45 protein-coding genes (1 of these 45 running past the window's edge) are annotated in these 57,671 nt (G+C 63.7%); 19 read left to right on the top strand and 26 right to left on the bottom strand.

Features of this window, described 5'->3' with window-relative positions:
- Both C7H84_RS32375 and C7H84_RS32370 read left to right on the top strand, forming a co-directional pair.
- Positions 1 to 30, top strand: partial view of an acyl-CoA dehydrogenase family protein gene (locus C7H84_RS32375; RefSeq protein ID WP_121862623.1) — the 3' end only. The gene continues 1,215 nt to the left of window position 1, outside the view; the window shows 30 of its 1,245 coding nt (coding positions 1,216-1,245); its start codon lies beyond the left edge, outside the window; the stop codon is at positions 28 to 30.
- 61 nt (positions 31 to 91) lie between these two features.
- The gene (locus C7H84_RS32370) at positions 92 to 997 is read left to right on the top strand and encodes a LysR family transcriptional regulator (protein WP_121862622.1); all 906 of its coding nucleotides are present in this window, start codon (positions 92 to 94) and stop codon (positions 995 to 997) included.
- A gap of 15 nt (positions 998 to 1,012) precedes the next feature.
- Here C7H84_RS32370 and C7H84_RS32365 read toward each other — a convergent pair whose 3' ends face one another.
- The 17 genes from C7H84_RS32365 to C7H84_RS32275 all read right to left on the bottom strand — a co-directional run bounded on the left by C7H84_RS32365 (position 1,013) and on the right by C7H84_RS32275 (position 22,510).
- Complete coding sequence (locus tag C7H84_RS32365; protein WP_121862621.1) at positions 1,013 to 2,146, bottom strand: J domain-containing protein; 1,134 nt, start codon at positions 2,144 to 2,146, stop codon at positions 1,013 to 1,015.
- Between the two features lie 87 nt (positions 2,147 to 2,233).
- Positions 2,234 to 2,941, bottom strand: coding sequence for a GntR family transcriptional regulator (locus tag C7H84_RS32360; RefSeq protein WP_175884188.1), 708 nt, complete (start codon positions 2,939 to 2,941; stop codon positions 2,234 to 2,236).
- Positions 2,942 to 3,005: 64 nt separating this feature from the next.
- On the bottom strand, positions 3,006 to 4,052 hold the full coding sequence (locus tag C7H84_RS32355; RefSeq protein ID WP_121862620.1) for a proline racemase family protein: 1,047 nt from the start codon (positions 4,050 to 4,052) through the stop codon (positions 3,006 to 3,008).
- 18 nt (positions 4,053 to 4,070) lie between these two features.
- Positions 4,071 to 5,552, bottom strand: coding sequence for an aldehyde dehydrogenase family protein (locus tag C7H84_RS32350; protein WP_121862619.1), 1,482 nt, complete (start codon positions 5,550 to 5,552; stop codon positions 4,071 to 4,073).
- Between the two features lie 15 nt (positions 5,553 to 5,567).
- Complete coding sequence (locus tag C7H84_RS32345; protein ID WP_205611487.1) at positions 5,568 to 6,860, bottom strand: FAD-binding oxidoreductase; 1,293 nt, start codon at positions 6,858 to 6,860, stop codon at positions 5,568 to 5,570.
- Entirely contained in the window at positions 6,857 to 7,873 is a 1,017-nt protein-coding gene (locus C7H84_RS32340; protein WP_121862618.1) for a 4-hydroxyproline epimerase, read from the bottom strand. Before C7H84_RS32340 ends, C7H84_RS32345 begins: the two co-directional genes overlap by 4 nt.
- Before the next feature lie 63 nt (positions 7,874 to 7,936).
- The gene (locus C7H84_RS32335) at positions 7,937 to 8,815 is read right to left on the bottom strand and encodes a dihydrodipicolinate synthase family protein (RefSeq protein WP_121862617.1); all 879 of its coding nucleotides are present in this window, start codon (positions 8,813 to 8,815) and stop codon (positions 7,937 to 7,939) included.
- Between the two features lie 34 nt (positions 8,816 to 8,849).
- The gene (locus C7H84_RS32330; protein WP_121862616.1) at positions 8,850 to 9,515 is read right to left on the bottom strand and encodes an amino acid ABC transporter permease; all 666 of its coding nucleotides are present in this window, start codon (positions 9,513 to 9,515) and stop codon (positions 8,850 to 8,852) included.
- A 10-nt stretch (positions 9,516 to 9,525) separates the two neighbouring features.
- Positions 9,526 to 10,197, bottom strand: coding sequence for an amino acid ABC transporter permease (locus C7H84_RS32325; protein ID WP_121862615.1), 672 nt, complete (start codon positions 10,195 to 10,197; stop codon positions 9,526 to 9,528).
- A gap of 10 nt (positions 10,198 to 10,207) precedes the next feature.
- The gene (locus C7H84_RS32320; RefSeq protein WP_121862614.1) at positions 10,208 to 11,047 is read right to left on the bottom strand and encodes an amino acid ABC transporter ATP-binding protein; all 840 of its coding nucleotides are present in this window, start codon (positions 11,045 to 11,047) and stop codon (positions 10,208 to 10,210) included.
- 110 nt (positions 11,048 to 11,157) lie between these two features.
- Positions 11,158 to 11,991 (bottom strand): transporter substrate-binding domain-containing protein, encoded by an 834-nt coding sequence (locus tag C7H84_RS32315; protein WP_121862613.1) that lies wholly within the window; start codon positions 11,989 to 11,991, stop codon positions 11,158 to 11,160.
- A gap of 879 nt (positions 11,992 to 12,870) precedes the next feature.
- Complete coding sequence (locus C7H84_RS32305) at positions 12,871 to 15,237, bottom strand: DNA polymerase II (protein ID WP_121862612.1); 2,367 nt, start codon at positions 15,235 to 15,237, stop codon at positions 12,871 to 12,873.
- Between the two features lie 169 nt (positions 15,238 to 15,406).
- The gene (locus tag C7H84_RS32300; RefSeq protein WP_121862611.1) at positions 15,407 to 16,999 is read right to left on the bottom strand and encodes an ATP-binding protein; all 1,593 of its coding nucleotides are present in this window, start codon (positions 16,997 to 16,999) and stop codon (positions 15,407 to 15,409) included.
- Between the two features lie 388 nt (positions 17,000 to 17,387).
- Positions 17,388 to 19,028, bottom strand: coding sequence for an EAL domain-containing protein (locus C7H84_RS32295; protein WP_121862610.1), 1,641 nt, complete (start codon positions 19,026 to 19,028; stop codon positions 17,388 to 17,390).
- Positions 19,029 to 19,470: 442 nt separating this feature from the next.
- Positions 19,471 to 19,803: a hypothetical protein gene (locus C7H84_RS32290; RefSeq protein ID WP_121862609.1), complete on the bottom strand. Its 333-nt coding sequence runs from the start codon at positions 19,801 to 19,803 to the stop codon at positions 19,471 to 19,473.
- A 589-nt stretch (positions 19,804 to 20,392) separates the two neighbouring features.
- Positions 20,393 to 20,827, bottom strand: a complete 435-nt coding sequence (locus C7H84_RS32280; protein WP_121862608.1) for a phosphatase — start codon at positions 20,825 to 20,827, stop codon at positions 20,393 to 20,395.
- Positions 20,828 to 21,151: 324 nt separating this feature from the next.
- The gene (locus C7H84_RS32275) at positions 21,152 to 22,510 is read right to left on the bottom strand and encodes an NAD(P)/FAD-dependent oxidoreductase (protein WP_121862607.1); all 1,359 of its coding nucleotides are present in this window, start codon (positions 22,508 to 22,510) and stop codon (positions 21,152 to 21,154) included.
- A gap of 100 nt (positions 22,511 to 22,610) precedes the next feature.
- Between C7H84_RS32275 and C7H84_RS32270 the strand changes: the two genes are divergently transcribed.
- A complete protein-coding gene (locus C7H84_RS32270) occupies positions 22,611 to 23,564 on the top strand; it encodes a LysR family transcriptional regulator (RefSeq protein ID WP_121862606.1) in 954 nt (317 codons plus the stop codon).
- Positions 23,565 to 23,615: 51 nt separating this feature from the next.
- Here the strand turns inward: C7H84_RS32270 and C7H84_RS32265 are convergent, their stop codons facing one another.
- Positions 23,616 to 23,834 (bottom strand): hypothetical protein, encoded by a 219-nt coding sequence (locus tag C7H84_RS32265; RefSeq protein ID WP_121862605.1) that lies wholly within the window; start codon positions 23,832 to 23,834, stop codon positions 23,616 to 23,618.
- A 192-nt stretch (positions 23,835 to 24,026) separates the two neighbouring features.
- Here C7H84_RS32265 and C7H84_RS32260 point away from each other — a divergent pair, with 192 nt between their 5' ends.
- Complete coding sequence (locus C7H84_RS32260; protein ID WP_121862604.1) at positions 24,027 to 24,932, top strand: AraC family transcriptional regulator; 906 nt, start codon at positions 24,027 to 24,029, stop codon at positions 24,930 to 24,932.
- Between the two features lie 292 nt (positions 24,933 to 25,224).
- Positions 25,225 to 26,118 (top strand): NAD(P)H-binding protein, encoded by an 894-nt coding sequence (locus C7H84_RS32255; RefSeq protein ID WP_121862603.1) that lies wholly within the window; start codon positions 25,225 to 25,227, stop codon positions 26,116 to 26,118.
- A gap of 132 nt (positions 26,119 to 26,250) precedes the next feature.
- Here C7H84_RS32255 and C7H84_RS32250 read toward each other — a convergent pair whose 3' ends face one another.
- From C7H84_RS32250 to C7H84_RS32225, 6 genes are all read right to left on the bottom strand, one after another.
- Entirely contained in the window at positions 26,251 to 27,369 is a 1,119-nt protein-coding gene (locus C7H84_RS32250; RefSeq protein ID WP_121862602.1) for a type VI secretion system ImpA family N-terminal domain-containing protein, read from the bottom strand.
- On the bottom strand, positions 27,366 to 28,442 hold the full coding sequence (gene tssG, locus C7H84_RS32245; RefSeq protein WP_121862601.1) for a type VI secretion system baseplate subunit TssG: 1,077 nt from the start codon (positions 28,440 to 28,442) through the stop codon (positions 27,366 to 27,368). Before tssG ends, C7H84_RS32250 begins: the two co-directional genes overlap by 4 nt.
- Positions 28,442 to 30,331, bottom strand: a complete 1,890-nt coding sequence (gene tssF, locus C7H84_RS32240; protein ID WP_121862600.1) for a type VI secretion system baseplate subunit TssF — start codon at positions 30,329 to 30,331, stop codon at positions 28,442 to 28,444. The genes tssG and tssF overlap by 1 nt, the downstream gene beginning before the upstream one ends.
- Positions 30,332 to 30,366: 35 nt before the next feature.
- Positions 30,367 to 30,849 carry a type VI secretion system baseplate subunit TssE gene (tssE, locus tag C7H84_RS32235; RefSeq protein WP_121862599.1) on the bottom strand — a complete coding sequence of 161 codons (483 nt, stop codon included), beginning with the start codon at positions 30,847 to 30,849 and terminating at the stop codon, positions 30,367 to 30,369.
- A 70-nt stretch (positions 30,850 to 30,919) separates the two neighbouring features.
- A complete protein-coding gene (locus C7H84_RS32230) occupies positions 30,920 to 31,771 on the bottom strand; it encodes a type VI secretion system accessory protein TagJ (protein WP_121862598.1) in 852 nt (283 codons plus the stop codon).
- Entirely contained in the window at positions 31,768 to 32,415 is a 648-nt protein-coding gene (locus tag C7H84_RS32225; RefSeq protein WP_162999433.1) for a TagK domain-containing protein, read from the bottom strand. The genes C7H84_RS32230 and C7H84_RS32225 overlap by 4 nt, the downstream gene beginning before the upstream one ends.
- 544 nt (positions 32,416 to 32,959) lie before the next feature.
- Here C7H84_RS32225 and tssH point away from each other — a divergent pair.
- The 14 genes from tssH to icmH all read left to right on the top strand — a co-directional run bounded on the left by tssH (position 32,960) and on the right by icmH (position 54,863).
- Positions 32,960 to 35,641, top strand: a complete 2,682-nt coding sequence (gene tssH / locus C7H84_RS32220) for a type VI secretion system ATPase TssH (RefSeq protein ID WP_121862596.1) — start codon at positions 32,960 to 32,962, stop codon at positions 35,639 to 35,641.
- A 36-nt stretch (positions 35,642 to 35,677) separates the two neighbouring features.
- Positions 35,678 to 36,220 carry a type VI secretion system contractile sheath small subunit gene (gene tssB, locus C7H84_RS32215; protein ID WP_121862595.1) on the top strand — a complete coding sequence of 181 codons (543 nt, stop codon included), beginning with the start codon at positions 35,678 to 35,680 and terminating at the stop codon, positions 36,218 to 36,220.
- 27 nt (positions 36,221 to 36,247) lie between these two features.
- Positions 36,248 to 37,741 carry a type VI secretion system contractile sheath large subunit gene (gene tssC, locus C7H84_RS32210; RefSeq protein WP_121862594.1) on the top strand — a complete coding sequence of 498 codons (1,494 nt, stop codon included), beginning with the start codon at positions 36,248 to 36,250 and terminating at the stop codon, positions 37,739 to 37,741.
- Between the two features lie 96 nt (positions 37,742 to 37,837).
- Positions 37,838 to 38,323, top strand: a complete 486-nt coding sequence (locus tag C7H84_RS32205; RefSeq protein ID WP_121862593.1) for an Hcp family type VI secretion system effector — start codon at positions 37,838 to 37,840, stop codon at positions 38,321 to 38,323.
- 81 nt (positions 38,324 to 38,404) lie between these two features.
- The gene (gene tssJ / locus C7H84_RS32200) at positions 38,405 to 38,908 is read left to right on the top strand and encodes a type VI secretion system lipoprotein TssJ (protein WP_121862747.1); all 504 of its coding nucleotides are present in this window, start codon (positions 38,405 to 38,407) and stop codon (positions 38,906 to 38,908) included.
- Positions 38,909 to 38,939: 31 nt separating this feature from the next.
- Positions 38,940 to 40,286: a type VI secretion system baseplate subunit TssK gene (gene tssK, locus C7H84_RS32195; protein WP_121862592.1), complete on the top strand. Its 1,347-nt coding sequence runs from the start codon at positions 38,940 to 38,942 to the stop codon at positions 40,284 to 40,286.
- 71 nt (positions 40,287 to 40,357) lie between these two features.
- The gene (tssI, locus tag C7H84_RS32190) at positions 40,358 to 43,087 is read left to right on the top strand and encodes a type VI secretion system Vgr family protein (protein WP_121862591.1); all 2,730 of its coding nucleotides are present in this window, start codon (positions 40,358 to 40,360) and stop codon (positions 43,085 to 43,087) included.
- Positions 43,088 to 43,117: 30 nt separating this feature from the next.
- Positions 43,118 to 45,088 (top strand): phospholipase D-like domain-containing protein, encoded by a 1,971-nt coding sequence (locus C7H84_RS32185; protein WP_121862590.1) that lies wholly within the window; start codon positions 43,118 to 43,120, stop codon positions 45,086 to 45,088.
- 12 nt (positions 45,089 to 45,100) lie between these two features.
- A complete protein-coding gene (locus C7H84_RS32180; protein WP_240462156.1) occupies positions 45,101 to 46,747 on the top strand; it encodes a DUF6396 domain-containing protein in 1,647 nt (548 codons plus the stop codon).
- Positions 46,744 to 47,796 carry a tetratricopeptide repeat protein gene (locus C7H84_RS32175; RefSeq protein ID WP_240462155.1) on the top strand — a complete coding sequence of 351 codons (1,053 nt, stop codon included), beginning with the start codon at positions 46,744 to 46,746 and terminating at the stop codon, positions 47,794 to 47,796. Before C7H84_RS32180 ends, C7H84_RS32175 begins: the two co-directional genes overlap by 4 nt.
- Before the next feature lie 40 nt (positions 47,797 to 47,836).
- Positions 47,837 to 48,100, top strand: coding sequence for a PAAR domain-containing protein (locus C7H84_RS32170; RefSeq protein ID WP_121862589.1), 264 nt, complete (start codon positions 47,837 to 47,839; stop codon positions 48,098 to 48,100).
- A gap of 146 nt (positions 48,101 to 48,246) precedes the next feature.
- On the top strand, positions 48,247 to 49,506 hold the full coding sequence (gene tssL, locus C7H84_RS32165; protein WP_121862588.1) for a type VI secretion system protein TssL, long form: 1,260 nt from the start codon (positions 48,247 to 48,249) through the stop codon (positions 49,504 to 49,506).
- 25 nt (positions 49,507 to 49,531) lie between these two features.
- Positions 49,532 to 53,626, top strand: coding sequence for a type VI secretion system membrane subunit TssM (gene tssM / locus C7H84_RS32160; RefSeq protein ID WP_121862587.1), 4,095 nt, complete (start codon positions 49,532 to 49,534; stop codon positions 53,624 to 53,626).
- 19 nt (positions 53,627 to 53,645) lie between these two features.
- Entirely contained in the window at positions 53,646 to 54,863 is a 1,218-nt protein-coding gene (icmH, locus tag C7H84_RS32155) for a type IVB secretion system protein IcmH/DotU (RefSeq protein ID WP_121862744.1), read from the top strand.
- Between the two features lie 73 nt (positions 54,864 to 54,936).
- Here the strand turns inward: icmH and C7H84_RS32150 are convergent, their stop codons facing one another.
- Together C7H84_RS32150 and C7H84_RS32145 are read right to left on the bottom strand one after the other, a co-directional pair.
- Positions 54,937 to 56,145, bottom strand: coding sequence for a benzoate/H(+) symporter BenE family transporter (locus C7H84_RS32150; protein ID WP_121862586.1), 1,209 nt, complete (start codon positions 56,143 to 56,145; stop codon positions 54,937 to 54,939).
- Positions 56,146 to 56,363: 218 nt separating this feature from the next.
- On the bottom strand, positions 56,364 to 57,389 hold the full coding sequence (locus tag C7H84_RS32145; protein WP_121862585.1) for a fatty acid desaturase: 1,026 nt from the start codon (positions 57,387 to 57,389) through the stop codon (positions 56,364 to 56,366).
- Between the last annotated feature and the right edge of the window lie 282 nt (positions 57,390 to 57,671).

Raw genomic sequence — 57,671 nt, 5'->3', positions numbered from 1 at the left:
CCGTACCTGACGCGCCCGCCGCGCGGCTGAGCGGCGCGACGTGGACGAACGATTGGCGCACGCCGTAAGATCTCGGCAAGGAGATCCGGCGATGCGCCTTTCGAAGATTGATCTGAACCTGTTCGTCGTATTCGAGGCGATCTACAACAAGCGCAACCTGACGCGCGCGGCCGAGGTGCTGAACCTCACGCAGCCGGCCGTCAGCAATGCGCTCGCGCGGCTGCGCAAGACGCTGAACGATCCGCTGTTCGTCAGCACGCCGGCCGGGATGATGCCGACCCCGATGGCCGAGAACATCGTCGGCCGCGTGCGCGAGGCGCTGCAGCTGCTCGATTCGAGCGCGCATGAAGGCGACGTGTTCGATCCGGCCTCGTCCGAACGCGTGTTCCGGCTCAGCATGAGCGACCTGACCGAGGCGCTGCTGCTGCCGGCGCTCGGCGAACTGCTGCAGACGCATGCGCCCGGCATGCACGTGCGCAGCTACACGATGGACCGCCGCGAAGTGGCCACCGCGCTCGCGAACGGCTCTGTCGACATCGCGATCGATGCACCGCTGATCGGTGATCCGCACCTGCACCAGGCGCTGCTCGTGCGCGACCGCTACGCGTGCATGATCCGCGACGATCACCCGTTCCGCGGCGACACGCTGACCATGGACGACTACCTGTCGATGGGTCACATCCACGTATCGAGCCGCCGCAAGGGCAGCGGGCACGTCGATGCGGAGCTGACGCGGCTCGGGCTGCGCCGCAACATCCAGATGCGCGTGCAGCACTACATGGTCGCGCCGCTGATCGCGATGCGCGGCGATCTCGCGCTGACGGCGCCGCTCAGGCTGCTGCAGCGCTATCCGGCGCGGATTCTCGAACTGCCGTTCGAGATGCCGGCGCTCGAATACTTCTGCTACTGGCATCGCAGCGCCGATCAGGATCAGGGCAGCCAGTGGCTGCGCGAGCAGTTGATGATGCTGATGGGCGGGATGGGGGAATCGCGGTGATGTGAGCGTGCCCGCTCAATACGAATCGTCGTCGAAGCGCGAGCGCGCCGGCCGGCGCTTCATGTCCTTCAACCAGTCCCTGACCTTGTCCGGATCCTCGAACTCGCGCAGCGCGACGCTCAGGTCCTGGTTGCTGCGCTGCATGCCGGCGATGTCGCGCGTGAGGATGCGCATCACGGTATCGGGTGCGACCTTCGTGGACGGCGCGATGCCGTACGTGCGCCGGAAGTCGTTCTCGACGTGGACGATCTCCTGATCGAGCTCGCGCAGTTGTTCCTCGAGGATGCCGTTGTAGCGCGTGAGCCGCGCTTCGCTGAGGCCGTCAATCGCACGCCGGTCGATCTGCTCGATCTCCAGCTGCAGTTCGAGGAGTTGCAGCAAATTGCCCTTTTCGTAAGCGCGATTGACCCGCTGCATCAGCACGGTCTTGCGTTGCTGTTCCTGCGGATCGGTTTCGCGATCGGGATGCAACGCGCTTGCGAGCTTGCGATAGATCTCGCGGATCGATTTGTTCGATTCGGCCTGTTCGGCTTCGATCCGCGCTTGCGCGGCCGATTGCTTCGGCGCTTTCTTGCGCTTCGCGCGCTGGGCCTCGCGGGCCGCATGAGCGGCCATGTCGCGCTCGAACTGCGCGTCGAGTTCGGCTTGCATGCGCTCGGCGAGTTCGTCGGGGGACAGCGAGTCGAGATCCTCCGGCGTTTGCGATTGCGGTTCGGGCTCCTGTTCCCGTTCCGTTTTGGTGGGCTCGGGAGCGGCCGCTGCGTGGCCGGTGTGCGCGGATCCGGCATGCCGGTTGTAAATAATCTTCAGCGTCGCGTCGTCGCTCACGTTCAGCAAATCGCCCGCCATGTCGGCGATCAGGTCGGACAGCGTGCGCTGCTCGGCCTTGCTCAGGCCCTTCTGCAGGAACGCGTCGTCGAGCAGATGGATCAGCTGGATTCGCAGCGCCGTCGCTTCCTGTTCGAGCGGCAACAGCCCGTCGACGAATTTCTTCTGGAACGCCGGCATCACGGCTTCCCACGCGCCGAGCCGCTCACGGCGCTTTTCGATGTGTTTGACGAGCGTATTGAACGTTGTCTGGGCTTTGGACAGACTGGCTGTCTCGTGACCGGGCGCGATGGCAACCGCGGCACCGCGACGTGCGGTCATGATTAATATCCTCCGGCCGCGGCAGGGGGCGCGGCAGGGCGGTATTTTAGCCGGACCGGCGCGCGCCGGTGCGCCGATGCCGACGCGTTACAGCACCGCCATCGATTCCGTCATGTTCTGCTTCATGTAGTCGAGGAAGCGCTTCTGGAACAGCATCGTGTGCTCGTGGGCGGCACGTTCGGCGGCGTCCGCGTCGCGGCGCACGATCGCGTCGATCAGTTCGTCGTGATCGCGGCCGAGCTTCGCGGCCGTCGGCGAACTCACGGTGAAGTCGAAATGCAGGTGGAGCAGGCGCTGCCCTTCGCCGAGCAGCCGTTCGTAGTAGCCGACGAAGTACGGGTTGTTCGCTGCATGCGCGATCGCCATGTGCAGCGCCTTGTTGGTCTCCGACATCGCCTGGAAGTCGCCGCTCGCGACGGCTTCCATGTATACGTCGTCGGCCTTGCGGATCTTTGCGAGGTCGCCTTCGGAACGCTGCGTGGCCGCGAGCCGCGTGACCGCACGCTGGATCAGATCGAGCGCCGAGATGTATTTCGGGAATTCCTCGATCTCGAATGGCGTGACGAGCGTCGTTCGGTTCGGCAGGATCGTGACGAGCCCTTCGCTGCTCAGTCGCGCGATCGCGTCGCGCACCGGCGAGCGCGACAGCCCGAACTGCGCGGCGAGCGAGATTTCGTCGAGCTGTACGCCCGGCTTCAGCTTCAGCGTCAGGATCTGCTTGCGCAATTCCTCATACACGTACCGCCCGCCGTGCCGGCGGCCGCCCCCTTCGGTTTCAACGGCCTCTTTGCTCATCTCGCTACCCTTCCTGTAATCGGCCCGGTTCGCCGGGCGCGCTCTGGAGTTTAGCATCGCGTCCTCACGTGCCCGACGCCGCGGACGACCCAAATCCGTCGCCCCACGTATCGCTGAGCATGAACCCGGCGGCGAGCGGATCGTCGGGGTCGACGCCGAGCTGCTGGAACCCGAACACCCATGCGCGCCCGGTCACGCGCGGCAGCACGGCCGGCCGCCCGCCCACTTCGGTCGTGCCGAGCAGCTCGACGCGGAATTCGCCGCCGATCGTCGAGCGCGACGTGAGCACGTCGCCGACCTGCACGCGTCCGCGCGCGGCCAGCGTCGCGAGGTTGGCCGAGCTGCCGGTACCGCACGGCGAGCGGTCGACGCGGCCGGGCGGCAGCGTCGTGCAGGTCTGGTAGACGGTATCGTCGACGCGGTTGCGGAACATCACGTACGCGACCTCGTCGATCTCCCGGAACAGCGGATGCTGCACGGCGACCTGCCGATTGATGATCTCCTTGAGCCGCACGCCGTGCGTCGCGAGTTGCCGCGCGTTGCCGGGCGCGATGTCGAGCCCGATCTGGCCGACGTCGACGAGCGCGTAGTAAACACCGCCGAACGCGATGTCGACCTTGATCGTGCCGAAGTCGGGCGTGTGCACGTCGACGTCGAGCTGTTCGACGAATGCCGGCACCATGTCGAGCGAGACGCCGACGCAGCGGCCGTTGCGGCACGCGGCCCGCGCGGTGACGAGCCCGGCCGGCGTGTCGAGCACGACCGTGGTCTCCGGTTCCCGCATCGGCACCATCCCGAGTTCGAGCAACGCGGTCACGACGCAGATGCAGTTGCTGCCCGACATCGGGTGCGCCTTGTCGGCCTGCAGCACGATGAAGCCGGCGTGCGCTTCCGGCCGTGTCGGCGGCAGCAGCAGGTTGACCGACATCTGCAGGCAGCCGCGCGGTTCGAGCACGACCAGGCGCCGCAAGCTGTCGTCCGTCTCGTTGATGTAATTCATCTTGTCGAGCATGGTCTTGCCCGGCACGTCGAGGACGCCGCCGGTGATGACCTTGCCGATCTCGCCCTCGCAATGCACGTCGACGAGCTGCAGCGTTTTGTTCCAGCGCATGATCGATTCACCTTCGTCTTACTTGATATACCAGCCCCATGGCTTGTCGCTGTCGTAGCGCGTGATCTGCTTGATTTCCAGGTAATTGTTCAGGCCCCACTCGCCGAGCTCGCGCCCGATCCCGCTCTGCTTGTAGCCACCCCACGGCGCCTCGGTGAACGTCGGCTGCGAGCAGTTGATCCACACGATCCCCGCGCGCATCGCGCGTGCTACGCGCTCGCAGCGCGGCAGATCGGCCGACATGACCGCTGCCGCGAGACCGAAGCGCGAATCGTTGGCCGAGCGTACCGCTTCGTCTTCGGTATCGAATGGCCGCACGCACACCACCGGCCCGAAAATTTCCTCGCGCCAGATCCAGCTGTCTTCCGGCACGTCGGCGAACACGGCGGGCTCGATGAAGTAGCCGCGTTCGAGATGCGCGGGCCGCGCACCGCCCGTCACGAGCCGCGCGCCTTCGTCGCGGCCGCGCGTGATCGCCTCCCGCACCTTGTCGTACTGCCCCCGGCTCACCAGCGGGCCGAGCAGCACGCCGTCGTCGCGGCCGTTGCCGATGGTGATTTTGCGCGCTTCCTGCGCGAGCCGCTCGACGAGCGGGGCATACAGCGAGCGCTCGACGAGGACGCGCGATGTGGCCGAACACACTTCGCCCTGGTTCCAGAAGATGCCGAACAGGATCCATTCGACCGCCGCTTCGAGATCGCTGTCGCCGAACACGATGAACGGCGACTTGCCGCCGAGTTCGAGGCTCACGTTCTTGATGTCGCGTGCGGCCGCCTTCATGATCCGGCTGCCGGTCGGCACGCTGCCGGTGAACGCGAGCTTGTCGATGCCCGGATGCTCGGCGAGCGGCGCGCCGGCGTCTGTACCGAGGCCTGTCACGACGTTCAGCACGCCGGCCGGCAACCCGGCCGCGTCGGCGATGCCAGCGAGTTCCAGCGCGGTGAGCGGCGTCAGTTCGGACGGCTTCAACACCATCGTGCAGCCGGCCGCGAGCGCCGGTGCGACCTTCCACGCAGCCATCAGCAGCGGGAAATTCCACGGGATGATCGCACCGGCCACGCCGATCGGCTCCTTGCGGACGACCGTGCTGAAGCGTTCGTCCGCGAGCGGCACAGGCGTCTCGGCGCTGCCGTCGAGCTGTTCGGCGAGCCCCGCATAGAAGTCGAAGCAACCGGCGGCGTCGCCGAGATCCCACAGCGCTTCGGGCAGCGGCTTGCCGTTGTCGCGCACTTCGAGTTCGGCCAGCTCGGGCAGGCGGTCGCGAATACCTTGCGCGATCGCGCGCAGCACGGCGGCGCGCTGCGCGCCGCTCATGCGCGGCCACGGGCCTGCGTCGAAAGCGCGGCGGGCGGCGTTGACCGCGGCGTCGATGTCTTCAGCGGTGGCGGCGGCCACCTTTGCGATCACCGTTTCATCGCTCGGATCGAGCGTATCGAAGGTACGGCCCTGAACGGGCGCTACCCAGCGGCCGTCGATGAAAAGTCGTTCGTAGGATTGCATGAAGAGTCTCGTAGGTCAGGCGAAGCGATAAGCGCTGAACGGCGCCAGGTCCTGCCGCGTCGGGCGGCCGGCCACGAGATCGCCGACCAGGCGCCCCGTGGTTGCGCCGAGCGTGAGCCCGAGCTGGCCGTGGCCGAACGCCATGATGACGTTCGGCAGTCGCTTCGAGCGGTCGATCACCGGTTTCGTGTCGGGCAGGAACGGCCGATAGCCGACGCCGTATTCGACGCGGGCGGTTTGAAGCTCGGGCAGGATGCGTTTGGCCTTCTCCAGGATGATGTCCGCGCGCCGGAAGTTCGGTGCCGCATCGCGGCCCGCGAACTCGATGGTGCCACCGATCTGCAGCCCGCGTGTCATCGGGCTGAAGCAGAAGCCGCCGTCCGCGTAGATCACGGAGTGGCGGAACTCGACGCCCGGCTCGGTCACCAGCGCCTGGTAGCCGGCGATGCCTTCGAGCGGCACGCGCACGCCGAGCTGGCCGAAGAATTGCCGCGAGCCGGTGCCGGCCGCCACCACCATGTGATCGGCCGCGAGGCGCTCGCCGTTCGCGAGCGTCACGCCGGTCGCGCGTCCGTCGGCTTCGTCGATGCGCGTGGCATTCGCACGGATGCGGCGTCCGCCTTGCGCTTCGAAGCTGGCGGTGAGCGCCGCGATGAAGCCTTCGGTATCGTTGACCGCGCGCCAGTCGGGGAACAGCAGCCCGTGCTTGAACCGGCCGGCGAGCGGCGGTTCGAGATCGCCGATGTCGGCGGCGCTCAGCCGCTGCGACGCGAAGCCGAGCGATTGCCGCAGTTCCAGATGCGGTTGCTCGTGCGCGATGCCCGCCGGATCGTCGAATACTTCCAGCACCGGGCGCTGGCCCAGCAGCGCGCGGTCGCCGCACGCATCGAGCAGCGGCGCGTAGTCGGAATAGACGTCGTGCGTGAGCGTGGCCATAGCCTGCGCGATCGACACGATCTTCGCGTGGCGGGCCGACGCGACGAACCGGAAGAACCACGGCAGGATGCCGGGCAGCGCGCCGGGCCGCAGCGCGAGCGGCCCGTTCTGGTCCATCAGCCAGCGCGGCACCTTCAGCAGGATGCCGGGTTTCGACAGCGGAATGACCTCGCTGACCGCCATCTGCCCGCAGCTCCATTTCGCGGTGCTGTCGCCGGGCGCGGCCGGATCGATCAGGGTGACGGCGCGGCCGTCGCGCTGCAGATAGAGCGCGCAGCACACGCCGACGATCCCGCCGCCGATCACGACGGTCGTTTCCTCGCGAGCGGTGCCGGGCGCGGCGGCCGCATGGTGACGCGGAATCGCGTTCAATTGACGAACTCCTGCAGGCTGAAGCCGTGCGCATACGGCTGGGACGCATCGACACGATACTGCGCGCGCCCGGTCACCCATGCGCGTCCTTCGATGCTCGGCCGCACCGCGTCGAGCCCGCTGTCCAGGCGTGTGACCGACTCGACGCGGCCGATGAAGCGGCTGCCGATCAGGCTCTCGTGGCAGTAGGCGTCGCCGGCGTTCAGCCAGCCGCGGGCGAAGCGCTGCGCGACGCGGGCCGAACTACCGGTGCCGCACGGCGAGCGATCGACGAGGCTGTCGCCTGCGATTACCACCGCGCGCCCTTGTGCGTCGTCCGCGATCGGCTTGCCCGTCCACATGCAATGCCGCACGCCGCGAATCGCCGGGTGATCGGGATGCACGACGTCGAGCGCCGTGTTCACCGCGCGCTGCACGTCGCGGCCCCACGCCAGCAGCTCGTCCGGCGTGAAGTGTTCGCAACCGGGGAAGTTCGGCTGGACCTCGACTATCGGATAAAAATTGCCGCCGTACGCGATATCGACGGCCAGCGTGCCGAGCGCGGGAACGTCGATCTCGACGTCGCGCGCGAGCAGGAAGCTCGGAACATTGGTGAAGCGCACTGACTTCACGCGAGCGCCGTCCAACTCGTAGCGCGCGACGATCTGGCCGGCCGGCACGTCGACCGTCACCGTGCCCGGCTGCTTCGGCGCGACGAGACGCTCCTCGATCGCGAACGCGATCGAGCCGATCGTCGCGTGGCCGCACATCGGCAGGCACCCCGACGTCTCGATGAACAGCAGGCTGAAATCGGCGTTGTCGCTGACCGGCGGATAGAAGATCGTCCCCGACATGTGCGCATGGCCGCGCGGCTCCAGCATCAGCGTGCGGCGCACCCAGTCGTGATGCGCGACGAAGTCCTCGCGGCGCGCGTTCATCGTCGCACCTTGCAGCGCCGGCGCACCGTCGATCACCATGCGCACCGGCATCCCTTCGGTATGGCCTTCGATACAGGTAAAGCTTTGAATCGTCATGTTTGAATTCCCCGGTCGGCGTACCGGCGCCCAACGGCGCCAGTACGGAAGCGCATTGCGGTATTACGCCTGCGACGCCTCGAAGATCGTGCGGAACTCGGCCTTCTCCTGATCCGTCAGCGGCTGCAGCGGCATGCGTGCATTGCCGACCTTGAAGCCGGCCAGCTCGCAACCGTACTTGACCTTCTGGATGAACTTGCCCGACTCCATGCTCGCCATCACCGGGAACAGCGAGCGCATCACGTTCTGTGCACCTGCGACATCACCGGCCGAGAATTTGTCGTAGAAGCTCACGACCTGTTTCGCGAAGCAGTTCGCCGGCCCGCAGATCCAGCTCGTCGCGCCCCACAGGAAGAAGTCGAGCGCCTGGTCGTCGGAGCCGCACGACAGCTGGTAGTGGTCGCGGTATTTGCCGCCGATCTCGATCGCGCGCAGCAGGTTGCCGCTGCTTTCCTTGATGCCGATCACGCGCGGATGATCCTTGAACGCGTCGAGCACGCCGAAGCCGACCTCGACGTTGGTGCGCACCGGGTAGTTGTACAGGATCACGTTCACGTCGGTCACCGCCGCGAGAATCGCGTCGTAGTGGCCGATCAGTTCGTCCTGCGACGGCAGCGCGTAGTACGGCGGCGCGATCAGGATGTTCGTGTAGCCGGCATCGCGCGCCTGGCGAACCTGCTCGATCACTTCGCGCGTCGAAGAGCCGTTCGCGCCCGCGATCAGCGTGCCGCGGCTGCCGACCACTTCGCGCACGGTCTTCATCACCGCGCGGCGCTCATCGTTCGTGAGCGCGTAGTACTCGCCGGTCGACCCGAGCGGCACGAAGCCGCTGACGCCCGCGGCGAGCTGAAATTCGAGGATCGACGCGAGCGTGTCGTGATCGACCGCGCCCGACGCATCGAACGGCGTGACGAGGGCGGGCAGAATGCCTTTCAGTTGCATGAGATTTCTCCGGCTTTGGTGAGAGCGTTGCGAGTTAGTAGGCATAGCGCCTGAGCATCCTGGACTCCACTACGCCGACCAGTCGGGTCAGCGGAAAGGCGACGAGGAAATAGATGATGGCGACGGTCGTCAGGAATTCGACGGGCCGCGCGGTGCTATTCGACACGTTCTGGCCAACGAACATCAGGTCGGCGATTCCCACCGACGAAATGAGCGCGCTTTCCTTGAACAGGCTCACGACGTTCGACAGCAGCGGCGGGATCGCGCGCAGCAGCGCCTGCGGAAAGATCACGTAGACGATCTTCACGTGCGGCGACAGGCTGAGCGCGATGCATGCGTCGTGCTGCTCGCCGGCGATCGACTTCAGTGAACCGCGGAACGTCTCGCTCGTGATCGCGGCCATGTACAGCGTCAGCGAGATCAACACCGACAGGTACGGCGGAATCGGCAGCCGCAGCACCACCGGGAAGCAGAAGAACACCCAGAACAGCTGGATCAGTAGCGGCGTGCCGCGGAAGAATTCGACGAACGCGGTGACTGGCCCGCGCAGCCAGCGCGACGGCGACATCCGCAACAGGCTCAGCACGAAGCCGAGCAGGCTGCCGACGAGCGCGCACGTCGCGGTGAACGCCAGCGTCAACGCGAGGCCTTTCGCGAGCACGAGCCAGTACGGCCAGACGACTGAAAAATCGAGATTCACGACGGGCTCCTCAGCGCTGGACGGCGACGTCCTGGCGGCGCTCGATGACGTTGACGAGTTTCGCGATCGGCAGCGACAGCGCGAAATACACCAGCGCGACGACCGAATAGGTTTCGAGCGGCCGGTACGCTTCGGTCGCGATGCTCTTCGCGACGTACATCAGATCGCCCACCGCGACGATCGCGACCAGCGCGCTTTGCTGCAGGCTGCCGATGCCATTGGTCAGCAGTACGGGCATCGCGCCGCGCAGCGCCTGCGGCAGCACGACGAAGATCGTGCGCTGCCACGGCCGCAGGCCGAGTGCCACCGCCGCGTCGAGATGCTCCTTCGGCACCGCCTGCACACCGGCGCGGTACGCTTCCGCGTTGAACGCGGTGAGGTTCAGGCCGAGCGCGAGCACGCCCATTGCGACCGGGTCGATGAACACGTCGACCATCATCGGGATGCAGTAGAAGAACCAGATGATCTGCAGCAGCGCGGGCGTGCAGCGGAAGAATTCGATGAAGAGCTGGGCGGGCCAGCGCACGATCGTCCAGCGGCTCATCGCGAGCAGGCACAGCGCGAAGCCGAGCACGAGGCCCATCGCATTCGCGGAGACGGCGAGTACGACGGTGACCTTCAACCCGTCGAGCAGCGCGCCGACGCTGCCGGCGAGGAAGCTGAAATCGAAGTGATAGTTCATGGCTTCGGCCTCAGTCGAGATGCAGCACTTTCTCGAGGAATTCGCGCGTGCGCGCTTCCTTCGGACACTTGAAGATCTGGTCCGGCGCCCCTTGTTCGACGATCTTGCCGTTCGCGCAGAACACGACGCGCGTCGCGATGTCCTTCGCGAAGTGCATGTCGTGCGTGACGATGATCATCGCCATCTTCTGCTCGGCGAGCTGCAGCATCACGTTCTGGACTTCGACGACCATCTCCGGATCGAGCGCGGACGTCACTTCGTCGAACAGCATCAGCTTCGGTTCGAGCATCAGCGCGCGGGCGATTGCCACGCGCTGCTTCTGGCCGCCGGACAGCTGGCTCGGATATGCATGCAGCTTGCTTTCGAGTCCAAGGCGCGCGAGATACATGCGGGCGCGCTCGGTCGCATCCGACTTCGACAAGCCGCCGACGCGCACAGGCGCGAGAATCAGGTTGCCGAGCACCGACAGGTGCGGAAACAGCGTGTAGTGCTGGAACACCATGCCGATCTGCTTCTGCAGCTTCGCGTCGATGCGCCAGCCGCCGCGGGCGTCGCCGCCGCGGATGTACGACGCGCCCTGGAACGCGATCTCGCCGCGCTGGATGCCTTCGAGTCCCATCATCACGCGCAGCAGCGAGCTCTTGCCGCTGCCGCTCGGGCCGATGATCACGAGCCGGTCGTCGACTCGCATGTCGAGGCTCATGCCGTCCATCACGACGAGGTTCGGGCCGTAGGCCTTGTGCACGTCGCGCAACTGCACGAAATCGCCGTCCGGCGCGGACGCGGCGACGCGCGTGGTCGAAAGGGGATGCATGGCCGACCGGACGGCCGTCGTTTGAGGCGACAACATGACTGTCTCTCCAGCGGCGCCCGAGCTCGGCGCGCAAAGTGCGAATCGGAAAACCGGTGCCCGGCGGGCTTCGCCGGGCCCGCAGGTAGCGCGGTGCGTGCGGCCGGCGCTTATTTGCCGGGCACGAGCATCGCTTGCACGGACGTCTTGATCAGGCGGTTCACCGCCCCCGACTTGACCTGCTGCACGAGGTAGTTGTTGAGCACGTCGAGGTCGGCCTTCGGCGTGTCCTTGCGCAGGCCGAACGCGACTTCCTGCTGTGCGAGCGGCGGCGCGGGGTCGAAGCTCGCCGCCCAGTCCGAGTGCGCTTCCGTCAGCAGCATGTTGGTGATGTTCGCGTCGGCGAGCAGGTCGGCGCGCTTCGAGATCAGCGACAGGCGCGTCTCGTCGTTGCCGGGCAGCCGCATGATCCGCGCCTGTTTCAGTTCGGCCGAGATCGCCTTGTCCTGCGACGTGCCGGACATCACCGCGACCGTGACGTTCGGCTTGTCGATGTCGGCGAGCGAGCGCAGGGGCTTCGCGATCTTGGGGTTGTTCTTGTTGTAGACGAACGAGACGTTGTAGTCGGTCGCCGGCGCGGAGAACGCGACGGCTTTCTCACGCTCAGGGGTGTCGTTCAGCGCGAGCGACAGATCCCACTTGTCCGATTGCAGGCCGGCCACGATGTTGTCCCAGCTCGTGTCGACGAATTCGACCTTCACCTTCAGCACGTTCTGCCCGAAATCGCGGCACAGATCGGAGAAGAAGCCGCTGTAGGCGCCCGTCTTCGGATCGCGCATCACGTACGGCGGCGCGACCGCGGCGCCGCACCGCAGGACGCCGGCCTTCTTCACGGCAGCCCAGGTGTCGGGCCCGGCGGCGTATGACGGCGCGGCTGCGACGAGCGATGCCGCCGCGACGGTGCACGCGGCGATCTGACGGGTGAAACAAGACAGTCGATTCATGGTGACCTCACTTGAGATGGGTAAACCCGCACGTCTGCTGTTTTCGACACACATCGATGTGTGTTTTATTGTGTGCAACGTTGTGTGCATATTAGAGGGGCAAAAATCGCCGTGTCAACGAGAAGTTGGGCTGTGACGTGATCGGGTTTTCCCCGGGGCGTATGCGGGGCGGTGCTGGAAGGCAGGCGGAGAAAGGCGGTACGACGTATGACCGGGGCGCGGTTAAGCCGGGTCGGTGCGGGAAAGATCAACGGAATGCTGCGGACGGTTGGAGTGGGGGCCGCGTGCGGCGCGAGTGTCGGTCGGAAGAAGGGGATGGGTGAATGGGGTGCCGTCGTGCTGGGCGCCGACGGCACCGCAGATCGGCCGGCGAACGGAGGGACACAACGCCGCCCGGACCGCCGCGCCGGTCGACGCGAGCACGCGCGTCAGCGTGCCGATACGCCACTCGTTTGCAACCGCGTATTCGGGCAGCAGCGCGATGCCGCTGCATCGGCGCGCTGTTCACGGTAATCGACGCATCGAACTGGATAGCATCGGGCGTGCCGTTAGTGCTGGCCCACCAGCAAGTTCTCACAGCGACGGGGAGGCGGACGAACCGGTCGTGGTTGAGGCCGGGCGCCACGGCGCGGCCGCGTCAGGCATGCAACCGTGCGATGGGACCGATTGCGTTGGAAGAAAGAGGGCGCTGCGGTGCGCACGGCGCCCAAGTCGGATTTCCGGCCGGGTCGGTCGGTTTTACTTATCGCCCGGCGCATGGGCCGGCCGGAATGCCGATCGTGGGGCACGCAAACTGAAAGGAAAATGGGGCGCGCGAAGTGGTTGCGTGAGCAACCATATGCCCGATGCGGCAAGCATGAAGTCGCCGCACCGGTGGCCTCAGAACAATTGCCCCTGCCCCGAAATCACGCGCTCGAAGTCGTCGCGCAGGAACGGCAGGATCGCATCGGCGACCGGCTGCAGCTGGCGGCTCACGTAAAACGCATAGTCGATCGGCGAGCGCATCGTCTCGAGCGGCTCAGGGCCGGCCGTCGTCATCACGTAGCTGATCCATCCGCCGCGCTGGTATTGCAGCGGCCGGCCCTGCGCGGCATTGAATTCGTCGGCGATCCGCGCGGCGCGCACATGCGGCGGCACGTTGCGCTGATATTCGCTCAACGGTCGCCGCACGCGCTTGCGATAAATCAGTTGCGCGTCGTATTCGCCGGCAAGCGTGCGCTGCACGTAGTCGCGGATGAAGTCCCGGTACGGCTCGCGCTTGAACACGCGCCGATAGAGCTCGCGCTGGAATGCCTGCGCGAGCGGCGTCCAGTCCGTGCGCACCGTTTCGAGCCCCTTGAACACGAGATCCTCGCCGCCGTTCGCCGCGCGCGCGAGGCCCGCGTAGCGCTTCTTGCTGCCTTCTTCCGCGCCGCGCACGGTCGGCATCAGGAAGCGGTGGTAGTGGCGCTCGTACTGCAATTCGAGCGCGCTCTCGAGCCCGAAGCGATCGCGCAGGTGCGCGTGCCACCAGTGGTTCACATGCTCGACGAGCGCGCGGCCCTTCGCGGCGGCCGCATCGTCATCGTGTTCGCTTCCCAGCCACACGAAAGTCGAATCGGTGTCGCCGTAGATCACTTCGTAACCCTGCGCTTCGATCAACTCGCGCGTACGGTGCATGATCTCGTGGCCGCGCATCGTGATCGACGATGCGAGGCGAGGATCGAAGAACCGGCAGCCGGTCGAACCGAGCACGCCGTAGAACGAATTCATGATGATCTTCAGCGCCTGCGACAACGGCGCGTTGCCCTGACGCTTCGCTTCGTCGCGACCTTCCGACACGCGCCGCACGATGTCGGGCAGGCAATGCGCGGTGCGCGAAAACCGCGCGCCGAGAAAGCCGGGCACCGACGTGTCGTCGCCCGGATGCGCGAGCCCTTCGATCAGCCCCACCGGATCGATCAGAAACGTGCGGATGATCGACGGATAGAGGCTCTTGTAGTCGAACACCAGCACCGAGTCGTACAGGCCCGGCCGCGAATCCATCACGAAGCCGCCGGGGCTGTTCTGTCCGACGACGTCACCGAGGTTCGGCGCGACGTAGCCGAGCCGGTGCATGCGCGGCAGGTACAGGTGCGTGAACGCGGCGACCGAGCCGCCGGTGCGATCGGCCGCGAGGCCCGTGACGGTCGCGCGTTCGAGCGCGAAGGACAGCAGGTCGGCCTTCTCGAAGATGCGTGTGACGAGTTCGCAGTCCTTCAGGTTGTAGTGCGCGAGCGCGGGCTTGTCGTGATCGAAGCGGCGCTGGATCTCATCCATCCGCTGATACGGATTGTCGATCGACTTGCCTTCGCCGAGCAGCGACTGCGATACATATTCGAGGCTGAACGACGGGAACGTCCACGTCGCCGACTTCAGCATGTCGATACCGTCAAGGATCAGGCGGCCGGCCGCACCCGCGAAGAAGTGGTCGGGCTGCTGGCCGTGCGCGCGCCACTCGAGCACGCTGCCGCCGCGCCCAAGCTTCAGCGGCACGCCGTACTGCTCCGCATGCGCATGCAGGATGCGCAGGTCGAACTGCACGAGATTCCAGCCGATCACTGCATCGGGATCGTGCGCGTCGAACCAGTCGTTGAGCCGCGCGAGCATCTCGGGCCGGCTGTCGCAGTAGTCGAGCCGGAAATCCGCCGCCGGCGCGTCGCCGTTTGGCGGCCCGAGCATGTAGACCTGCCGCTGTCCGCAGCCTTCGAGCGCGATCGAATACAGTTCGCCGTGCACGCTCGTCTCGATGTCGAGCGACACGCAACGCAGGGTCGGGCGATAGCCGATCGCGGGTTTCAGTTCGCCGTCGGTCAGCGTGCCGTCGCGGCCGGCCGCGCCGCGAAACAGCACGGGCGCCGTGATGAAGCGCTCCATCGTGTAACGGTCGGGCGGCTGCACGTCGGCTTCGTAGACGTCGACACCGGCCGCGGCCAGGCGTTTCTGAAGTCCGGACAGATGGCGATAGCGCCGGCAGTAGAGGCCGGCCACCGGACGCTGGCGGAAGTCGCGCAGCGCGAGCGGGCGCAGTTCGGCGTCGTGCTCGCCGGCCAGCGTGCGTTCGGCGAGCGCTTGCTGCTCGGCCGGCACGAACGCGACGGCTTCCTGCGGGCGCAACCGCACGCGGCGCGGGCCGTGTTCGGTTGCCAGCCAGAACTCGATCTCTATGCCGGACGCGGTGTCCCGCCAGTGGCGGGTGAGGATGAAACCCTGCTCGAAGTCCGTCAAAACGCTTGCTCGTCGTGGATGCCCAGGCGGCGAATTTTAGCGCCTGTCCGCGGTTCCCGCCGAAGGCGGCGCCATTGGCATCAGGTGACAGGAAGCCGCCGCGCGACGCGCGACCCGATGCGTGCGGGGTCGGTCGGCCGCAGCAGGATCGCAGCTGGCGCGCCCATCGTCACAGTCGGCCGTGGCGCCGTGCGTTGTCTTCGACAAGCACGAGCAAGCCGTCCAGCGCGTCGATCGGAATCGGCTTCGCGAAATGATCGTGGAAACCGGCGTCCCTGGTTTCGTTGCGGTCGGACGAACGCACATGGCCGGACAGCGCGACGCAGAACGCATCGGGTGCGGCGTCGGTCGCCTTCAGTTCCCGCAGCAGCTCGAAGCCGCTGACGTCCGGCATGCTCAGATCGATCAGCATCAGGTGCGGCGCGAACGCGCGTGCCAGCGGCAACGCTTCGCGCGCGTGGTACGCGACGCGCGTCGTGTGCCCCTTGATCTGCAGCAGGATGGCGAGCGTGTCGGCTGCTTCGCGGTTGTCGTCGACGATCAGCACGCGCAGCGCATGCGCGGTCAATGGCGCCGGCGCTTTCTGGGCGGGATCGACCGCAGGTTCGGGTGGTGCGATCGGCAGCCGTACGGTGAACGACGCCCCCTTGCCGATACCGGCACTGTTGGCCGTGATGTTGCCGCCGTGCAGTTCGACGAACTTCCTGCTGATGGCAAGGCCGAGGCCGAGGCCGCCGGGCGCGTGCCGCTCCGCGGCGTTGTCCTGTTCGAACAGGTTGAAGATCGATTCCTCCGCGCCGGGCACGATCCCGATTCCGCGATCGACGATATCGATCGCAACGGTGTTCCCTTCGGTGCGGACGTGAATCTCGATGCGCTCGTCGTTAGGCGAATACTTCGATGCGTTGTCGAGCAGGTTGTACAGCACCTGCACGAGCCGCACGTCGTCGCCGTGAATCATTACCGGTCCCGGCGGCAGGCGCACGAGAATCTGCTGACCGCGCGCGTCGACCTTCGGCTGAATGCCCTGCACGCTCCGGTACACGATGTCGCGCACGTTCAGCGGCGCTTTCTTCAGCTCGATCTTGTCGGACTTGATGCGCCCGATGTCGAGCAGATCGTCGACGAGGCGAACGAGCTGTTCGATCTGGCGATCGGCGATGTTCTTGCATTGCGTGAGCGCAGGGCCCAGTTCGGACGCCGGCAGGCTGTGAAGAATGCCGATCGTATTGCGCAGCGGCGCGAGCTGGTTGCGCAGTTCGTGCGCGAGCGTCGCGATGAACACGTCGAGCCGCCGCGTGGCCGTTTCGAGCTCCTCGACGCGCTTGCGCTCGGTCATGTCGCGCGTAATCTTGATGAAGCCGCGCAGTTGGTTCGATTCGTCGCGTACGGCCGTGATCGTCACACTCGCCCAGAACCGCGAACCGTCCTTGCGCACGCGCCAGCTCTCGTCCTGGAAGTGCCCGTACGCGGCCGCGGCTTCGAGCGCGTGCGCGGGGAGGCCGGCGGCAATTGCATCGACCGGATAGAAGCGCGAGAAATGGCTGCCGAGGATCTCGTCCATCCGGTAGCCCTTGATCCGCTCCGCGCCCGCATTCCACGTCGCGACGTTGCCGTGCGGGTCGAGCATGAACACCGCGTAGTCGGTGATCGAGGCGACGACCGTCTGGAAGCGGAATTCGGCGTAGCGGTCGAGCAGCGGCTGGTTGTCCGCGGCCGGCTGAAGGTCCGAAAGATTAAGCGGCGGTTGGTCTGGCGTCATCGGGAAACTCGTTCAACGGATCGATTGCGCTGAGGATTCCATGACAGCGCTATGGATTCATGCCCAGTCGGACGGCGACCGGGATAGTGGTGAGCATAGTTGCCGAAAGACGTCGAATCAAAGCCTTCGGCTCGGCATGAGCGTCGAGTCGCGAGTGTGGCCCGTGCGGCGGCATGCGCGTCGCTCGCCAGACGCATCGGCGAGCGCGTATGCAAGGATTCCGGCGGGCGATGCTTGCGCGCCGGCCGTGCGGTGGCGCTGCGACGCGCGGCGCCGTGGCGGTGTTCCCGACGCGGCCGAGCGCATTGCCGGCGCAGGGGAGGCACCGGGCAGACGGCAGCACCGTGGGCCCCGCACGCGACGCACCGGCCGGCGGCCGGGCCGACCGCTAAACCGGCATCGGCGCGCAATCCCGCTTCAGGTGTTCGGGCCGTTGCGGGCGCTGATACAGATAGCCCTGCGCGTACTGGATCCCGACCGCCTGCAGCGCGCGATGCTGCTCTTCCGTCTCCACGCCCTCGGCGATGATCTTCAGGTCGTAGTGGTGGGCGACGGCCGCGATCCCTTCGATCAGCTTGATGTTGCCCGTGTTCAACTGCGAGATGAACTGGCGATCGATCTTCACGTAGTCGAACGGGAAGCGCGACAGCATGTCGAGGTTGCTGTGATGCGTGCCGAAGTCGTCGATCGCGAACTTCGCGCCGGTCGCGCGCAGCGCGGCAAACAGCGCGGTGGTGCGCGCGTTCTTTTCGAGCAGGATGCGCTCGGTCACTTCGAGCACCAGCGTGAAGCCCGGCGGAAGCCCGCGAATCGTCTCCTCGACGATGGACACGAAGCGCGGGCGTTCGAGATCCCTCGGCGCGACGTTGATCGCGATGCGCAGCGGCATCGACGGCGCGACGTCGGCCAGTTCCGACACGGCCGTGCGCAGCACGAATTCGGTAATCTTCGGCAGGATCGTGCTCGATTCGACCTGCGGGACGAACACGGCCGGGCCGATGGCTCCCCATTTCGGATGCTGCCAACGGAGCAGCGCTTCGACGCCGACGGTTCGGCGCGTCTGGACGTCGACGATCGGTTGGTACACGACGTGGAACTCGTTGCGCTTGAGCGCATTGCGCACGGCCTTCAGCAATAGCCGGCGCGGCGCCATCGCGAGCAGGTAGGCCGCCGCGACGAGCCCGTTCACGAGCAGCGCAATCGTCAGGCAGATCATTCGATAGTGCCGCAGCACCTGCGACACGTACTGATCCGACGAGGCCACCGAGACCATGAACGGCCACGCGCGCGAAGCGATCGCGCTGCCCGCGGCCGGGGCCGTACCTGACGCCGGCACATATGCGCCACGTTGGTCGAGGCGGCCCGTGCCATTGACCGCCAGCGTGGCCGTTTCCGCACCGAGGCGAGCGCCGTGCGCGAGCAGGTCGGCCAGATAGTCGCCCTCGACCAGATACAGGACGCCCGATTCGGGCGCGGTCCCGCGAAACGCGGCCAGCACCGGGACGCGATGCTGAAACGGGGTCTGCGGCAGCAGCGTAATGGCCATCGTCCCCGGTTCCGGCGCACGCAGGTAGCTGTCGAGCGCCACGTCGATGGGGCCCAGCGCCGACGAACAGGTGACACGCCCTTCGTTGACCAGCGCAACCGCACGGAGGTAGCGCAGGCGCGTGCCGAGTTCGGCGAGACTTCTGAAGATTGTGGTGCAGGGTTGTCCGACCAGCGCGGTCAATTCGGCTGAATGCCGTGAACGCACCCCCTCGAGTATGTGGTCGACCGAGATCACGATGTCGTTCGCGACGACGCGCTCGTGGCGGGCAATCGACGCATGCCCGAGTCGTTCGGCAATGGCGAGCGCCAGCACGAGCACGACGATGCAGGCGATCAGCGCGAGCGGGAAGACAACGTGCGGCCACGCGCCGCTGCGTTGGAAGGCGGGCTTCGAGTCCTGCGTGGATGCTCCTCGGGTCGCATTTGTTGTTGTGCGCATGGGAATGCAGGTCGAGCCGGTCCATGAGTGCACGCGCAGCATTCTTCGTGCCTGGCCGGGACACGACGATGCGCGCCGATATCGGGACGCAAATCGTTTTTACGCTTGCGACACGCGTGCCGGGGCGTTGCGACGAGGTCACTGGATTCGAAGCGCTACTCACTAACATACATTTATTATGCATGTAAATGGGTATTGCGCACCGAAAAAACCCCCGGCCGCATCGGAATGCGGCCGGGATGGAAGACACCGTCTCTTGGCACGAGGATGGTGCGCGGGAAGTATATGTCGGGACGCTGGATTCCGAAATAATATTATTCAACAAATGGTGTAATTCTGTGATTGATGCTCAACAGGAAACATTTGCGTAGCGCGTCATCTCCGGCGGTCCAGCTCACCGGATCGTCGTCAACGATGTTCGGCGCGTTCGTCGGGGGCGTCTTTGCGATTTTCTGTCGCGCTTCGGAGCGAGGGCGGCCCCGACTCAGAAGTCATTGCGCATCTTGTGGAGCAGTTCGCGCGGCGACTGATGCGTGTCCACCGCGGTGAGCACGTCGGTCAGGAACCACGGCAGATTCAGTTGCGTGTCGGAATCGCCGACGCACACTCGGATCGGTGGGGCTTTCGATGTCGCGTGCGCTGCGTGCGTCGTGCCGGCGGAGGTGGAAGTGGAGGACGGTACGCAGTTTTTCGCCTGCTGCTCGGCCCATCCGGCGGTACCGCCGGCGCCGGAACCGCCCGCGCCGGAACCGGCAAGAGCCGGCAGGCTCGCAGCGGCAAGCACGATCAGGATGGCGAACGGGGCGGCGCGTTTCATGTGATTCTCCGGCGATGCAGCTTCGACACGATCGGCGCACCCGAGTTCGGGGCGCGACGTTGCCGGCTATCGACGTTTCGGTCACGAGAGGCTGCCGCGAGCGTTCGAGTCCATATTCGATACGCCATCGAACCATTGCGCGCGCCATGGCCGCGATGCGCGCCATATCGACAGGAACGACGGCCGCGTGCTGATCGTCATCGACCGGATGCTTCGGCGCGTATGTCGAGAAAACGGAATCGGTCGACTACGGGATCACACGTCGAATCCGTTCGTGCGCGCAGGTGCCCGTGTTCGTGAACGTGTAGCAGTCCGTGCCGAGCTTTGCGATGAATGCCGGCGATCCAGCGCGGCCAGCACCGTCTGCGCGACGTCCGCGGCGGAGGTGCGCGTCGGGCATGTCATCGTGGCTTGAAGCGAGCGGGGCGACGCAGGAAGCGCGTCGTGCCGTCTCCGGGTGGAATCGGCAAGCCCCGAACTGTTGCAAGCAATTTTGACGGCGGAATGTCAGGATTCGGTCGCGCGATTGCCGGCGTGGCGCCGGATCGCGACCGGCCGGCGCGAGCCGGCCCGTATGCAGGTGCTCAGGTCAGTGCACGCCTGCCGATGAAATCGAGCGCACCGTGTCGGTGATGCGCACGCAACGCGACAGGCCGAACGTCTCGGCTTCACGGCGTTCCGGTTCGCTGCTCGCGACGGCGACCGCGCGCTCGGGCGGCACACCCAGCGCCTGCAGCGCGACGTCGAACGGATGCTGATTTGCTATGGAGTCCTGCTGATGGGCGTCGGTCACGACGACCGAGAAGCGGTCGAGGTTTGCGCGGCCGAACTGGCCTTCGAACATGTCGCTGAGCCGGGCGGCCGGCAGCGTCGTGACGAGACCGAGTCGATATCCCTGCTCCGACGCGCTGTCGAGCCACTGGATGATCGCGTCGCGCTGGTGGCGCGACTCGTGCGAATCCGGTGTCGCTTCGATCTGCGCGAATGCGGCGTCGAGACGGGTGACGATGGCTTCGATGACCACGGTGATTCCTCTCCTGAGACGTGAAGATCCGTTCGCGGACGGGAATGCCACACACCTTAGCGTCCACCGGGAAAGTGCGACCAATTAATATTTATATGCGACTCATACGCTTTGGCTAATGAATAGGGCGGCAAGCCAGAGCTGGCGGGGATGCGTGTGATCCGATGTTTTCCGATGATCTGCATCGCATCGATGGGCTTCAATGGGATGCACCAAACGTGCGCACGCGATGAATGCACCGGGTGATTGCAGACGAAAAAACGGCGTATCGGGCGAGGTGTGCCCGATACGCCGTCCCGCGGTGCCGCGGACTCGCGTCGACGATCAATGCAGCTTGATCGACGGCTGGTTGCGGCTTTGCAGCCAGTGGCTCAGCGACTGGAACAGCGCGCGCTTCAGGCCGACCACGCTGAACAGATGCTTGCGGTACAGGAACTTGTACAGGCCGATCGCGGCGAGCCCGTCGACGATCAGCGAGCGCGAACGCACGCCGACATCGGCCTGGTACACGGCGCCGGCGCTGCCGAGGGAAACGACCGTGCCCGCGTCATGGAACCTGAAACCCGCGACAGACTTGCCGGCCAGGCGCCGCGCGAGTGCCTCGCCCAGATACACCGCCTGCTGGTGCGCGACCTGCGCGCGCGGCGGCAGGAACCCGCTCGCGTCGGCCGACGGGCACGCGGCGCAGTCGCCGAACGCATACACATGCGGATCGTCGGGCGTCTGCAGCGTGTCGGTCACGATCACCTGGTTCGACCGGTTGAGCGCGATGTCGCCGAGTTCCCGCAGGATCGCGGGGCCCGCGACGCCGGCCGCCCAGATCGTGATGTCGCTCGCGAGCCGCTCGCCCGTCGCGGTCGTGACTGCACCCGCGCCGACTTCCGCCACACGCGTATCCGTCAGCACGTCGACGCTCAGCGTGCGCAATTGCGCATGCATCTTCGCCGACAGCCTTGCGTCGAGCGCCGGCAGGACGCGCGGGCCGCCTTCGATCAGCCGGATGTGCACGTCGCGCGCCGACACCAGCGCCTTGAAGCGATAAGTCGTCAGCTGCTGGACGGCGTGGCGCAGCGCGGCGGCCAGTTCGACCCCCGTCGCGCCCGCGCCGATCACGTTGATGCAGATCGGTGCTGCGCGCTGCGCGAGCTGTTGCTCGGCCACGTGGTTCGCCTTCGTGCATGCGGCGAGGAACTTGCGGCGGAAATCCTCGGCCTGGTCGAGGTTTTCGAGCGGCAACGCATGGCGCGCGGCGCCCGGCACGTTGAAGAAGTTCGTCACGCTGCCCACTGCGAGCACGAGATCGTCATAGCCGAGCTCGCGTTGCGGCAGGATTTCCGTGCCGTCGGCGTCCTGCACCGCGGCGATCGTCGCCGTGCGGGCTGCGCGGTCGACCCGGTGCAGCGCGCCCTGCACGAAGCGGAAGCCGTGGCGCTTGGCTTGCGCCGCGTATTCGATCGTGTGCGAGGCCGGATCGCGATGGCCGGATGCGGCTTCGTGCAGCAGCGGCTTCCAGAAGTGCGTCGGGTAGCGGTCGACGAGCACGACGTCGGCCTGGCCGCGGCGGCCGACCGTATCGCCGAGACGCGTGGCGAGCTGCAGGCCGCCGGCGCCGCCGCCGACGATCACGATGCGCGGCACGCGCGGTGCGCGGTCCGTTGCAAGGGTAGGCGTGATGTTGTCCATGTTGTGGCTCCCGCTGATGACGATTCGGATGACATTGCTCAAGAACCGACGATATAGTTTTGAACCTACGCGAACAATTTAATGTTTATAAGCGACTCATATGTATTCACTTATAGGAAAGACCGCGACGTTCCGGCAGTTGAAGGCGCTGGACATGATCGCGCGGCTCGGCAGCGTGTCGCGCGCCGCCGAGGAGCTGAACCTGACCCAGCCGGCCGTGTCGCTGCAGGTGCGCCTGCTCGAGGAGGCGGTGGGCGCCGCGCTGCTGCAGCGAGTCGGGCGCGGCGTGCAACTGACCGCGGCCGGTGAAATCGTGGCGCGCTATGCGCGCGAGATCCTGCATCTGTGGAGCGAGGCCGGCGACGAGGTGGCCGCGCTGACCGGCGATCTCGGCGGCACGCTGCGGATCGGTGCGATCACGACGGCCGAGTACCTGATCCCGCCGCTGCTGGTGAAATTCACCGCGACGCGGCCGCACGTGAAGACGTATTTCAAGGTCGGCAATCGCGACGACATCATCCGCATGCTCGCCACGCATGAAATCGATCTCGCGGTGATGGGCAGCGCGCCGAAGGAGTTGCGCACGCATGCGGTCGAGTTCGCGAAGCATCCGATGGTGTTCGTCGCGGCGCCCGGTCATCCGCTGATGCAGCGCAAGCGTATCGCGCTGAGGGATCTCGAATCCGCGCACCTGCTCGTGCGCGAACGCGGGGCCGGTACGCGCTCCACCGTCGAGAGCCTGTTCAAGACCGCGGGCCACCGCTTCCATGTGGGTTCCGAGCTGTCGAGCAACGAGGCGATCAAGCAGATGGCCGAAGCGGGGCTCGGCGTCGCATTCCTGTCGTTGCACGCGTGTGCACTCGAGCTTCGCACGGGGCTGCTCGGGCAATTGCCGTTTCCGGGCAATCCGATCGTGCGCGAGTGGTACGTGATCACGCTTGCCGACCGGCGCATCTCGCAGGTGACCGGGCTGTTTCGCGACTTCCTGATCAAGCAGGGCGCGCCGGTGATCGACGGCGCGACGGCCGCGCCGCACGAGCGGCGGCGCAAGTAGGCGCAAGCAGGCGTACGAGGGGGATGCGGACGGATGCGGGCGGATCGGCGGTCAAACGACGCCGAAGTCGTCGTTGCTGTCCGGAATCGACGCGAGCAGCCGTTCGAGCCGGTACCAGCCGATCATGCGCAGGCATCGTGCGGCGAGCGCCGCCCGGACGCGGCCCGAACGGGAACGGGTGAGCGGGCGCGAGGTGGCACGTGTGGCGTGGGTGGCACTGGGCGGCGGCGGCGCGGCGAACGCCCCGCGAGGCGGGCAGCAATCGGGCATGACGGGCTCCGTAGGTGTCGGATGAAGCGATCGTAGGCGTGTCGGAGGCCGCTGGCGCGCACGCACGGATCGGCTTGAGCAGAAACGGATGATCTTTTTCAGCGTGTCGCGGGAGCGCGCGTTCAGGCCCGGCAGGCGCCCCGAAAAAGCGTCACAATGCGCGTTCGACACCCGATCTGGTGGAGGGGAACCATGAGCGATCCGATTCTCGCCGCGCCGACCGACAACGGCGTGCCAGTCAGCTTGCGCTCCAGCCGCGGGCTTGGCTGGCACGGCTTCGGTGCGTCGCTGCTGGAGATTCGCGCGGGCACCTACCGGATTCCGGCCGCCGAGCATCACCGCATCGGCGTGCATATCGGCTCGCCCGTGCGTGCCGATTGCGTGTGCGATGGCGAACGCGTGTCGCGCATCCAGGCGCACGGCGACGTCGATGTGGTTCCCGCCGGCCTGCCGGGCCAGTGGACCGACAGCGCCGATTGCCGGATCCTCCACATCGCGCTCAGCGACGCGTTCGTGCGGCGCACGTGCGATCAGCTCGAACTGAAGCCGTCGCAGGCGCAGATTCGCCGGCGGCTGCAGGTGCGCGATCCGCGCCTGCAGCACATCGCGTGGGCGCTGGCCGCCGAACTCGAAGCGGAAGACGCATCCGATCCGCTCTATGCAGAGAGCTTGTGTACGGCGCTCGTCGCGCGGCTCGTCGGCAGCCAGCCGGCGTTCCGCGAGCGCGGGCGGACGCTTGCACCGAAAGCGGCGGCGCGCGTGATCGACTATGTCGAGGCGAACCTCGAGCGGCGGATGACGCTCGCCGAACTCGCGGCACTCGTGTCGATCAGCGTGCCGCATTTCAAGGTGCTGTTTCGCGAGACGCTCGGGATGCCGGTGCATCAATACGTGGTGCGACGCCGCGTCGAGCGAGCGAAGGCGTTGTTGCTCGAGGGGCGGCTCAGCATCAGCCAGATCGCGCTCGAAGCCGGGTTTGCGCATCAGAGCCACATGGCGAACTGGATGAACCGCGTGCTCGGCGCGACGCCGACGGAGATCGCGCGGTCGGGTGCGCGCGGCGGGCTCCGGCTCGCTTATGACGGCGACGAGCGTTGATCGATCGCCGTGCCGAAAGAGTGCTCCGCGCGGGCTGATGGTCGGAGAGGCCACAGCCCGCCGGGTGCGAGCAATGCGGGTGCGAGCGTTGCCGGTCGGTCAGCGGAAGCTGGCCAGGCTCCAACGTAATCGTCCAGCCGCCACTTGGACAATGGCCAGGGCGGCCCACGCGGCGGCGAAGCCGGGCAATCGCCTAATCCATCATCCGTTTCTGTCCTGATCATCCATCCGTGCGCGTCGCGTTGGCGTCGAGCGCCGACAATCACCTCACCTTCATCCCCGGGAGCGGATCGTGTTCGTGATTTTCGGAGCATCAGGCAATGTCGGCTTGTCGACCGTGACGACCCTGCGCCACGCAGGGCATCCCGTGCGCGCGGTGCTGCGCGACGCACGCCAGCGTGAACGCTTCGCGCAACTCGGCTGTGATGTGGCGCTCGCCGACCTGACCGACGCGCGCGCGGTCGCCGCGGCGCTCGATGGTGCACACGCCGTGCAGATGCTGTGTCCGGTGCCCGTCGCCGACAGCGACCCGGCCGCGACCATGGAGCGGACGATCGATATCGTGACCGGCGCGCTCGCCGCCAATCCGCCACCGGCGCTGCTCGCGCTGTCGGACTACGGCGCGGAGCGCGACGGCAACACGGGTATCACGCGGCTCTTTCATCATCTGGAAGAAAAGCTGAGGGCGGTGCCGACGCAACTCACGTTGCTGCGTTCCGCTGAACACCTGCAGAACTGGGCGCGTGTCTTGCCGGTTGCGCGCGCAACCGGCGTGCTGCCAAGTTTTCACCATCCGGTCGACAAGGTGTTTCCGACGGTGTGGGCGCCCGATGTGGGTGTCGCGGCGGCGCGGTTGCTGCTGGAGCCGACCGAGTTCGGGAACGGGCCGCGTATCGTCAGCATCGAAGGGCCGCGGCGCGTGAGCGTGCGGGACATCGCCGATATGCTCGGCACGGTGGCTGATCGCGAGATCGTCGCGCGTGAACTGCCGCGCGACGCGTGGACTGCGACGCTGCTGCGCGCAGGGCTCAGCGAACGTCATGCGCAATTGATCGTCGATCTGTACGACGTGCACAACGCGGGGCAGATCGATGTGGAGGCTGGTGTGTCGGAGCGGGTGTTCGGGACTACGACAGCGGAGGAGGCGCTCGCTGCGTTGGTGCGTGCGCATGCGGCGCCGGCGTGATGCAGGCGGGTGGCACGTCGCGCTGGACGAGAAACGCGACTAGTTCAGGATCGCAATCGCGCCGACCGGGTGGACCGTGGCGCGATGTACGGGAGTGTTCGTGCCAGAATCGGTCAATCTTTTCGAGCGCCCCTATTCCAATCTATCCGTCCGGTCCCATTGTGCGAGGAGCTCAACCGGAATCGCGTTGACGATCTCGACGTAGCGTTTGCCAGCCAACAGCTCGGCCCGCTTCAGTAATACCGGGATCGGACTGCTTGGTTCATTCGTTTCGAACCACTGGCGCGCTGTACTGATCAGCGTCAGCGCCGCCTGGCGGTTCATCTGCACGGGTTCGGTACGGGCGGCGGTGGGTGCATTGGCGTCCGGACCAAGTTTGTGATCCGGAGGAATCGAGGCGGGTTCTCCACCGGGCTGGACACCGTCTGCATTCAGGCTGTCAAGATCATCAACGAGAACGGGGGCGGCGTTCGCTGATGCTGCGACGTGTGTACCCGCGACATTCAGCAGTTGCAGCAAGCGAGTCAGTGGCGAAAGATCGGGCAGACACGTGTCGAGATGCGTCGTCCCCCACATGTCGATCACGGCAAGATTCGAGATCGTTTCGTCGAACGCGCTCATCATTTCTGGCTGTTGGGTGCGCAGATCGCGCAACTGTTGGGTCACCGAATCCGGGGCGAGTGCGTCCGGGGATCGCGGATGGGCGAAAGCGCGCTCGACATCCCGCATCTGCAGGCGCGTGGCGGTCGACTTCATCAGCACGATCTCGCGGACGTCGGCCAGCAACCCGTCGGGATCCGCCAGCGCTTGCAGGGCGTTCATACGCATTTCCAATGCGGCGCCGCGATCGTCGTCCATGCCTGCCTGCGGATGAACGCTGTCAGGAAATGCCTGCAGCCATGCCGCGATCACCCCGGTTCCTTCCGCCAAGCCCGACGGACCGCCAAGGCGCGTGCGACAGCGGGCGTAGAGCACCGCGACACGTATGTCCTTCGTCCGCAGCATCAACCTGCGGCAGTTGCGCTCGAGCTCGTTCCAGTTGAGCGGTTCAGGCGATCCGACAAACGCGCCGTATTGCACGTCCGGCCTGGACGTTGCGTTGGCGAAAAGCATCACGAAATCGTGGTCATACTCGAGATCCAGGCCGCACGGTGCGTCGTCGCTTACCGGCGTCAGCCAGTCGAAGCGCGAGGTATCGGTCGCGGAGGGACGGCTCGGCTTCTCAAGTATGGCCCTTTGCCTCTTGCTCATGGTCGATCAGTTCCGGGGTTTGTCGGGCGGCGATCGAAATGACGCGCGTAACGTTCGGGTTCGAACCGCATGCCGGTAATGGGTTTGCGCTGATCCGGGCGGCCAAGCCATCCGGACCAGCCCATGCGTTGCTGGCCGCCCATTACCGCCGGCGGTGCACTCTCGGGCTTGATACGCAACTCGAGTTCCCATTCCATCTCGTAGCCGACGAACGTGCGCACCCATTCGACCAGCTGTGGCAGATCCTCGCCCTGAGGCGTGAAGCGCAGATAGGCGTCGAGATCCAGCGGACCGATGACGATTCGAAAACGGTGCTGACGATCCGGCGCGACGCGTCCGAGCATGGCGCCTTGTCCCATCGTCGCGGCAGCGCCCGCGCGACCCATGCGGCCGCGATCGGCCGGGTCGATTTCGATCCAGTGGAACACGTTCTCTTCCAGCGACACCGGCACGCCGAAGTAGCGTTCGAGCGTCGCGCGCAGACCGTCCGGATTGCGCGATTCGCGTACGAGATGTGCTGCGGCGGCGAGGCGCGCGTGTGAGGGCAGCGGGCGCCGGGCAATTTCGCCGACGTCCAGTCCCGCGAGGCTCGCGATGTAGAACGAAAAGCGCTCGTCGTGCGCTCGATCGAGTCCGGCGGTTGATTGAGCTGACGCCCACGCGCGATAGAACAGCGTGAAGTAGCGATGATGGAAGATGTCGAAAAAATCGACGGTTGTCGTGTCGCGCCGGCTGTCTTCGCGATCCTTCGCGATCTCGGTGAAGTGGATCGGTAGCGGACCATTGGGACCGAGCATCCCGAGACCGAAAAGCCGCACCTTCAACCGTCCCGCGGCGTGTTCCGCGCTTGCGACTTCTCGAGGGGCAAAAGCGAGGCTCGGTTGCTGGCCGAGCCGGAGGGGTTCCGAGCCTGGCCGGCGTGCCGTGCCGATCGGATCGATGGCGGGGTTCGCACCGACGCGGCGCAAGAGCGACAGAAACCCGAACCGCCATGGCTCGGCCTGCAGGCGTTCGAGCTGCTCGGGCGACAGCGTGCTGTCGCGCAACAGCGCGGGCAGCGTGGCGCGCTTCATCACAGCACTCCGCGTGTGCCTGTGCGCACCGGCCAGCGGGCGATGCGGCCTCGCTGCATTGAATGCAGTTCGGTTTGCGTAAAGCTGTTGATGGACACGTGCCGCGCGAGCCAATGTTCAAGGATCACGCCGAACAGATAGGGGCTCACGCCCGAGAAATCGGTCTCGTCGACGGTCAGAGTGCACTCGATACCGCGCCCGAATGTCATTGGACCACTCCCGGGCAGCTTGCGTGTCACCGGGCGCGTCTTCACGCCGACGAGGCTTTCGACTTGCCTGCCTTGTCTGGATTCACCGCCCGCGACATAAAGGCGAAGCAGATCGCGCAGCCCTTGGCCCCCTTCACGATGATCGAAATCGTCGAGGGGCAGATAGTTGAAATTGAGCTGGCGGATCAGGCGCCATGCCAATTCCCGCTCGGCATACGGCGGCAGCGGCGGGCTGGGCGCGCGGATTAGGCCGACGCTTTCAACCGGCGCGGATTCGGCCGTGTCCAGGTCGTCGATTCCGTTGCGCGGCACGAGCGTGGCGAGATCGCGGTTTGTCAGTAGCGCGTCGACTGACAGGTAGCGGATGTTTTCGTGATAAGGCGCCTCGTTCTGATCGACGAGGGACAGAAATACTTCCGTGCCGAGGTAAGGCGTGCGCGTACCGTAACGACGAGCGGAATCGGACACGAGACGCCGTTCGCGTCTCGCCGAAAAGTACCGGCCGTGATTGCCTTCGTCGTTGTTCAGCGTTTGATAGAGCGGGCGGAACGTGAGTTCGTCGGACGTTGCCGCCACGCGGCCGTGCACCGCCTTCACCGAAAAGACCTCGTAGTCGAGCGGTGCGAGCCGCGTCGGTACCAGATGAAACTCGGTTTCCCGCGGCGTGATCTCGATCCGGTCGGTATGCTTGCTGAAGAGATTGATGATGGGAGTACAGAACAGTGCGAAGCGTGAGGCGTCGACGAGGTTTGCCAGTTGAGCCGGTGAGCGGTCGAGCAGCACGACCACCTCGACTTCGCGGCCGTGTACCGTCGAAAAACCTTCGGTAAGCCCGTTCAGCGCAAAGAACCAGAATCGGGCGGGGCACGCGAAATACTCGTGCAACAGGTTATGCCCATGGAACTTCGTCCATGTGAGGGGCAGCAGGTTCTGGTCGGTGCGCAGCCCTTCATGCTCGAGTGCGTGACGCGTCACGGCGGCGAGCGGACGCCCCGGCATGCCGAACTCGCCTGGGGCGCCAATCACGGACGCGACGGCGCCGGCATGCAGCAATTCGAACAGGTGCGATGCAACCTGCTCGTCACCAGCAAGGTAGACGGGAAGTCGATCGAGCGCCTTCAGGTCGGAAATCCGGACGTCACCGGTCGTCGCGAGGCGTAGTCGCAATGCGCCGCGCACCTGCGTATCGGGCGGCACGTAGCGTTCGAGGCCGGCGATGTCCGGCGGAACGCCCGTCAAGCGGGCCTCGGTGATCGTCAGCGGCCACAGCGTCACGTCTTGTCCGCTCGTGAATCGGCACCCCGTTCTCTCGCCGTCGGGAATGCGGGCAGTAAACGCGGTGCCTCGCGCGATTCGATATCCGTTGGCGAGGTTGCCTTCCGTTCCACCGGGGTGCAGGCGTGCGACGGCAATCGATGGCGTGGGAGCGACGTAGTTCGGGTAAATGACTTCGAGCAACCGTTCGGTAAAGCGCGGGAATTCCGCATCGAGCTTGAGCTGCATGCGAGCGGCCATGAAGCTGAACGATTCGATCAGACGCTCGACGTAGGGGTCTGCCACTTCGCCCGCCTGCATGCCTAGTCGGCGGGCGACTTTCGGGTGTGCATGCGCGAATTCAGCCGCGAGCTCGCGCATGTAGATGAGTTCCTGGTTGTAGTAGTCGAGCAGTCGCGGGTCCATCGGATTGGTCTCGTTATCGTTGGGGCGTACCGCGCTTAAGTCGTGCGCATGCCGGTGATGCGAATCTCGCTGGTCTCGAGATCCAGCGAACTCTGCACCATGAATTCAAGTGGGTACGGATCCATGTGAATCAGGCCGCTGACTTCGAACGCGAGGACGTTGTGAGGCTCGCCGCCGTCGCTGCTGCCGGGGCGCGGAGCCACCACGAGAGAATCCGGAATCAGCCGCGGCTCGAAATCGATGATGGCCCGCCGAATCGTCTGCTCGACGTCGTTCCAGTGACGTGACGCGATGAAGGTGCCCGCAAGGGGCGGCACGCCGAAGTTAAGGGTCGACGCAGCGACTTGTGGGTGGCGGCTCCGATCGATCAGATCCTCGGTGCTCGTCGTGTTGAGCAGGTATGCGAGATCGCGCTGCACGATGTCGCGCATTTGCTTTCTGGTGACCGTGTACTCCTCTGGCGCTTCCGTGCTTCGGTGCGGTGCATCGTCACGCAGGCGGTCGAGCAAGGTCGGCATCAGATGCGTATTGGCTCGCCGTGGCGTGCGGACGGCGAACGAGTCCGCCGCCCGAGACATTTTCCTGCGCTCACTCATCAATCGGCTCTACGACGGTGGTGCTGCTTCCGATACCTGCGCCGAACGCCGCGGCGGCCAGTTCGAACAGCCCGAAGTCTCCTCGATCCGTTGCCCAGGTCTTTTGCCCAAGCGCCGTGACGCCGGTTCGGCCGTGCTCCCGCCAGGTGGTTTCGCGTCCGATGCGAACGGCATCGCTGCCAGCCTCCGAACCAGGATATCGAGCGGGCATGAAGCCATGAGTGATGGCGCCGTCGCAAAGCGTGAACGTGCAAGGTGCCCAAACCAGATCGACGACCTTCGTCGGCGGCGACACCTGCCACGACGCCAGATCGGCGATCGGAATCCAGCGATAGTGCCCGGCCACGATAATTTCGCAGACGGGGCCGAAACGGGAATCGCTATCGACAATCCAGGCCACCGCGCCCTGCGGGGTGCGCGCCGCGATGGTGGGAGCGGCATCGAGGGCCGCTTCTCGCGCGTCGTCAGCTGCGGTGATCCGTCCCGAGGCGGCCAGGTGCAGTGCATTCAGCACTCCGTCGATCCATGCCGGCTGCTCGAATACGAAACCCGGACGCTCGTGCCCCTCGACCACCTGCGTGCGCCTGCCTTCGGCGCGAATCAGGTCGCGATAGACCAGCGCGGTTGCCGTGTGCTCCGGTTCGAGCATGGCCCATGTCTGCAACTGCTGGATCGCCCGCGCCCATTCGCCCGTGACACACAACAACTGGAACAGCGCCCACCGATGAGACGCGATGATCGGCTGCATGCGCAGGCGCGCGGAGACCTGTTCGATCTGTTCGCTCAGGGGCGCCTCGTCCAAACGAACGAGAGTGGGCGGGGCGGAAGCGGTAAGCCGGGTCAATCTTCATCCTTGCGCAAGGGCGCGGACAGCGGGCTATCTATGGTCAACGAGTGGTGTTCGCGTCGTGTGAGCGCGGGGGGATGCTGTGCGGCTGCCGCTTGAAAATCGGAAGGGGCAAACAGATGCAGGATCTCCGGAACGGGCTCATCGTCCAGCATTGGAGCGGAGTGCTCATCCAGTCGCTCGAACACGTCCTCGAGCGTGCGATCACCAAGGAGCAGCGCTTCGATCGAATCGTGACCGCGACTTGCATCTGTGCAGTCGTGCGAATCGGGCACGACCGTGCGCGTGGCCGGCTCTGCCACTCCTGCGGTTGACGCCCATTCCACGGTAACGGTGGCGTGGGGATCGGCCAGCGCCCGCCAATACTGTGCGTGCAAAGTACCGATCAGCACGTCGGCGCTGTCGGGGGTGCCAAGGGAAGTGCGAGACGAAGGATCCGACTGTCGCGCGACGTGCTCCATACCGCGGATGCCGAGTTGGTCGAGCAGGTCGTCGGCACACGGTGACGCGGACGAATCATCGGCTGGAACGGTGGAGGTACCAGCAACAGCAAGGCCGGTCCACGCATGACTTGTGCCGCGCGGGAGCCCGGTGTGCGAGACGTCCGATTGGCGGCGCCACGGCAGGCGAAGGAAACGCATCTGGCTGTCCAATGACGAGAAGTCCGCATTTTAACCACGAGATTCAGTCTGTCGTTTATTGAGATGAAAATATTCGAGCGAATGAGGCTCGTTGAAATTTTTTTGAGATGGAATCTGAAATGTAAAAGAAAGTCACAAATCAATTTAATGCTTTTGAAATCAAAAAATTATCGACTGATCGGCGAGCGTTGACTCGTACGAAAACAAATTTATCTCAAAATAACAAGGGCTTGTGCGCGTGTGTTGCGGATGATCGGTTGGGCAAAAATCGGGAGCCGGGCCCGGCGTTGCGGATCGGATGGCTGGGGTTTTTCAAGAGAGGGTTATGCGGTGTTCTTGTGAAATATTGCTGAGTTGACGCATTGACGGAAGTTGTAATTCGTGCCGATAATGCGGCTCCGATTCGGATGGCCAGTTGAATCGAATTGAAGAGAGAGGGCGTGCACCAGTGCTTCCGGGGGGCACCTGGAATCCGGTCTGTATAGCAGTCCTGAAATATTCTGCATGGTGCTTGAAACCATCGCTGCCAACAACAAAGATCATCATGACCATTTCTCGCCAAGCGTTGTTCGGCAAGCTTGGGATCCAGCTTTACCGAGGTATCGAGTCGGCGACGAATTTCTGCAAGCTGCGCGGGAATCCGTTCGTCGAACTCGTCCACTGGCTGCACCAGTTATTGCAACAGCCGGACGGCGATCTTCAGCGGATCGTGCGTCACGCCGCGATCGATCGCGATGTGCTCGAGCGCGATTTCGCGCGGGCGCTGGCCGGCCTGCCGGCCGGCGCAAGTTCGATCAGCGACTTTTCGTGGCATATCGAATCGGCGATCGAGCGGGCCTGGGTGCTCGCAACGCTCGAATACGGCGACCGCCGCGTGCGCGGTGCGTGGCTGATCGCAGCACTCGTGTCCACGCCCGAATTGCGACGCATCATGCTCGCGATTTCTCCGGCGTTCGGCAAAATCCCGGTCGATGATTTCGGCGACGTGCTGCCAGCGTGGATAGCCGGCTCGCCGGAAGCGGACGACGGCCCGTATGACCATAGCGAATATCTGCCTGCCACGCCCGGTGACGCATCGGGCGCGATGCAGGGCACGCCGAAGGGCAACACACTCGACCAGTACTGCGCGGATTTGACGGCACGTGCTCGCGCCGGCGAGATCGACCCGGTCATCGGTCGCGAACTCGAGATTCGCACGATGATCGACGTGTTGCTGCGCCGTAGACAAAACAATCCGCTGGTCACCGGTGAAGCTGGAGTCGGCAAGACGGCCGTGGTGGAGGGGCTTGCTCGTGCGATCGCATCGGGCAACGTGCCGCCGAAGCTCGCGGATGTGCGCGTGCTAAGCCTCGATATCGGGGCATTGCTGGCGGGCGCCAGCATGAAGGGCGAATTCGAGGCGCGCCTGAAGGCCTTACTCGAAGCGGCGGCGAAGTCGCCTGCGCCGGTGATCCTGTTCATCGACGAAATCCACACGCTGATCGGTGCGGGCGGCCAGGCCGGTACCGGCGACGCCGCAAACCTCCTGAAGCCGGCGCTCGCGCGCGGCACGCTCCGCACGATTGGCGCGACCACCTGGGCCGAGTACAAGCGGCATATCGAGAAAGATCCTGCGTTGACGCGACGCTTCCAGGTCCTTCAAGTCGCGGAGCCGTCCGAGGCTGCTGCCATCGATATGGTGCGGGGGCTCGTGCAAACGTTTTCGACGCATCACGGTGTCGTGGTGCGCGACGAGGCGATTCGCGGTGCAGTGACGTTGTCTCATCGGTACATCCCGTCGCGCCAGTTGCCGGACAAGGCGATCAGCTTGCTCGATACCGCTTGCGCACGCGTGGCGCTGTCTCAGCATGCCGCGCCGCGAGAACTCGACGACGTGCGTCAACGGCTTGCGGCCGCGCGAGCGGAAGAGGCCTTGCTCGCACAGGAGGCCCGTATCGGACTGGGCGTGGATACGGCGCTGGACAGTGTGCACGAACGCATCGCCGCGCTTGCGGCGGACGAAGCCGCCGTCGAGGTTCGCTGGCGTGAACAGGCAGCGGCCGCGCAGGCGTTACTTGCCGCACGTGAAACCATGAGTGGCGATATGGAGCAAGCGCCGGTGTCGATTGATCGGCTCCGCGAACTCGAACAGGCGCTGCTGGCGCTGCAAGGCGATGCGCCGCTCGTGTTTCCGGAGGTCGATGCGGCGATCGTCGCGGAAATCGTATGCGACTGGACCGGCATTCCTGCCGGTCGCATGGTCACGGACGAAGTCGACGCGGTGCGTCGGTTGTCGGCAACTCTGGCGGCGCGTGTGGTCGGCCAGAACGATGCGCTGCGCTTGATCGGCGAACGCGTGCAGACCGCACGGGCAGGCCTGACCGATCCGAAAAAGCCGCTTGGCGTGTTCCTGCTCGCGGGCCCGTCGGGCGTCGGCAAGACCGAAACGGCGCTGGCGCTGGCCGAGGCGCTGTACGGGGGCGAACAAAACCTGATCACGATCAACATGAGCGAGTATCAGGAAGCGCACACCGTGTCGGGGCTGAAAGGGGCGCCGCCGGGCTACGTCGGATATGGCGAAGGTGGCGTGCTGACCGAAGCGGTGCGCCGCCGCCCGTATTCGGTCGTGCTGCTCGACGAGGTCGAAAAGGCCCATGGCGACGTCCACGAAATGTTCTTCCAGGTGTTCGACAAAGGCTACATGGAAGACGGCGACGGCCGCCATATCGATTTCCGCAACACGACGATCCTATTGACGAGCAATGTCGGTGCGGAGCTGAGCGCGAGCCTGTGTGCCGACCCCGCGCTCGCGCCGGACCTCGACGGCTTGCGGGAGGCGCTCGCCCCCGAGCTGCTGAAAACTTTCCCGGCGGCCTTCGTCGGCCGCGTGACGGTGGTGCCGTACCGGCCGCTGGCGGACGACGCGCTTGCTCGCATCATTCGCCTGCATCTGGGGCGTGTCGTGCAGCGCATGGTCGACGCTCACGATATCGCACTCACGTTCGACGATGCGGTGGTTCACTACATCGTCGGTCGCTGTCTCGTTCAGGAAACCGGTGCACGTGTCCTTATCGGTTTTATCGAACAACACATCCTGCCGCGCCTGTCGGCGCTCTGGCTTGATGCCTTCGCGTCGAAAGGCGCGCTCGCACACATCGCAATCGGTGTTGCCGATTCGACCGCCGATCCCGCGCAGGCGTTGACCTTCGATATAACGCATTCTCGCCTGGACGAGTCGCTTGGCTAAGCGCCGTCCACTTCCCACTGTTCAGGAGACCTGTCCATGTCCGCTTCCAGCAGTTCACAGAAATTCATCGCGCGCAATCGTGCGCCGCGTGTCCAGATCGAGTACGACGTCGAGGTTTACGGCTCGGAGAAGAAGGTCGAGCTGCCTTTCGTCATGGGCGTGCTGGCCGACCTGTCGGGCAAGCACCCGATCGAGCCCCTTCCGGCGGTGTCCGATCGGCGATTCCTCGAAATCGACATCGACAATTTCGACGAGCGGATGAAGGCCATTCGGCCGCGCGTCGCGTTTGCCGTGCCGAATACGCTGACGGGCGAAGGCCAGATGATGGTCGACATGACCTTCGAGAGCATGGAGGACTTTTCCCCGGCTGCCATCGCACGCAAGGTCGAACCGCTCCGCCAGTTGCTGGAAGCCCGCACGCAGCTGGCGAACCTGCAAACCTACATGGACGGCAAGTCGGGCGCCGAAGCGCTCGTGACGCAGTTGCTGCAGGACCCGGCGCTGCTGAAATCGCTGGCCGCTGCGCCGAAGCCCGAGCAACATGAAGCGGGTGCCCTCGACCAGAACGAAGCCAACTGACCGACGAACCGATCGAGGATGACCACCATGGCGAAGCAACACGCACAGGCCGCGCAAGTACAGACGGCCACTGAATCCGACTTCACGCAACTGCTGGAAAAGGAATTCCGTCCGAAGACCGACCAAGCGCGCGAGGCCGTTGAATCTGCGGTCCAGACACTCGCCGAGCAGGCGCTTGCACAGACCGCGACCATCAGCGACGACGCGTACAAGAGCATCGCCGCCATCATTGCGCAGATCGACCACAAGCTTTCCGAGCAGATCAACCTGATCCTGCACCACGACGATTACCAGGCGCTGGAATCGGCGTGGCGCGGCTTGAACCATCTCGTGTCGAATACGGAAACCGACGAGCATCTGAAGATCCGTGTCCTGGACGTTTCGAAGACCGAGCTGCACCGCACGATGCGCCGCTACAAGGGGCTGGCATGGGATCAAAGCCCGCTCTTCAAGCAGGTCTATGAACAGGAGTACGGTCAGCTCGGCGGCGAGCCGTACGGCTGCATGGTGGCCGACTACTATTTCGACCATACGCCGCCCGACGTCGATCTGCTGGGTTCGATTGCGAAGGTCGCCGCGGCATCTCACACGCCGTTCATCACCGGGGCCGGCCCGTCGGTGCTCCAGATGGAGTCGTGGCAGGAGCTTGCGAATCCGCGCGATTTGACGAAGATTTTTACGCAAAATCTCGAATACGCGGCATGGAATTCGCTGCGCAATACCGAAGATGCCCGTTATGTCGGCCTGACGATGCCGCGCTTCCTCGCACGGCTGCCGTATGGCGCGAAGACCAATCCGGTCGACGAATTCGATTTTGAAGAGGACACCAACGGCTCGGATCACAGCCGCTACGGCTGGGCGAACGCGGCATACGCAATGGGCGTCAACATCAACCGCTCGTTCAAGCAGTACGGCTGGTGCTCGCTGATCCGCGGCGTCGAGTCGGGCGGCACGGTCGAGAGCTTGCCCTGCCATACGTTCCCGACCGACGACGGCGGCGTCGACATGAAATGCCCGACCGAGATCGCGATCTCTGATCGCCGCGAGGCAGAACTGTCGAAGAACGGTTTCATTCCGCTCGTGCATCGCAAGAATACCGATCACGCGACCTTCATCGGCGCGCAGTCGTTGCAGAAGCCGGCCGAATACCACGATCCGGACGCGACCGCCAACGCGAACCTGTCGGCCCGCCTGCCGTATCTGTTTGCCTGCTCGCGCTTCGCGCACTACCTGAAGTGCATCGTGCGCGACAAGATCGGCGCGTTCAAGGAGCGCGAGGACATGCAGCGCTGGCTGAACGAATGGGTCATGCACTACGTCGACGCGGATCCCGCCAACTCGTCGCAGGACACCAAGGCGCGCAGGCCGCTCGCCGCGGCTGAAGTGCTCGTCGAAGACGTCGAGGGCAACCCCGGCTATTACCAGGCGAAATTCTTCCTGCGTCCGCACTTCCAGCTCGAAGGTCTCACGGTCTCGCTGCGGCTCGTGACGAAGCTTCCGTCGATCAAGGAAGCTGCGTAACCGGAAGGTAACCGATCTTATCGGGCCGGGCATTCAAGCGTTTCATCTTGTGGTGAACGGCCTGTTTCTACTCACATAAGTAAAGGAGTACTACTCATGGCGCAGGACATTTTTCTGAAGATCGACGGTATCAACGGCGAATCGCTCGATGACAAGCACAAGGACGAGATCGAAGTCCTGAACTGGGATTGGGAAATTACCCAGGAATCGTCGATGCATGCCGGTAGCGGTGGCGGCGCCGGCAAGGCGACGGTCAAGGACCTCACGTTCGAACACAACATCGATCGCGCGAGTCCGAACCTGATGAAGTATGCGCTGACCGGCAAGCACATTGACCAGGCGACGCTCGTGATGCGCAAGGCCGGCGGCAACCCGCTCGAGTACCTGAAGGTCACGATGAGCGACGTGATCGTCACGCGCGTGAAGCCGTCCGGCAGCAAGAGCGACGCCGAAAAGAGCCGCGAGACGGTGGCGTTGTCGTTCGCGAAGGTGAAGCAGGAGTACGTCGTTCAGAACGCGCAAGGCGGCAGCGGCGGCGCGGTGACGGCCAGCTTCGACATCAAGGGCAACAAGGAAGCGTAAGCCGGCGAGGCGTTGCGCGTGCGCAAGGGTGTCTCGGCGCACGCGCAGTGCCTTTCTGCAGCATTCCAAGGTGAGATCTGCATGCGTTCGAGTTTGATTGCCGCCACGCTTGCCGGCGCTGTGGTTCTTGCGGCCTGTGCGAGCGGCGAACCGAAGCCCAAGGAGCCGGTTCGGCTTGACTTGACTGTCAGCGCCCGACCGGACGTCAACCCTGACGACCGCGGCCGGGCCGCGCCGATCGTCGTTCGCATTTATGAGTTGAAGAACGACAACGCCTTCAGCACGGCGGACTTTTTCACGCTGCAGACCCAGGAAAAGACGGTATTGGGCGATGACGTCGTGAAGCGTGACGAACTGCAGTTGCGTCCCGGCGATCGCAAGATCTTCGTTCGGCGACCGGACCCAGCGACGACCGCCATCGGTGTGATTGCAGCCTATCGCGATTTGCCGAACGCGGTATGGCGCTCTGTTTATACGATGCCGACGGCACCCGACAAGGCGTGGTATCGCCTGTTCACGCCGAAGCTGAAACTGACTGTCGATCTCGAGGCGAAGGCCGTCAAGGTCGAGGAAGCGAAGAAATGAAACACGACGCGCAACAAACCGGACGGTATGTATGAGCTGGTATGCAAAGGTCGCCTGGCAGGAAGGGCTGTTTTTTCGGCCACAACTGTTCCAGCAGCAGGATCGCTACTTCGAGAAGTACGCGCATATGCGTGCGGCTCCGCTGTCGCCGTTCTTTTTCGGCTTCGCGAGCTATGCGCTCGACCTGGAGTCGCTGGCGCTCGGGAAGGTGATCGTCAAATCGGCTGCCGGCGTGTTCGCCGACGGCACGCCGTTCGATGCACCGGGCAATACGCCTCTGCCGCCACCGCTGACGATCCGGCCCGAGCACCTCGATCAGGTGATCTATCTCGCGGTGCCGGTCCGGCTGCCGAACTGCGAAGAAACGACGTTCGAGAACAGCATGGATTCCATGGCGCGCTACCTGGTGTTCGATACGGAACTGCGCGATACGAATTCGATCGGCCTTGCCCCCGAGTCTGTGCAACTGTCGAATTTGCGCTTGCGCCTGATGCCGGAAAAGGAGTTGGGCGATGCGTGGATCGGCCTCGCACTCACGCGTGTCAAGACGATCCGTGCGGACGGCAGTATCGAGCTCGACGATACGCTGGTGCCGCCTGTGTCGGGTTACGGTGCGAGCGACCTGCTCGCAAGCTGGGTGACAAAAATTCACGATCTTGCGCACCTGCGTGCGAATGCGCTCGCAGCACGGCTCGCCGGCACCGACGAGACGACGGCAAGCGCGGCGACGGTTACGGACTACCTGCTGCTGCAGATTTTGAACCGCTACGAACCGTTGCTGCAGCACATGCTGCGGGTGCCGGCTGTGTCGCCGGCCGACGTCTATGCGTTGCTGATCGGCATGGCCGGCGAACTGTCGACGCATCTGCGCACGGATACGCGTCGGCCGCTCGACACGCATCCGCCGTATCAGCACACGACGCCGCATCTGTGTCTGAAGCCGGTTGTCGACGATACGCATCGGTTGCTGAACGCCGTGCTGGTGCGCAGTGCGCAGAGCATCGCGTTCGAGGACCGTGGACACGGGATGCGCAACGCGGTGGTCGATCCGGTCGATATGCAGGGCTTTACCGCACTGGTGCTGGCCGTTCATGCGGCGATGCCGCCGGACGTACTGAAGCAGCAGTTTCTGGCGCAGGCGAAGGCGGGGCCGTCCGAGAAGCTGCCGAGCCTGGTGCGCAGCCACCTGCCGGGCATCGGCTTGCAGGCGCTGCCGGTGCCGCCGCGGCAGATTCCGTTCAATGCGGGATACATCTATTACGAGTTGACGCAAGGCGGGCCGCTTTGGGAGGAAGTCGTGCGGCATGGTGGTATCGCGTTGCACGTGGCCGGCGAGTTTCCGTCGCTCAAACTTGAGCTTTGGGGCGTGCGCACGTAAGCGTGATGTGTTCGAAGCGATGGGGTGGCTATCGGCAGTCGATGGCTCGATCGATTCAAGGAGATGTCGGAATGGCTTTGTTTGACGCACCACGGACGCTGTCGATTTCCGGCGCGGCCCTGCCGATGTACGGTGATCGTCCGATCCTCACGCCGGTGAAGCTTACGGGCGGCGAAACGCTCGGCGAGCTGTTCGAGTACACGCTCGAATTGAAAACCCCGGACGAACTTGGGTTCTCGCAGAGCATTGCCGCGAACATCGATCTCGACAAGCTGATCGGCACCGAGCTGACCGTCTCGATTCAGCTCGAAGGCGTCGGGCATTTCATTCGTGGCCTCGCCGGCAACGCTGGAATGGCGAACATCGGCGCAGGCACGCGCGAGATCACCGGCATTGTCACTCACGCATCCATCCTGCGAGAAGATGGTCGATCGATCGTGTACGCGGTCACGCTTCGACCGTGGCTCTGGCTGGCGACGAAGAACTGCGATTGCCGCATCTTCCAAGACATGTCCGTGATCGAGATCACCGATGCGGTGCTCTCGGCCTACCTGTTCCCTGTCGACAAGCGACTGACGCCGCCGCGTCCGAACAAGACCTGGCCCAAGCGGGACATCCAGCGTCAGCACCACGAAAGCGACTGGACGTTCCTGCAGCGCTTGTGGGAGGAGTGGGGCATCTTCTACTTCTTCGAGCACGACGACGGGAAGCACCGTCTCGTACTGTGCGATGCGATAGCCGCGCTCAAGCCGCATGGCGATGCCTATTCGACGATCCGCTACGAGGCTCCCGATAGCCGGCGTATTGACGAGGAGCATATTCATGCGCTGTCGGTCTCGAATGCGTTGACGGCCGGTGCGGTGACCAGTGTCGATTACGACTACACTCGGCCGCGCGCTGACCTGACGGTCGGACGAGAAGATCCGCGCAATACGGGGCTCGCGAATCAGGAACATTACACGTGGGGCGATTATGCGCAGCCGCGGGCCGGTACGGGCGGCTTGTCAGGCGCGCCCAACGAACCGCGGACCGAAGCGGAATACCTAACGCTAGTGCAGATGGAGGCGTGGCGTTGTCAGGGGCTCAGGGCCTCCGGCCAGGGCAACCTGCGCGGGCTGGTTACTGGCCAGACCTTTGTGCTTTCGCACTACCCGCAGAGCGCCGCGAACTGCGAGTACGCGGTTATCGCCGCGAGGCTGACGATCGAAGAGGTCGGCGAGGCATCGGGGTCCGGTCAGCGATACCACTGCGAAGCGGACTTCGTGTTGCAGCCGACCCACGAGCCGTTCCGGTTGCTGCGCACGATCGCGAAGCCGCGTATTACCGGCGTTGAATATGCCGTTGTGACGTGTCCGGAGAACCAGGAAATCTGGACGGATGCGTACGGTCGAGTGAAGTTGCAGTTTCTGTGGGATCGGCTCGGTAACAACGACGAACGTTCGAGTTGTTGGGTGCGCGTTGCTGGTGCCTGGCATGGCGATCAGTTCGGCGGGATATTTCTGCCGCGCCGGGGCCATGAGGTTGAGGTTGCATTCGCGAATGGCGATCCGGACTTGCCGATCATCGTCGGCAGTGCGGTGAATGCGTTCAACAAGCCGCCGTTTGCTTTGCCGGAGAATCAGACGCTTGCTGGTTTTCGCAGCAAGGAAGTTGGCGCTCGGCGAGCGAATACGCTGGCTTTCGACGATACGAACGGAAAGATTCAGGCACATCTCTCGAGCGATGAAGGCAGTTCGCAGCTGAATTTGGGTTACATCACGCGTATCGCGGGTAACACTGGTCGGCAGGACGAGCGCGGCCGGGGTGCCGAGCTTCGGACGGACGGCAAGGCGGCCGTGCGAGGCGCTCAGGGATTGCTGCTCACGACCTTTAGTAGACCAGCTGCAAACGGTGATGCATTTAGTGTCGACGAGATCGAGGCGCAACTTGCCGAATCTCTGGAACTAGCCGAAAACCTGGCGCAGGCAGCGCATCTCGCGAACGCACACGATGGCGAGCAATCCGCCGTTGCGGCTTCGCTTAAGACGCAGGCTGATGCCGTTCGGGGAGGTGGCAAGCTCGAACAATTCAAGGATCCGCAGCTTGTACTCGCTAGTCCCGTGGGTATCGTCGGCAGCACTCCCGAGCAACTTCATCTCAGTAGCGGTCGTGCCACTGCGGTGACCGCTGGCACCGATGTGTCGATCAGCACGGGTGGCGGGCTGTTCGCAAGCGCGAGAAAGGCACTTCGGCTTTTTGTCTATCAGGCCGGCATGCGGTTGGTGGCCGCCGCCGGCGACATTGACCTCAAGGCGTTGAAGGACAGTATCAACGTGCTGGCCAAGCTCAACGTGACCGTAGTGGCTGACAGGATTCGCATCCATGCTCAGAAGGAAGTGGAAATCAGCGGTGGAGGCAGCTATACGCGCTGGAATGCCGGCGAGATCCGGAGCGGCACGGGAGGCAAGTTCGAAGTCCATGCTGCCGGCCGTATTTTCACTGGTCCCGACAACAAGAGCACTCCGCTTGCGGTCGACGCGCCGGAATTGCCGGAAAACCTGCATTTTGCGTTAGGTGCGCTGCCGGGAGAGGCGAACCGGTACGTGGACGAACCGTACGAATTGTTCGAGGGAAACACGAAGATCGGAGAAGGGGTGACGGACGAGTTCGGTCGCGTGATTGTCCGAGACCATCAGCCAGGAACGAAGGCATATCGAGTAGAGCTCAGCAACGGTGGTCAATTCAATCTTAAGGTGCGCGACGCGCTCAATCACGATCCCGAGCATGCCGATCTGCGCTCGAATCGCGGCGAGCGTATGTAACTCGTGCTCTAAACGCAACGGAGAGAGAACATGACTCACGACATCAAGACACACAATCCTGTTGATATCGCGATCGATGAAGCCGGGCGCAGAGCGCAGGGCACCGTGCAATGGCTGCTGGAGAAGCGCGAGAAGAATCCAATCACCTATGGCAATGCGTTGCAGTTCTTTATCTGCGGACAGGAAGGCTTCAAGGAAATCGAGAAGGATATTCGCAACGCCAAATCTACCGTGGACATTGTCTGCTGGGGCTTCGATCCTGGAATGGAGCTTGTCCGTACCCGAAAGCATTGGAAGCGCGGCCAAACATACGGCGAGTTGCTGGATGAAATTACCACGCGAGCCAGGAACCCGGTGCGTGTGCGACTGCTGATTTGGTATGACCTTCTTGCGTCGACCAAACAGAACAATATGCCGGGGTACACCGACGCCAAACATGGCCCGCTTGGCTCGCCATACGGCAACCATGCCCGTCACGACTATTGCGTGAAGTGGTGGCAGAACAATCTGCCTTCGTCGCAAAGTGCCAAAGGAAGAAACCCGAAGCTGCAGATTGTTTTGCGAAGCATCACCAGATCCGATGTCAAGGCTTTGATCGATACGGTGCCGAAGGAAAAGGATGAACCTGCGTACGAATGGTATAACCCGGTTGACGAAGCGGGTCTGCTTTGGAACTTCCCGACGCACCATCAAAAGCCGATACTGATCGATTATGCGTACGATGGGGGGCGCCATGCCATTGGCTATGTCATGGGGCTGAATTCGGTGACTGACTATTGGGATAGCGAAAAACATGATATCGACGATTCCATCCGGGAGACGTGGTCTTCAGGGAAAGTTGCTGGGGAGCTGAGTCAAGCAGAAGCTACACAAAATCCAAAAAATGGGATTGGCGGAGGGCAATATAAGCACGCGAAACCACTACAAGATTACGCTTGCCGAGTGGTGGGGCCCGCGCTCAAGCGTCTGCACCATAATTTTGAGCAAGGTTGGAATTTGTTTGCGCCGTCTGCCCTGAAGACAAAGGAGCTGGCGGAGTCGCCACCCCGGATTCCCACGTTGCCGAAAAATTCGAGACACGCCGTGCAGATTGTGCGCACGCAGCCGCACGAACGGGAGAAGAGCATCAAGGAAGTGTACTTCCAGGCGACTAGCTACGCGCGCAATTACATCTATATTGAAAATCAGTACTTCTACTATCCTGAATTTGCGCGCCATCTGAAGGAGCAGCGGGGGAAATTCTGCGATGCGTGGGATCGACTCTCCAAGAAACCGATTTCAGAAGTTCCCAAGCTTCATTTGTTCATTGTCATTCCGCATCCCGAAGATGATGGAATGGTGCCGCGCACCTTTGACACATTGACGGAATTTGGTCGCAGCGAAACGATGCCGAATCAGGTTGATTTGGTGGATTCAGGAAAGATGAGTCAGAACTATAAGAACTCGAAGGATGCCAAGTACGCTATCAACTTGAAGGATGAACATGGTCGTCCAATGACGGTCATGGGCAGGCACAAGGTGCTCGACCGTCCAAGCGTGGAGGAATTGGAGAGCACGCTGGGCCTGAAGGTGAGTGTAGCGCGATTACGCACGAGCGGGATGGTGAGGGGCAAGACGGCGTACCGGGAGATTTACATCCACTCCAAGCTGATGTTGATAGACGATGTGTTTGTCACGTTAGGTAGTGCGAATTTGAATCAGCGGAGTATGTCGGTGAATAGCGAGATCAACATTGCGGCAACGGGAGAGGAGTGGGCGGCGAAGCTGCGTGAGCGGGTGTTCATGTTGCACTCCGGAGGGGGGATCAATGGGACGGGTGAGCGTTCCCTGGTTCCCGGTGTGTACAAAGCATGGGGCGACCTAATGAAGCAAAACGCCTTGGCGAGAAAGGATCGCATGGATATGCAAGGATTTTTGCTCGAATTCGAAGACTATCGAGCGACAACAACTATGCACGCTCAGGTCACGATTCCACCCTCTGATGGAACCGTGACCGTGTGAGTGGAGGTGATGATGATTTTTTCGAATGCCCTTGTGCACTTCATTTTCATTGCTTTGTTCCTGCATGCTTGCGACGTACAGGCGAGCCCTCTGACTAACTTGACCAACACATTAACCGCAGCCATGTCTGATCAACCGCGCTACGAGAGATTGCCCTTGTTCAATCCACACCGGAAGGAATTCAAGTGCGTGTATCAGGACGAACACGTCCCGCTGATTGATCCGCAGGCGGAACAGTGGTTCCAGCAAGCGTTGGCACTGGACGATCAGGATGTGTATTACAAGCGGCGCGATTACGTGAAGATTTACCGGCTGTACGAACAGGCGGCGGGGCGTAATCACTGGAGGGCGATGCTCAATCTCTCGTCCTTGATTCTGAGCACTTATCCGGGCGTGCCGGAGCGAAATCCCGAAGTGGCGATCCGTTGGGTGGAAAAGGCGATGACGCTGGGCGTGCCGGATGCCTATGACCGAATGGGGGTGTACCACCAGAGAGGGTTGGTCAGAGGGGGCAGTGCGACAAGCGCGTACGCTTTCTTCCAGCGCGCGGCGGACATGGGAAGCCCGTCAGCCATGACGTTTCTTGGTGACAAACTTGGCGGCACCTATGATTCCCCAGACGGCGACTTTTGGGGAAATCGACCAATTGCTATGCAGATGTTGCAATGTGCGATTGCGCAAGGGTATGGCGATGCTGCGTATGAGTTGGGTTTTTTGCAGTCAAGTGGATATTCATCTGAAGCCAAGGCGATTGCACTTGAAACATTTCATAATGGCGTAAAACTCGGTAGCGCGAAGTGTTCAAATAAGCTGTCAGTCGAATTCAATGGTACTTATCTAAAAAATGGTAAAAGTCTTGCTCCCCGTGTCGACAAGGACCGCGCCGAACGTTATAGCAAGATTGGCGACGCCTTGGAGCACTACCAAGGCCGTCTGAAACTACCCAACCTCGATAAGGTTCTACCGCTACCACCTGCGTCTCTGCCGAAATGGGACGGTGATGTGAAAACATTGATCGACGCGGCCAAGGCTGTGACGCCGCCGGTCAAAAAGGGCTCCATATCCACCCGTGAGGGACGAGAGCGTATGCCCGAAGGGGAGGGCGTGTTGTCACTTCAGCGGAGCCCATATGCTGTAAGTGGTGACAAGGTTGTGCCGGAGACCGGCTATTGGCTCGCCCTTTACGGCCTATCGACCATGCGCAAGGATCAACTGCGATATGCCCGCAATGGCAACCCCGAACGCTATCGGGCAGGTGAGCGGTTTGAGCCGCCGCACATGAGCTGGCTGGAAGCTGAACAGGTGCAGTGGCATTACTTGGGCGAACCACGGCCAGTGCCGCCGACCCGATCGGTTTTTCTCGCGCAACTGCGCGATGCCGGATTTCTACGCCAGCTCGCGCCGCACCCTGAGCAACTTTCGTGTCGCGGGGTGGAGCGGTGTCCGAGAACGGGTATCTGGGAGGCTCGAGTTGGCGTGGATCACCCGTTTGCCGTTCTATACAATCGCTGGGACCAGCAAGCGTTTGTACTGAAAGGGGAGTCGTTTCCTACGCCTGCGGATCGCCATCTGGATATCGAATCGAAGCACGTACAGTGGACCTTCTTGGGCGGAGCCAATACGAAAACGGAAGATGGCTTCGAGAGGATCTCGCTGTGAGCAAATCCGTAACGACTGCGGTGGGTCGAAACGTGCGCGTCGCTGCTGCAGGGTTGTGTCTGCTCGCGAGCAGTGTGCAGGCGGGAGCATTGACCGTCTTGACCGATAAGTTGACCACTGCCGTGTCTGATCTACCCCGCTACGAGAAACTACCGCTGTTTAATCCACACCGTAAAGATTTCAAGTGCGTGTATCAGGACCAACACGTGCCGCCTATCGATCCGCAGGCAGAGCAGTGGTTCCAGCAAGCGTTGGCACTGGACGATCCGGATGTGTATTACAAGCGCCGCGATTACGTGAAGATTTACCGGCTATACGAGCAAGCAGCGGAGCGTAATCACTGGAAGGCGATGCTGAACCTCTCGGCGTTGATTTTGAGCACATATCCGGGGGTGCCGGAGCACAATCCAGAAGTCGCGATCCGTTGGGTGGAAAAGGCGATGACGCTGGGCGTGCCGGATGCCTATGACCGCATGGGTACGTACCACCAGAGAGGTCTGGTTAGAGGTGGCAACGCGACGATTGCGTATGCATTCTTTCAACGTGCGGCAGATATGGGAAGTCCCGCAGCCATGACGTTTCTCGGCTACAAGATGGCTGGGACGTATGATGATCCGGATGGTGAGTTCTGGGGAAATGTGCCTATAGCGACGCAGATGCTCGAGTGTGCTCTGGCGCAAGGATATGGCGATGCAGCACACAAACTCAGCTACATCTATGCTCGACCGGAAACGCCGGAGGCGAAACGACGCGCACTAGAGACACTGCATGATGGTGTAAAACTAGGAAGTGCTAAATGTGCGAATGCGATCTTTGTCCAATTCGACGGATTCAATTTGACAGACGGCCGCAATCTTGTCGGCCATATTGACGCGGCGCGTGCTGATCGCTATAGCAAGATTGGCGATGCCTTGGAGCACTATCAGGGACGTCTCAAGCTTCCGAATTTAGACAAGGTTTTGCCATTGCTACCGAGTCCCTTGCCGAAATGGGACGGCAACGTCAAAACATTGATCGATGCAGCCAAGGCGGTGACGCCCGCCGAATGAACGGCCGAGTTTTCACTTTAGATCGAATCAACCGAAAAATATGACCAGACAGATCATTGTGGTCGGTGACACGCTCGTGCCATACGGTGGCGAGGTATTGACCGGTAGTGACGCCGATATCGTTGAAGGAAAGGCTATTGCGCGTAGATTCGATATCGTTCGCTGCGCAGAGCACGGTATGAATCGAATCGAGGAAGGCGATGCAACTTTCATGATCGACGGTCAGCCGGCGGCCCTTGAAAGACACCGCGCCACTTGCGGATGCACATTAATCAGCCGACGCGCGACAGTATCGGTTTCGTAAGCGTGTCGGATTTAATTTTGCGTCGACGCTAGAGCCTGAGAGTTTTTCTTATAAGAGCCGGTTTCTCGAAAGAGCATTGATTTCGAGATGACGTCGGACGGAACGAATTCTGTAATCCTAAAAAGATCATCGATTCACGTGTGCCTATGAACAATCAATCAAGTGGGACGCCATCTGCCGCTGCCGATCATGCGACCTCGTCCGAGAACGGACGTGAATCTGCCGACGCGAAGACGATCCCGTTTCGGGAGCGGCTTTCGGCGGTCCAGCGTGCGCGCAATCCATTGCTCGAAGCGGCGGCCCCGCTGCTTCGTGCCCAAGCTGATATGCCCCAACATCTTGAAGCAGAGCAGATACTTGCGCTGCGTATGCTCCTCGAGCAGGAGGTGAGGGTATTCGACAAGCTTTGCGAACAAACCAACATTCGCCGCGATCACATGATCGGCGCTCGGTATTGCCTTTGCACGGCGTTGGACGAAGCTGCAACGCAAACCGCGTGGGGAAAAAAGGACTCGTCGGCGATTGGGTGGATCAAGGACGGCCTTGCTATGACCTTTCACGGAGACCTCGAGGGCGGTGACAAAGTCTATCTCCTGATCGGCCGTCTGCTCGAGGACCCGCATGAGCATCGCAATCTGCTCCAGGTAATCTACCGTGTCCTCAGTCTCGGCTTCGAGGGCCGCTACCGGGAAGGCGCCGATAGCAAACGCAAGCACGACGCGATCCGCCAGCGAATCTACAACGTCATCACATCGCAACGCGAACCGGTGCCGATGGCCTTGTCACCCAACTGGCAATCGACGGCAAAAGGCAAGCGCCTGTCCTTCTACGAGTTCCCTGTGTGGATCACCGTCACCGTCCTGTCCGTGATCCTTCTCGGCCTGTTCGGCTGGTTCAAATACGAGTTGATGAACCGTGCCGCCGAGGTCCAGAAGCAGATCGCCGCGATCGCCGCGATGACACCGCCCCCAGCCCCCCCGCAACTGCACCTCAAGCAATTGCTCAAGGATGAAATCGCCGCCGGTACCGTCAGCGTCGACGAAGACGCCCGCCGCAGCGCCGTGACGTTCCGCGGCGACGCGATGTTCAAGCCGGGCGGCGCGTCGGTCCAGCCGTCGATGAACCCGCTGATTTCAAAGATCGCCGCCGAAATCTCCAAGGTGCCCGGCAAGGTAGCCGTTCTTGGTTACACGGACAGCGTACCGATTCGCAGCCGTCATTTCGCGTCGAATCAGGTGCTGTCGGAAGAGCGGGCCATTCAGGTCATGCAGATGCTGCAAGCCGCGGGCGTGCCGGCGAATCGTCTCGAAGCTGCAGGCAAGGGCGATGCCGATCCTGTCGGCGACAACCGCACCGTGCAGGGACGCGCGCAGAACCGGCGTGTCGAGATCGTCGTCGCGCGATAAGCGAGATCCGTTTCCGGAATAACACATGAAGAAGTTCCAGTTCCTGTCGTTTCTGGCCTCGCGCCAGTTCCTCGCGTTCCTCGCACTGATTGTCGTCGCACTGGTGATCTGGTTCGTGGGGCCGTTTTTCGCGTTCGGCGGCCTGAAGCCGCTCGCCGCGGCCGGCATGCGCGTGCTGTTGATCGCATTGCTGCTCGCCGGGGTGCTGCTCTGGCTCGTGGGTCAGTCGACGATCATCGTGTTCGTCGCACTGCTTTGCTTGTTGATCTGGTACGCGGGCCCGCTGCTTTCGTTTGGTCATATGGCTCCGCTCGAGCCGGTGTCGACCCGACTCACGGCAATCGCGGTGGTAGTGGGCGTTCTCTTGATCTTCGGGATGTATCGCGTCTGGCAGAGGATGCGCGCAGACGATGCGTTCCTGAAGAAAATGCTGCGCAAAGGCGACAAGAAGGACGAGTCGCCCGCCGCATCGCGTCTTCGAGAAATTGAACCGATCCTGACTAGCGCGCTCGCACGTCTCAAAGCCATGCGCACGGGGGCACGCGGTCTGGGTCGGCTGTTCCAGGGCAAGCGCTATTTGTACGAGTTGCCCTGGTACATCACGCTCGGCTCGCGAGGGTCGGGCAAGACCAGCGTGCTGATGAACGGCGGACTGGCGTTTCCCGTTGCCGAGCAGATGCAGCGCGCGGCGGGGAAGCCTGTCGCCGACGCTGCCTCGGTGGACTGGTGGTTGACCAATGATGCGGTTCTCATCGACACGGCAGGCTACTACACGCGTCATGGCACGTCGCCGACCGCTGACGTTGATGAACCGACACCGGCAACCAATACTGTCGGCGTGGATACTCGCGACTCAAAGCCGGATGAGAAACGTGCCGAAGACGATCCGAAACAGGATACGTCGACGCAATCGAAGGTGGTCACGGCCTCGAAATCGAGTGCCGATTCGGCTCCGAGTCGTTCGGCCCAGCGCCATGGTCGTCAGGATATCGACCGCGCGGAATGGCTCGGATTTCTCGGCATGCTGCGCCGGAACCGGCCTCGTGCGCCAATCAATGGTGCGTTGCTGACGATCGATCTTGCGACGCTGGCCAGCGCCGATGAACAAGCTCGTATCGCCGAAGCAGCTGCATTGCGTGCGCGGCTCGCCGAGCTACGCCAGGAGCTCGGCATCCGCTTCCCCGTCTACGTGATGGTTACGAAGGTAGACGGCCTGACGGGCTTCTCGGAGTATTTCGGCACGCTCACATCGGAGGGGCGGGCACAGACATGGGGCTTCACGCTTCCGTACGGCAAGGAAACGGTTGCGAAGGAGGGGCTGCGTGCGCATTGCCACCATGAGCTTACCCGGCTGTCCGAACGCTTGAGCGAATCGATCGATACACATCTGCAGGATGAGTACGATTTGCTGAAGCGGCGAAAACTTGCCGCGCTCCCGGAGGAGTTTTCTGCACTGCTCGGGCCGTTGACGGACCTGATCGACCGGGTCTTTCTCGATTCGCGCTACGACGATACCCAACTCCATGCGACGTTGCGTGGCGTGTATTTCACAAGCGCGCGGCAGTGGGGCGGCGAGGTCGTTGCGGAGCGCCATACGCTCGTTCAACGCCTGCTGTCGGGTCAGGACCACGCTGCCGTTTCACCGCAGCGTGCCGAAGGGAACCGGAGCTTCTTTCTGCACGATCTCCTGACGCGTGTCGTGTTCCCGGAGGCGCATCTCGTAAGCCCCAACCTGCGTTGGGAATTCCGCTATCGGCTGTTGCGCCTGATCGGCCACACCTTGACCCTGCTGTTGTTCGTGTGGCTGATGATCGGCTTGCGTGTGAGCTTCGGCCACAACAGCGACTATCTCGACGCGATGGGGCGCAAGGCACAGGCGTTGACAGCCAGGGTAACGCAACTCTACAAGACGCCGAAACTGGAGGCCGTGCCGGATACGCTGACCGAAGCGCGCTATCTGCCGACCTTTCCGCATCTGGATATCTCCGACCCCGGCAGCGAGTGGCGCTATGCGCTGTACGTGCCGTCGAGCATCGCGACGGAGAGCGGGCGCACGTACGATGCGCTTGAGGACAATCTGTTGTTGCCGCAAATCGTGGGCCGGATGGAGGACGTGATGTCCGGCGCGATCGCCGGTAACGATTCGAAGGCCGCCTACGATGCGCTGCGCGTCTACCTGATGCTCTACGACGCCGCGAAGTTCAATGCCGGTGACGTCAAGACGTGGGTGCTCGACGATTGGGCAAAAAATGACAGTGCCGCGGTCTTCGGTGGCCGCGCATCAATGGTCGACCATGTCCAGCAGCTCTTTTCCGGCGATCGCGTGGTGAAGTCGCCGCGCATTCGCAATGACGCGCTGATCCAGCGCACCCGGGCGTTTCTCGACGGCAGCAACGCGACGGGGCGCTTGTACGAGCGCGCCAAGGCGGCGATGCAGAAGGAGGCGCCGGACGAGTTCACGCTGCTGCGCGCGGTGGGCCCGCAGGCCGGCACGGTGTTCACGCGGGCGAGCGACGCGCCGTTGTCGCGCGGCGTGTCGGGACTCTTCACCTTCGATGGTTACCGGAATCTGTTCGACAAGCGGCTGCCTGAATTCGTGCAGATTGCTCGCGATGACGATGCGTGGGTGATGGGGCGCTCATACCTAGCGGGGACCGCCGATTCGGCTCAAAAAAAAACGGCTGAAATCGTGACCCATGCGACGGGGATGGACGACGCGCTGACGGATGCGGTCCGCCGCGAATATCTGACGGAGTACGCGCAGCAATGGGATGCGTTTCTCAACGACATCCGGACAGTGAGCGGCACGAGCCTCGCGTTCAATCTCCAGGTGCTGCGCCGTTTCGCGGCTCCCGACTCGCCACTCGTGCGGCTGGCCCGTGCGGCGGTGCATGAAACGACGCTCACGGCGCCGGTGAGCGGATCGGGCGGCACGTTTCTCCAGAAAGCTGCCGACCAGATCAACCAGAAGGCCGACAAGGCGCTCGGCATTCGCGCGTCGGAGCGCGTCGAACGGGACATCGTCGACGCCCATTTCGCCGCGCTGCGCGAAGTCGTGACCGGCAACGCCGATTCAGAGGGCGCTTCCCAGGCGGCATCTCACGGCGGCGGCGCGACGGGCCTCGACGGCGTGACCAACCTGTTGAACGACTACTACACGGCGCTCACGGTCTCCGATAATGCATTGTCGAACAACAGCATGCCGCCGGCCAGCGACGCAGCGGCGAAGCTCAAGATGGCTGCCAACACGATGCCCGCGCCTTTCCGAGCCGTGCTGCTGCAGCTTGCCGCGGATAGCTCGCGCGAAGTCAACCAGGGTATCGGGCAATTGTTGTCTCGCCAGATGCAGGCGACGGTCGGCGACACGTGCCGCCTGACGATCGACGGCAACTACCCGTTCTCGCCCGACAGCAAGCGCGATGTGGGCATCGATGATTTCACCCGCGTGTTCGCGCAAGGCGGCGTGATTGACGATTTCTTCGTGAAGACGCTGTCGCCCTTCGTCGACACATCGGCGAAGCCATGGCGGTACCGCACACTGCCCGGCGCGACGGAACCCGTGCAAGGGCCGGATCTCGAACCGTTCGAGCATGCGAAGGCGATTCGCGACGTCTTTTTCAACGATCCCGGTCACAAACAGCTCACATGGAAGGCCGATATCCGCATTCCCGAACTGGATCCGGCGATCATGGGCCTGTCGCTTGACGTCGACGGCCAGTCCTCGCTTTATCAGCATGGGCCGGTGGCGCCGTTCACGGTATCGTGGCCGGGCCCGCGTGGCGGCGTCCATGCGGAGATCACCGCGAACCCGCGCATTCGTCCTGAGACGTCGACGATCGCGGCCGACGGACCGTGGGCGCTGATGCGGCTCCTCCAGCGGGGACGGGTCGTCGAAACAGCGACGCCCGGCCGCACCCGTGTCGCGTTCGATTTCGACGGTCGCAAGGCAGCGCTCGATATTGCGAGTACCGGGAGTGTGGCGAATCCGCTGACGAGCGATGTGCTGAGGACGTTCCGCTGCCCGAGCTCGATGCCGCTGTTCAGTCTGTCGGACAGCGGCCCGCCGCCGGGATTGCCGCGCGGCATGTTGCCGGCAAGCCCGGTCAATACCGCTCAATGAATCGCGAGGAGTGTGCACGGTGACGATTTCGACGGCCGATCCGAGAGGTACTGCCGCGTTGCCGGCATCCCCGCCGCTCGCGGTGCGTCTCAGCGGCGCGGAGCAAGCGGTCAACCCGTTGCTCGAATCCGCGCGCATCTTGTTGCGAGCGCTGGCGGATACGCCCGATGGGCTGGAACCAGACGCCGTCGCGTACCGACGCCGGTGGCTGGAACAGGAGCTCAGGGTGTTCGCGCGTGTCTGCAACGAGCTGAAGTTGCGCTCCGATCACGTGGTTCGCGCGAGCTATTGCCTGTGCGCCGCGCTCGACGAAGCGGCGATGCAGATGCGCTGGGGCAACGGCGGGGCGACGGGAATCGACTGGCAGTCAAACAGCCTGGCAGCGGCGTTGGGTCACGATCGTCAGGGAAGCGATCGCGTGTTTCGACTGATCGACGACGCGCTGGGGAATCCTCGAGAACATCTCGATCTGATCGAGCTGTACCAGAACGTCCTCGATCTAGGTTTCAAGGGGCGATATCGCTTTGCAAACGATGGCTCGGCCCGGCTTCAGAATGTTCGCGAAGCCGTTCATCGGGTTGTCGTGACCGGTGGATTCGGAAGCGTGCGCGACAGTGCGCTGATCCGGCCGCCCCGGCAATCGATTGTCGACCCGTGGGTACGTCCCGCACCGGTGCGTCGAACCCGTTGGTGGATCGGCGCTAGTCTTGCCGTTGCGTTGTTTCTGGGAGCAGCGGGTTATGCGGTGATGGGCCACTGGATGCATGGCAAGCCGGCTACGATGACGTCCTCGCTTGATGTTCTGTCGGAACAGCTCGACTTGAGCATGCGTGACGAGGTGGCTGCCGGGAACATCGAGCTGCATAAGGATGTTGCGACGAACGCACTGATACTCCGGTTCAACGGCATGTACGCATCGGGTGACGTGACGGTCGCGCCTTGGTGGGCTTCCATGATCGCGACGGTGGGGCGGACCATTGTTGCATCTGTACCCGCCGCGCAGGTACAGGTCGTTGGTTACACCGATAACGTACCGGCTGGAGCCAGATCCCGGGACAACAATCAGGCGCTTTCCGAAGCCCGTGCTCGACAGGTCGCGCGAATTCTTGTGGCAGCGGGGGTGCCGATGCAAAACATATCCGCAACCGGACAGAGCGATGCCGATCCGCTCGCTGACAACGGCACGGCACCGGGCAGGTCACGAAATCGCCGCGTCGAAGTGACCGTAACGAACTGAACGGCGGGGTGGGACGCGCCGCGATTCGCTGATACAACGGACGTATCTGGTGCAGCAGGCATTGTGGGCCTGCTCAATCCCCCCCACGCCCCCGCACCCTGCTCAACACCACATACGCGACCGACCCGATCACGATCCCCCAGAACGCCGACCCGAGCCCGAGCCACGTCATCCCCGACGCGGTCGCAAGAAACGTGATCACCGACGCTTCGCGATGGTCCTCGTCTTCGAAGATCCCGTGCACGTTCGCGCCGATCGCGCCGATTAGCGCGAGCCCCGCGAGGATCGCGACGAACGCCTTCGGCAGCGCGAAGAACAGCGTGACGATCGTCCCCGCAAAGAGCCCTCCGATCAGGTAGATCACCCCGTTCGCGATGCCTGCGATATAGCGACGGTCCGGATCCTCATGCGAATCCTTGCCGGTACACAGCGCCGCGGTGATCGCCGCGACGACGATCGTGATCCCGCCGAAGCATGCGACGACGAGCGACATCACGCTGGTCGCCGTAATGATCGGCCGCGCGCTCGTGTGATAGCCGGACACGCGCAGGATCGTCATCCCCGGCAGGAACTGACCGGTGAGACTGACGACGACGAGCGGCAGCGCGAGGCTGAGCGTGGTGCCGAGCGTCCATTCGGGCGCGATGAAGATCGGCCGCGCGATGCTCGGTGACACGTTGCCGAGATGTGCCATGCCAAGCAGTGTCGCGAGCGCGGCGCCGGTCAGCAGCACGAGCACGATGCTGTAGCGCGGCAGCAGGCGCTTGAAGATCACGTACGCCGCGATCATCCCGAACCCGAGCACCGGCTGCGCGGTCGCGGCGGAGAACGCGTGCATGCCGAACGGCAGCAGGATGCCGGCCATCATCCCGCATGCGATGCCGCGCGGAATGTGGCGCACGAGCCGGTCGAAATACCCGGTGATGCCGATCACGAGGATGATCAGCGCGGCGGTGATGTACGCGCCGACGGCCTGGTTCAGCGTCAGTTGCGGAAAGAGGCCGACCAGCAGCGCGGTGCCGGGCGCCGACCACGCGGTCACGATCGGAACCTTCAGCTTCCAGCTCGCGAACAGCCCCGACACGCCCGCGCCGATCGAGATCGCCCAGACCCACGACGTCACCATCTCGTTGGATGCATGCGCGACCTGTGACGCCTGGAAAAAGATCGCGAGCGGGCCCGCATAGGAAATCAGCACCGCGAGAAAGCCCGCGGTGATCGCGGAGACGGACCAGTCGTTGCCGATCGAGCGGATCGCGTCGGGCGAGGTGTTCGGTTGCATCGTCGTTTGGGGAGTGCGGCGTGCGGCCGGAGGGCTGAGCCGGGGCGAATGATTGTTGGAAGCCCCGGACGAGCCGTCATTCTGGACATTGCCGATGGAATTGGCAATTCGCCGCTGGCGATCGGAGTTGTCGGCTTTTCGTAAGAAATACGTGCCGGCGCGGCCGGGCGGGGTTGCGGCGGAGTCGCGTGCCGTCGGGCGTTACGTACGTGTCACCGTCACGTACTGATCTGAAGATAACCGTCGACCGCGGCCACCTTCGCGCCGCTCCCCGTCGACAGGGATGCCGTGCCCTGGTCGAACGGATGCACGGGCGCATCGGTCGGCGTCCACGCGTGGCGTGCCAGCAGTTCGCGATAGCCACCGCGAATCACGAAACCGCCGCATTTTTCCGCATACGCATCGCGCCGCATCCGGTACGCGCGCGGCAGGTCGTACCACGGCAGCTTCGGCAGGTCGTGATGCACGAGGTGATAGTTGTTGTTCAGGTACAGCAGCCGCATCGCGAAGCCGGCCTCGTTGATCACGATGCGCGCCTTCGGATGCCGCGCGGCGCGATGCTCGAACAGTGACCGAATCATCGCGAGCGACAGCGCCGGCCACGTGATCGCCAGCAGGTAGTACCACCACGGCACGCCGATTCCCCACTGCAGCCACGCGAGCAGCGCCATCGCGCACGCGGCGTGCGTTGCCCACATCGGCAGATAGCGAAAGTCGCCGCGCCGGAACGCGACGAAGGCGTCGTGGATCATCGCGGCGATGCTGGTCGGCGGTCCGAATACCAGACGTCCGATGAAGGTTGTGCGCGCAACCGTCAGCACGCGGCGCCAGCGCGGCAGCCGCGCCCACTGCTCGCGCGACACGTAGTTCGATTCGGGGTCGACGCCCGGCACGGTCAGGTCCTCGTCGCGGTGATGGTCGAGGTGCGTGTCGCGATAGAGCGTGTACGGATACCAGATCGTCAGCGGCGGATAGCCGAGCAGCCGGTTCACAAATGGGGAGCGGGTCGGATGCCCGTGCAGCAGCTCATGCTGCAGCGACATGTGCCACGCGCCGAGCATGATCAGCGGCGGCGTCGCGGCCGCGAGCGACAGGCGCTCGGCACGCACGAGCAGCAGCACGGCGAGCCAGCCGCCGTAGATCGCGACAACCAGCAGCCAGGTTGGCCACTCGGTGCGGGCAGTGAAGCGCGCGCCGAGCGTGGCGATCGCGCGCGCGTGGTCGACGTCGAAGTATTCGGCCATGATGCTGGGGCGGGATGAAACCGGTGATACGGTCGATGCGGGTGATACGGACAGCGGACGATCGCGCCGTTGCGCGGCGTGATGCGATTGGCCGACAGGTGTCGCGGCTCGCTCGGAACGATCGCGACAATGGAACGCTAACCGGGCCGCGTCGCCAGTCAAACCAAGCAATTCGCATTTGCTTATCGCGGCGCGGCCGATAAGCATTGGCGCCAGCCGCCAGCCGCCAGCCGCCAGCCGGCAGCCGGCAGCCGGCAGCCCGCAACCGGCAACCGGCAACCG

The sequence above is a fragment of the Burkholderia sp. Nafp2/4-1b genome (assembly GCF_003635165.1).
In the GTDB taxonomy this organism is placed as follows: domain Bacteria; phylum Pseudomonadota; class Gammaproteobacteria; order Burkholderiales; family Burkholderiaceae; genus Burkholderia.
Note: the sequence above shows the minus strand (reverse complement) of the source record. Positions and strands in the feature narration are given on the sequence as shown.

What these genes read in the sequence shown, in the direction of transcription:
- C7H84_RS32150 (WP_121862586.1), bottom strand. Translation starts at nt 56,145, where the DNA reads ATGCAACCGAACACCTCGCCCGACGCGATCCGCTCGATCGGCAACGAC.
- C7H84_RS32250 (WP_121862602.1), bottom strand. Translation starts at nt 27,369, where the DNA reads ATGAGCAAGAGGCAAAGGGCCATACTTGAGAAGCCGAGCCGTCCCTCC.
- tssF (WP_121862600.1), bottom strand. Translation starts at nt 30,331, where the DNA reads ATGGACCCGCGACTGCTCGACTACTACAACCAGGAACTCATCTACATG.
- C7H84_RS32355 (WP_121862620.1), bottom strand. Translation starts at nt 4,052, where the DNA reads ATGCGCTGGAACAAAACGCTGCAGCTCGTCGACGTGCATTGCGAGGGC.
- C7H84_RS32260 (WP_121862604.1), top strand. Translation starts at nt 24,027, where the DNA reads ATGAGCGATCCGATTCTCGCCGCGCCGACCGACAACGGCGTGCCAGTC.
- C7H84_RS32320 (WP_121862614.1), bottom strand. Translation starts at nt 11,047, where the DNA reads ATGTTGTCGCCTCAAACGACGGCCGTCCGGTCGGCCATGCATCCCCTT.
- tssB (WP_121862595.1), top strand. Translation starts at nt 35,678, where the DNA reads ATGTCCGCTTCCAGCAGTTCACAGAAATTCATCGCGCGCAATCGTGCG.
- tssH (WP_121862596.1), top strand. Translation starts at nt 32,960, where the DNA reads ATGACCATTTCTCGCCAAGCGTTGTTCGGCAAGCTTGGGATCCAGCTT.
- C7H84_RS32370 (WP_121862622.1), top strand. Translation starts at nt 92, where the DNA reads ATGCGCCTTTCGAAGATTGATCTGAACCTGTTCGTCGTATTCGAGGCG.
- C7H84_RS32225 (WP_162999433.1), bottom strand. Translation starts at nt 32,415, where the DNA reads ATGCGTTTCCTTCGCCTGCCGTGGCGCCGCCAATCGGACGTCTCGCAC.
- C7H84_RS32275 (WP_121862607.1), bottom strand. Translation starts at nt 22,510, where the DNA reads ATGGACAACATCACGCCTACCCTTGCAACGGACCGCGCACCGCGCGTG.
- C7H84_RS32205 (WP_121862593.1), top strand. Translation starts at nt 37,838, where the DNA reads ATGGCGCAGGACATTTTTCTGAAGATCGACGGTATCAACGGCGAATCG.
- C7H84_RS32340 (WP_121862618.1), bottom strand. Translation starts at nt 7,873, where the DNA reads ATGACGATTCAAAGCTTTACCTGTATCGAAGGCCATACCGAAGGGATG.
- tssE (WP_121862599.1), bottom strand. Translation starts at nt 30,849, where the DNA reads ATGCCGACCTTGCTCGACCGCCTGCGTGACGATGCACCGCACCGAAGC.
- C7H84_RS32270 (WP_121862606.1), top strand. Translation starts at nt 22,611, where the DNA reads ATGTATTCACTTATAGGAAAGACCGCGACGTTCCGGCAGTTGAAGGCG.
- C7H84_RS32300 (WP_121862611.1), bottom strand. Translation starts at nt 16,999, where the DNA reads ATGACGCCAGACCAACCGCCGCTTAATCTTTCGGACCTTCAGCCGGCC.
- C7H84_RS32365 (WP_121862621.1), bottom strand. Translation starts at nt 2,146, where the DNA reads ATGACCGCACGTCGCGGTGCCGCGGTTGCCATCGCGCCCGGTCACGAG.
- tssI (WP_121862591.1), top strand. Translation starts at nt 40,358, where the DNA reads ATGGCTTTGTTTGACGCACCACGGACGCTGTCGATTTCCGGCGCGGCC.
- C7H84_RS32170 (WP_121862589.1), top strand. Translation starts at nt 47,837, where the DNA reads ATGACCAGACAGATCATTGTGGTCGGTGACACGCTCGTGCCATACGGT.
- C7H84_RS32335 (WP_121862617.1), bottom strand. Translation starts at nt 8,815, where the DNA reads ATGCAACTGAAAGGCATTCTGCCCGCCCTCGTCACGCCGTTCGATGCG.
- C7H84_RS32350 (WP_121862619.1), bottom strand. Translation starts at nt 5,552, where the DNA reads ATGCAATCCTACGAACGACTTTTCATCGACGGCCGCTGGGTAGCGCCC.
- C7H84_RS32265 (WP_121862605.1), bottom strand. Translation starts at nt 23,834, where the DNA reads ATGCCCGATTGCTGCCCGCCTCGCGGGGCGTTCGCCGCGCCGCCGCCG.
- C7H84_RS32290 (WP_121862609.1), bottom strand. Translation starts at nt 19,803, where the DNA reads ATGAAACGCGCCGCCCCGTTCGCCATCCTGATCGTGCTTGCCGCTGCG.
- C7H84_RS32325 (WP_121862615.1), bottom strand. Translation starts at nt 10,197, where the DNA reads ATGAACTATCACTTCGATTTCAGCTTCCTCGCCGGCAGCGTCGGCGCG.
- tssC (WP_121862594.1), top strand. Translation starts at nt 36,248, where the DNA reads ATGGCGAAGCAACACGCACAGGCCGCGCAAGTACAGACGGCCACTGAA.
- tssM (WP_121862587.1), top strand. Translation starts at nt 49,532, where the DNA reads ATGAAGAAGTTCCAGTTCCTGTCGTTTCTGGCCTCGCGCCAGTTCCTC.
- tssG (WP_121862601.1), bottom strand. Translation starts at nt 28,442, where the DNA reads ATGAAGCGCGCCACGCTGCCCGCGCTGTTGCGCGACAGCACGCTGTCG.
- tssJ (WP_121862747.1), top strand. Translation starts at nt 38,405, where the DNA reads ATGCGTTCGAGTTTGATTGCCGCCACGCTTGCCGGCGCTGTGGTTCTT.
- C7H84_RS32315 (WP_121862613.1), bottom strand. Translation starts at nt 11,991, where the DNA reads ATGAATCGACTGTCTTGTTTCACCCGTCAGATCGCCGCGTGCACCGTC.
- C7H84_RS32180 (WP_240462156.1), top strand. Translation starts at nt 45,101, where the DNA reads ATGATTTTTTCGAATGCCCTTGTGCACTTCATTTTCATTGCTTTGTTC.
- C7H84_RS32360 (WP_175884188.1), bottom strand. Translation starts at nt 2,941, where the DNA reads ATGAGCAAAGAGGCCGTTGAAACCGAAGGGGGCGGCCGCCGGCACGGC.
- tssK (WP_121862592.1), top strand. Translation starts at nt 38,940, where the DNA reads ATGAGCTGGTATGCAAAGGTCGCCTGGCAGGAAGGGCTGTTTTTTCGG.
- C7H84_RS32295 (WP_121862610.1), bottom strand. Translation starts at nt 19,028, where the DNA reads ATGCTGCGCGTGCACTCATGGACCGGCTCGACCTGCATTCCCATGCGC.
- tssL (WP_121862588.1), top strand. Translation starts at nt 48,247, where the DNA reads ATGAACAATCAATCAAGTGGGACGCCATCTGCCGCTGCCGATCATGCG.
- C7H84_RS32185 (WP_121862590.1), top strand. Translation starts at nt 43,118, where the DNA reads ATGACTCACGACATCAAGACACACAATCCTGTTGATATCGCGATCGAT.
- C7H84_RS32145 (WP_121862585.1), bottom strand. Translation starts at nt 57,389, where the DNA reads ATGGCCGAATACTTCGACGTCGACCACGCGCGCGCGATCGCCACGCTC.